The following is a 50,769-nucleotide window of genomic DNA, read 5'->3' on the forward strand; positions in this document are numbered from 1 at the left end:
GGCCCGTTCAGGGCCGTAGGGGGTCTGGGGGCAGCGCCCCCAGGTACGGGATGGGTCGGGTAGGGGCGGCGGGGGCGAGAACAACCCCGGACCCACCCCCACCCCCACCCCGACTCACCGCCGCCGCCGCACCAGCTCCGGCAGCGGCCACCGCCGGTTGATCAGAAACGCGCCCCCCGCCAACAGCACCAGCACACCACCCGTGATCCCCAGCGCGACGCCGATCCCGCCATCGCCCGACCCGGACTCGCCCAACGCGTTCGCGACCGGCGACGCGGAAGCGCCGCCCTCGCCGGAACCCTCGCCCGAGCCGCCGTCCGACGTCCCGCCCCCCGCCTCTCCGGAGTCGGTCGCGGCGTCGGTCGAACCCGGCTGGGCGCTTGACCCCGCCGCGCCCTTGGGCGCGACCAGCTCGCCCACCGGCTGCACCTTTCCGGCAGCCCGGAAGCCCCAGTCGAGCAGCCGGGCGGTCTCCTTGTAGACCTCGTTGTGCTCGTTCTTCTCCGGGTTCATGACCGTGACCAGCAGCACCTTGCCGCCCTGCTCGGCGACCCCCGTGAAGGTCGCGCCCGCGTTGGTGGTGTTGCCGTTCTTCACACCCGCGATGCCCGGGTACACGGAGACGTCCGAGTCGCCGGCGAGCAGCCGGTTGGTGTTCTGGATCTCGAAGGTTCCGCGAACCGTCTTGCCCTGCTTGTCCTTCTTCGTCTCGCCCGGGAACTTGGCCGTCACGGTCGAGCAGTACTCGCGGAAGTCCTTCTTCTGCAGCCCGGAGCGTGCGAACAGCGTCAGGTCGTACGCCGACGACACCTGCCGCCGCTCGTCGTAGCCATCGGGGCTCACCACGTTCGTGTCGAGGGCCTGGAGTTCCTCCGCGTGCTCGTTCATCTCCTTGACCGTGGCCTCGACGCCACCGTTCATATGGGACAGCACGTGCACCGCGTCGTTGCCGGAGCGCATGAAGACGCCGAGCCACAGGTCGTGGACCGTGTACGTCTCCTTCTCCTTGATACCGACCATGCTGGAGCCGGAGCCGATGTCCGCCAGCTCGGCGGACGTGACCTCGTGCTTCATCGTCTTGGGGAACTTCGGCAGCACGGTGTCGGCGAACAGCATCTTCAGCGTGCTCGCCGGGGGCAGCCGCCAGTGGGCGTTGTGCGCGGCGAGGACGTCACCGGACTCGGCGTCCGAGACGATCCACGAGCGGGCGGTGATGTCCTTGGGGATCACCGGCACACCGTCGGAGAGGTTCACCTGGGTCCCGGCCAGCCCGAGGCGTTCCCCGCCCACGGTCGACATGTTCGCCGGGGGAGTGGCCGACGGCGTGGCGCTCGGCGACGGCTTGGGGGCCGCGAACGCCGGTACGGGCACGGTCAGCGCGGCGGACAAGATGGTGGCGGAAGCGACCAGCAAGGATCGCTCGACGGCTTTTTTCGAGGCGGGCACGATCGAGAACGTACATGTACTGGCCCGCGAAGTCGTACCGCCCCCAGGCCGAACGCTCGCACCGCCCTCCCCACCCCGGCCACGGGGCCCGGTGCCGGACAGCGATACTGAACCCATGAAGCTCAGCCGCCCCGTGTCCTGGTTCCTGCTCGCCTTCGGGGTGTGGAGCTGGGTCATCTGGGTCACTTTCATCAAGAATCTGGTCAAGGACGGCAGCGGACTCGCGTTCGACGACGCGGGCACCCCGACGGCGTACTTCTGGGTGCATCTGGTGCTCGCGGTCGTCTCCTTCGTATTGGGGACGATCGTCGGGGGCATCGGGTTGCGCGGACTGCGCGCTTTGCGCCAGACCTCATAACAGGGGACACACCCGCATGGTCATCGTTTTCCTGCTCGCCGCGGTCACCGCTCTTGTCGGACTGCACTGGTACGTCTGGCGCCGCCTGGTGCGCGACACGACCGCCGGTCCCGGCCGCGCCCGCCGTATCGGCACGGCGGTGTTCGTCGCCCTGCCCGTCCTGATGGTCGCGGCCTTCGTCGCGGAGCGCGGCGGCGCGCCCTTCTGGCTCCAGCGCACGCTGGCCTGGCCGGGCTTCCTGTGGCTGGCCCTGTTCATCTACCTGGGGCTGGGCCTGATCGCGGGGGAAGCCGTACGGCCCCTGCTGAGCCGGTTCCTGGAACGGCGCAGGCCGGCCGAGACCCCCGCGGCGCCCGTACCGCTCCGGAAGGCGGAAACCGTACCGGCGGGGGCAGCCGAGGCCGTGGAACCCGCGACGGCGGCGCCTGACACCCCGGACGTTCCCCAGTCCCCGGACTCCTCGAACTCTCCGAACTCTCCGAGCGCCCCGGGCACCCCCGACTCCCCCCGCCTCCTCGCCGCCCCCTCCCGGCGCCTGTTCGTCTCCCGTGTCGTGGCCGGCGCCGCGGCCGCGGCCGCGGTAGGGACCGTCGGATACGGCACGTACGGCGTCGTACGCGGGCCCCGCGTCAAGCGGGTCACCGTGCCGCTGGCCAAACTCCCGCGCGGCGCCCACGGGTTCAGGATCGCCGTCGTCAGCGACATCCACCTCGGGCCCGTCCTCGGCCGGGGTTTCGCGCAGAAGGTCGTCGACACGATCAACTCCACCCAGCCCGATCTGATCGCGGTCGTCGGCGACCTGGTCGACGGCAGTGTGAAGGACCTCGGCCCGGCCGCCGCCCCCCTCGCCCAACTCCGGGCGCGCCACGGGGCGTTCTTCGTGACCGGGAACCACGAGTACTTCTCCGGTGCCGAGGAGTGGGTCGAGGAGGTACGGCGGCTCGGTCTGCGCCCGCTGGAGAACGCGCGCGTCGAACTGCCCGCCTTCGACCTCGCCGGGGTCAACGACATCGCCGGTGAGAGCGAGGGCCAGGGCCCCGACTTCGCCAAGGCGCTCGGCGACCGGGACACCTCACGGGCGAGCGTGCTGCTGGCCCACCAGCCGGTGCAGATCCACGACGCCGTGGAGCACGGCGTCGACCTCCAGCTCTCCGGGCACACCCACGGCGGCCAGCTGTGGCCCGGCACCTTCATCGCGGACCTCGCCAACCCCACCCTCGCGGGCCTGGAGCAGTACGGGGACACGCAGTTGTACGTCACCCGCGGCGCCGGCGCCTGGGGCCCGCCCACGCGGGTGGGGGCGCCGTCGGACATCACCGTGGTGGAACTGGCGTCCGCACAGGCTTGATCACCGTCAGTGTTCACGACGAATCGACAAAGAATCCCGACCGGAGGAACGTCTTCCGACGGTCCGTCAATTCACTCCGCGTCAGCGAGAGTCGGCAACAGGGGTATGGCTGCTATCGCCGCATGGATCGCATACGGGTCGGGGGGAACCCTGGTGGCGGCCGGGCTTCTGGCGGCAGCGAGATACGCCACGGGTGAAGCCGTCGCGGCGTATCTCGGTAAGCTCCTGAGCTGGTATCCGAGAAGAGGTACGAAAATCGTGAAGCCGTGTGTCGCGGCGATACCGGCGTACGCCTGGCATCAATAGATCGCCGCAAGGGGGACGTGTTCGGCGGTCACTGTTCAGGTCCCTCCCTGATCGGCGGAGCTGCTGGGATGCCGCTCTGTGAAGCCGAGATGGATGCCTGCCGCGTATCCGTTCCCTGTGACGCGGAAAGCATTCCGAACAACCAGCGGGGCTCCCGTGCGATGGCGTGCCGGCAACACCGTCAGCACAACGAACGGGAGCCCCGCTGCGAGTTGCCTCACGGACACACCACCCGCTCCGGAAACGTCACAGTGACCGCCAGCCCCTCGCCCCGCGAGGTTCGCACCGCCACCTCCCCACCGTGCGCCCGCACAATCCCCTGCACGATCGCCAGCCCCAGCCCGCTCCCCAGCCCGCTCCCCGCCCCGCCCCCCGCCCGGAAGAACCGGTCGAAGATACGCGCCGCGTCCTCCGGGGCCAGCCCGGGCCCCTCGTCGGCGACACACAGCCGTACGACACCGCCCACGCGCTCCACCCCCAGCCGCACCGGCACATCCGCGGGCGTATGGGTGCGGACGTTGGCCACCAGATTGCCCAGCACCTGCCTGAGCCCGGCCTCGTCGGCCCGCACCAGGATCGCCCCGTCGGCGGCCACGCTGATCGGCCGCTCCGGTTCCTGGACCCGCAGATCCTGCGCCGCGTCCCGTACCAGACGGCTCAGGTCGACGTTCCGCAGCCGAAGTTCGGGCCGCTGGTCGAGACGGGCCAGGGTCAGCAACTCGTCCACCAGGCGGCCCATGCGGTCGGCCTCGCCGTTCATCCGGTCCCAGGCGCGCCGGCGCTCCTGCGGGTCGGTCAGCATGCCCTTGTCGTACAGCTGGAGGTAGCCGCGTATCGCGGACAGCGGGGTGCGCAGTTCGTGCGAGGCGTCGGCGACGAAGCGGCGCAGCTGGGCCGCACTGCGCTCACGGGTGCGGTGGGCCGACTCGACCTGGTGGAGCATGGTGTTGAGGGCGACCCGAAGCTGTTCGACCTCAAGGGTGGCCTCGCGGCTGGACGGGACGCGCCGGGTGAGATCGCCCTCGGCGATGGCCGTCGACGTCTCGACCATGTCCTCCAGGGGCGCCATGCGGCGGCTCACGCTGATCATCGTGAGCACGGCGAGCAGCGCGAGCAGCAGCGTCCCGACGGCCAGATCGAGCTTCAGCGCCTTGCCGAGGACGTCGTGCAGGGCGTCCGTCGAGGTGGCCAGGAGCACGGTCGTGCCGTCGGAGAGGTGGGCGGCTGTGACGCGGTAGGGGGCGTCCCGCACCCGGATGTCGTGGGGTTCGTCGTCGCGGGCGAGGGCGGCCGGGTCGGAGACGACGGCGGCGAGGGCACGCTGGTCGGCGGTGGGCGCGAACCCGGCGACGGTCACGGCCCGTTCGTTCTCGCCGAGGACCACGAAGATGCCGTCGGACACGAAGGCGTCGGCGTTCGAGACGTCGGCGTTCGACACGTCGGTGTCCGCGGAGCCGGACCCCGCTGAACCGCCGCCGCTGTCACCGGAGGTGTGCCGGTACCTGTCGGTGAGGGCGGCTAACGCGGTCAGCGAATCGATCTGCTCCAGCGTGACCCGGGAGCCGCCGATCGAGTCGCGGGCGCTCATCAGCTGGCTGTCGACGCTGTCCAGCAGATACAGCCGCATACCCATCACGCTCACACCGCTCGCGACGACGATGCCGAGGGCGAGCAGCGCGACATTGGCCAGCGTGAGCTTGGCACGCAGGGAGTGGATCCCGCGTTTGCAGTGGAAGGTACGGTCCCATCCCGCACCGAAGACGCGCCCCCATCCCACCCCGATCCGCAGGAGACTCATGCCAGCCCGTATCCGACACCGCGCCGGGTGGTGATCACGGGCGGTCCCAGCGCGTCGAGCTTGCGCCGCAGATAGCTGATGTACGTCTCGACGACGGTCGATTCCTGAGGCGTGTGCTCGTACTGCCAGACGTGCCGCAGAAGTTGCTCCTTGGGCACGATCCGGCCGCCGTTGCGCACCAGGAACCGCAACAGCGCGAACTCCGTGGGGGTCAGCTCGACGGTGCCGCCCGCGCGGTGCACGCTGTACGTCGACTCGTCGAGCTCCAGGTCGCCGTACCGCAGCGGAGGCCGCTGGGGCAGCACGTCGACGGACCGCGTCCGCCGCAGTACGGCGGTGATGCGAGCCACCACCTCGTCGATGTTGAACGGCTTGGTGATGTAGTCGTCGCCGAAGCCGAGGGCGCCGACGATCTCGGTCGGCGCGTCCCGCGCGGTCAGGAAGACGAGGGCCAACTCGGGCCTGCGGTCGCGCAGTTCACGCCCGAGGGCCCGTCCGTCACCGTCCGGGAGCATGATGTCGAGCAGCGCGACGTCCGGGCGGGTGCGCCCGGCGAGCGTGAGCGCCTCGCGGACGGTGCCCGCGACCATCACCTCGAAGCGGTGGTAGCGCAGGGCGATGGCGAGGACGTCCGCGATGCTCGGTTCGTCCTCCACCACCAGCACGGTGCCGGTGCCGGTGCCTGTCCCTGTGCCCGAAGCCGTCATGCCCCCAGTATCGGCGGGGCCACCGACAGCGGACCCTGTTCGTGCTTTGGAGTTCCTTGAGAGTCATGGCCGGTCGGTGTCCATGCCCGCGTCGGCCCCCAATCCTGTTGCCAGGACCTGGGGGACCAACCAACCTGACGAACAAGGGGTGTTCAGCGTGGCGGCATTGGCACGGTGGTGCTATCGGCACCGGCTGGTGGTCCTGTTGATGTGGGTGGGGGCCGTGTTCGGGCTGGGCTTCGCGGGCTCCGCCGCGGGCACGGACTACGCGAACAGCTTCTCCCTCCCGAACACGGACTCCACGCGTGCGTACGACCTGATGGAGAAGGCTTTCCCACAGACCTCGGGCGACACCGACACGGTGGTGTGGAAGGTCGACGAGGGCACGGTGCGGGACGAGTCCGTACGGTCCCGGATCGAACCGCAGCTCGCGGAGATAGGGAAGATGGCGGGGGTCGGCGAGGTCACCAGCCCGTACGCCGCCGCCGGCGCCGCCCAGATCAGCGAGAACGGGCGGATCGCCTACGCCCAGATCACCTTCACCGAGCAGGCGAACGCGGTGCCCAAGGAGACCGTCGAGGACGTCGTCGACACGGCGCAGGCTGCCGAACGCGACGGACTCCAGGTCGAGTTGGGCGGCCAGGCCATCACCAGGACCCAGGAACCGCCCACCGGAATCGCCGAGATGGTGGGCATCCTGGCCGCGGCGGTCGTCCTGTTCCTCGCCTTCGGCTCACTCTTCGCGATGCTGTTGCCGCTCGTCGTCGCGATCGCCGCCCTCGGCACCGGTCTGATGGCCACCTCACTGCTCAGCCATGTCACCGACGTCCCCGAAGTCGCCCCACTGCTCGGCTCGTTGATCGGCCTGGGCGTCGGCATCGACTACGCCCTGTTCATCGTCACCCGGCACCGCCGGGGCATCCTGCGCGGCATGAAGCCCGAGGAGTCGACGGTTACGGCCCTCAACACCTCCGGCCGCGCGGTGCTGTTCGCCGGCGGCACGGTGTGCATCGCGCTCGCCGGAATGCTGGTGATGAACATGCGCTTCCTGGACGGCGTGGTCATCGCGACCTCCCTCACGGTCGTCCTGAGCGTGCTCGCCGCGACCACCCTCCTCCCGGCGCTCCTCGGCTTCCTCGGCATGCGCGTCCTCAGCCGCAAGCAGCGCCGCCGGCTGGCCGCGACTGGTCCGGAACCGGACGAGGCGAGCGGCCTCGCGGCGCGCTGGTCGTCGTACGTCGAAAGGCGCCCGCGCTCGACGGCGGCACTGGCGCTGCTGGCGATGCTGATCCTCGCGCTCCCCGTCCTGTCCATCCGCCTCGGCGCGACCGACCAGGGCAACCACCAGGAGTCGACGACCACCCGCCAGGCGTACGACCTGCTGGCGGAGGGCTTCGGCCCCGGCTTCAACGGCCCGCTCCAGGTGGTGGTGGCCGAGGGCGACGCCGACACGCTCGTCTCGACGATCCGTACGACGGAGGGCGTGGCGCAGGCAGCGGCGGCGCCCCCGTCCCAGGGCATCACCGTGATCCAGGTGGTCCCGACGACGTCACCCCAGTCGGAGCAGACGGACCAGCTGATCGACCGCCTGCGGGACGAAATCATCCCTGCCTCCGGGACCGAGGCCCATGTGGGCGGGGTGACGGCGGTCTTCAAGGACTTCGCGGCGGTGACGGGCGACCGTCTGCCGTACTTCGTGGCGGCGATCATCTCCCTGGGCTTCCTGCTCCTGATGGTGGCGTTCCGCTCCCTCGTTGTCCCGCTCACGGCCGCGCTGATGAACCTGATCGCGGCGGCGGCCTCCTTCGGCGTACTGGTCGCGATCTTCCAGTGGGGCTGGGGCACGGAACTGCTGGGCATCGGCAAGGAGGGCCCGATCACGGCGTTCCTCCCCGTCATCATGCTGTCCCTCCTCTTCGGCCTCTCGATGGACTACCAGGTGTTCCTGGTGAGCCGGATGCACGAGGAATGGGTGCACACCAGGGACAACGCGCGGGCGGTCCGCGTAGGCCTGGCGGAGACAAGCCGGGTCATCAACTGCGCGGCCCTGATCATGATCTGCGTCTTCTCGGCGTTCGTCCTGAGCGGCGACATGGAGGGCGCGATGGCGGGCATCGGCCTCGCGGCGGCGGTGGCGCTGGACGCGTTCATCCTCCGTACGGCCCTGGTGCCGGCCGCGATGCACCTGCTCGGCAACTCCAACTGGTGGCTGCCGGCGGGCCTGGAGAAGCGCCTGCCGCATCTGGCCGTGGAACCGAAGGAGGACCCGGAGACGGAGGAGCCGGCCGGGCCGGCGGGCGGCGCGTCGGTGGTCCACGGTTTCGTGCGTGACGCGGAGGGCGCGCCGGTCGAGGGCGCGGCGGTGACCCTTCTGACCAAGGGCGGACGCCAACTGGACCGGGTCACCTCACTGGCGGACGGCTCGTACATCGTCTCCGTCCCGGCACCGGGCGCGTATCTGCTGGCGGCGACGGCGGCCTCGTACGGCTCCTGGGCACAGCACGTGACGGTGGAGGACGGCCCGCTGGTGTACGACGTGGCGCTGACGGAGGTGTCCGAGGAGGGGGCGGACGCGGTGAACTGACGCGACTACTCCGGCGCGCCCGGAGCGCCCTTCCCGTCCTGTTTCTCCTGGCCGGGAAGGGCGTTGGTCATCCCCGGCAGGAAGTCGCCGAACAGGTCGTGCACCTCGCGGACGAGCGGGCGCAGCACCCGGAAGCGGGACAGGGCCACCCCGCGCGCGGTGAGGCGGGCGCCGCGCCCGGCGAGCCGGTAGGTGCGCTCACGGCCCTCCGTGCGGTCGTAGATCCAGTACATGACCATGCCCATCTGGGACAGCCACATCAACTCGGGCAGTACGTCGCGGAGTTCCTCCGGAACCTTGGCCTTCGACCCGGCAAGGACCTCCCTGTGCACCTCGATGGCCTGCACGCGCGCGTGCTCCGACTCGGGGGAGAAGGGGCTGAGCGGGCTGTTCGGATCGGCGGCGGTCTTGAAGAACTGCACGGCGAACTCGTGATAGGGAGCGGCCACATCGAGCCAGGCCCGGTGCACCCCGGCAAGCCGGGCTTCCAAGTCGGTCTCCCGGTCCAGGACTTCCCTCGCGGCCACCTGGTACTCGCGGGCGAGCTGGTCGTAGAAGCCCTGGATCAGGTGCTCCTTGCCGGCGAAGTAGTAGTAGGCGTTGCCGACGGAGACCCCGGCCTCCTGAGCGATGGCCCGCATGGTCGTCCGGTCGTACCCGCGCTCCCTGAACAGCCGCATGGCCGTCTCCAGGATCAGCGCTCGGGTCTGCTCGCTCTTGGCGGGAGTGCGTGAGGAGGGTTCGGCGGACCCGGGCGACCCGGGAGGCTGGGGGCTGTCTTTCGCTGCTGACACGGAAGGGAGCCTAACCAGTGCTAACCAGTGGAGCACACGCCGCTGTCACAGCCGGATGGGGTGTGAGTCCACCCGAGGCCGGGATCGTACGACCATCCGTCGGCCCGCCGGTACACCGGGCGGCCACCCGTGGCGGCGCCCCACTGGTGCCCGCGCCACCTGGCGGCGGCGAGCACGGCCCCCTTGGCGAGCCGGGCCCCGGCCGGGGTGGCGAACCGACGGGCGAGCGGCCGGTACTCACGCAACGCCCACAGCACGACGACCCAGGCACCGGTGCCGCGGTAGACCTGTCCGCCGTCCCCGACGACGGTGATGTCGTCGAGGGTGGCGGCGTGATCGAGGCCGGGGAAGAGCCCCCGCGCCTGCTCGGACCCCGCCGGAACCAGGTCCAGCGGCACCAACTGCGATTGCCGTACGAGCCAGCCGCGCACGAAGGTGCACAGGGCACAGCCGGCGTCGTACAGGACGGTGAGCCGGCGGACCGGGACGCCCCCCGTGGCATCCCGGTCCGCGCGGGCGGTGGTGTCCCCCGACCCCACCGCGTCCAGGTGGCTCATCGTGGTCACGCCCTGGCCGTGGGGGCGACCCAGCCCTGCGGCGCGACGGGCGGCACCTGCTCCCGCTCCATGACACCCCGCCGACGGATCCTGCTGAGGACGAACACGTTGGCGAGGTGCATGACACCGAGGACGAGCAGCACGACACCGAGCTTGGTGGAGAGGGCCTCGAAGACCTCCCGGGTGCTGCCGATGTCCCCGTCACCGCTCAGGTAGAGGGCGACGAACCCGAGGTTGACGAGATAGAAGCCGACGACGAGCAGATGGTTGACGGCATCGGCGAGCTTCTCGTTCCCGCGCAGTACATCGGCGAGAAACACCCGCCCGTTGCTGCTGAGGGTCCGCGCGACCCAGACGGTCAGCGCGACGCTGACCAGCAGGTAGATGACGTATGCGACGACTGTGAGGTCCATGTCTTCGTCCTTGTCCCCGAGGTCCTTGAATGACTTGAACGCGTTCAAAAATGCTTACGAGGGAGACTGTAGACCTGTTTTTGAACACGTTCAAGTGGCGTTCGATGTGATCCGAACGAGTCGAGCAAATGTTCCGCGAGTGGGTACCTCGTTCAGGTGGCGCCGTGGCGGTCGGTGCTGGGTACGCTGAGCGAACAGGCGAGACTCCGTCGCATGGGAGCACTGATGAGCGCCGTATCCGAGGATGGACTCGACGATGAGCCGGCGTACCGCTGGCCGATCCCGCCCGCTGAGGGCTGGACCGCGGACGACCTCGACCGGATTCCGGGCCTCCCGCCGCACACGGAGTTGATCGACGGGAGTCTTGTCTTCATGAGTGCCCAGACCCGGTTTCACAGTCGCACGATGCGGCTGTTGGACAACGCCTTGCTGGCTCAGGCGCCGGCGCATCTGGACGTCGACCGGGAGATGGCGGTCAGGCTGGACCAGAAGAATCGGCCGGAGCCGGACATCGTGGTTTTTCCGACGGAGGCGGTTACTGGTCCGAGCCAGACCTGGTATGAGCCGGAGGGCATCGTCCTTGCCGTTGAGGTTGTCTCGGCCGACTCCCGTGAACGCGACCGCGAGGTCAAGCCCCGCAAGTACGCGGCGGCCGGGGTGGCACACTTCTGGCGGGTCGAGCAGGACGGAGACAAGGGTCTCCCGGTCGTCTACGTCTACGAACTCGACCCGGCCACCAAGGTCTACGCCCTCACCGGCATCTTCCACGACCGCCTGAAGGTGCCCGTGCCCTTCGAGATCGACATCGACCTGACGGCGATCAATCGCCGCCCGGGTTCATGACCGCGCGAGTTCCGGCCGCTTCCTGTAGTCCGTGAACCCGATGACGTTGCCCCACGGATCGGCGATCTCGACGGTCCAGCCCGTGGCCACGGAGAGCGGGGCGTCGAGCGGGGTGATGCCGGCCGTGGCCAGGGCGCGGGCAGCCGCCTTGGCGTCCGGTACCTCCAGCCAGATCCTGGGCGAGGCCCACGGGGGCGGCCGGTGACCGAGCGCCTCCTCGACGCGCAGCAGCAGGCCCGGGGTCTCGGGGCCGACCCTCAGTACGGCGATCCCGGCCCCGTCGACCCGGGCGGTGACTCCGAACCCGGCGCGCTCGTAGAAGGCGACCGCCTCGGCGAGGTCGCCTACGGGCAGCAGCACGTTGTCGAAACCGAGCAGTTCGTACGACTCATCATCTGACATACCGTCAGGTTAAGGGGATGGTCGGCGAAATCCTTGGAGGCCGGAGGCCGAAGCTTGACGGCGGATGCGGTGATCGGCGTGATCAGGGAGTCCGCTTCGTCTGGCCGGCGTCGAGGATGGCAGCCACGTCGAGGGTGACCTTGGCGCCCAGCGTGGCCGCCGTGGCTGCGGCGGCCGACAGTGCTGCGATCGATTTCCTCAGGATGGTCATGTGCCCAGTCTGTAACGGGAGTTGACCATGTTCCTAGTGGTACTGGTGGGTATTTGAGCGCGTGGGTGGCCGGCGATCGCCGCGTGGCCGAAACGCCTGGTGGCCGTGCTTCTGTCGTTGCAGAAGCACGGCCACCGGAGGTCATCGAGAGACCAGTCGGATCACCCGGATCAGAACCGCCGAGTGATCAGCGCCCTCTTCACTTCCTGGATCGCCTTCGTGACCTCGATCCCCCGAGGACACGCGTCCGTGCAGTTGAACGTCGTCCGGCAGCGCCACACACCGTCCCGGTCGTTCAGGATCTCCAGGCGCTGCTCGCCCGCCTCGTCACGCGAATCGAAGATGAACCGATGCGCGTTGACGATCGCGGCCGGGCCGAAGTACTGGCCGTCGTTCCAGAACACCGGGCACGACGACGTGCACGCCGCGCACAGGATGCACTTGGTCGTGTCGTCGAACCGTTCCCGGTCCTCCGCCGTCTGGAAGCGCTCGCGCGTCGGCTCGTTCGTGTCCTTCGTGATGAGGAAGGGCATCACGTCGCGGTACGCCTGGAAGAACGGCTCCATGTCGACGACCAGGTCCTTGAGGACCGTCAGGCCCTTTATGGGCTCGACCGTGATCGGCTTGGCGGGGTTGATGTCCTTGATCAGGGTCTTGCAGGCAAGGCGGTTCTTGCCGTTGATCCGCATGGCGTCCGAGCCGCAGATGCCGTGCGCGCAGGAGCGACGGAACGTCAGCGTACCGTCCTGGTCCCACTTGATCTTGTGGAGGGCGTCGAGGACGCGTTCCTTGGGGTCGATCTCCAGCTGGAAGTCTTCCCAGACCGCCTCGGCCGCTACCTCCGGGTTGAAGCGGCGGATGCGGAAGGTGGCCGTGATGTACGGGGAGTCGGCGAAGCCGGGCTCGGGCTCGCCGGCCGCGTCCGCCTTGTCCAGAACAGGGGTTGCCATCAGTACTTACGCTCCATCGGCTGGTAGCGGGTCTGGACGACCGGCTTGTAGTCGAGACGGATGGACTCGGCGCCGTCGTCACCCACCTCGCGGTACGCCATGGTGTGGCGCATGAAGTTGACGTCGTCGCGGTTCGGGTAGTCCTCGCGGTAGTGACCGCCGCGCGACTCCTTGCGGGCGAGCGCGGAGACCGCCATGACCTCGGCCAGATCGAGCAGGTTGCCCAGCTCGACGGCCTCCAGCAGGTCCGTGTTGAACCGCTTGCCCTTGTCCTGGATCGAGACGTTGCGGTAGCGCTCGCGGAGTTCCGCGATCTTCTCCACCGCCGTCTTGATCGTCTGCTCGGTACGGAACACCATGACGTTCGCGTCCATGGTTTCCTGGAGCTCGCGGCGCAGTTCCGCCACCCGCTCGGTACCCGTGGACTCGCGCAGGTGCTCCACCTGGGAGATCACCAGCTCCGCCGGGTTCTCGGGGAGTTCTACGTAGTCGGCCTTCTGGCTGTACTCCGCCGCCGCGATACCGGCCCGCTTCCCGAACACGTTGATGTCCAGAAGGCTGTTCGTGCCGAGGCGGTTGGCGCCGTGCACGGACACACACGCGACCTCGCCGGCGGCGTACAGGCCGGGCACCACGGTCGTGTTGTCGCGGAGCACCTCACCCTCGACGTTCGTCGGGATGCCGCCCATCGCGTAGTGCGCGGTGGGCTGGATCGGGATCGGGTCGGTGTACGGCTCGATGCCCAGGTAGGTGCGCGCGAACTCGGTGATGTCGGGCAGCTTGGCGTCCAGCTGCTCCGGCGGGAGGTGGGTGAGGTCGAGGTAGACGTGGTCGCCCTCGGGACCGCAGCCGCGTCCCTCGCGGATCTCCGTGTAGATGGACCGGGACACGACGTCTCGCGACGCGAGGTCCTTCATCACCGGCGCGTACTTCTCCATGAAGCGCTCGCCGTCCTTGTTGCGGAGGATGCCGCCCTCACCGCGGGCGCCCTCCGTCAGCAGGATGCCCATGCGCCAGATGCCGGTCGGGTGGAACTGGAAGAACTCCATGTCCTCCAGCGGCAGCCCGCGACGGTAGACCGCCGCCTGGCCGTCACCCGTCAGCGTGTGCGCGTTCGACGTCACCTTGAAGAACTTGCCGCAGCCGCCGGACGCGTAGATCACGGCCTTCGCCTGGAAGACGTGGATCTCACCGGTCGCCAGTTCGTAGGCGACCACGCCGGCCGACCGCTTCACACCGTCGATCTCGACGATCAGCTGGTCGAGGACGTAGAACTCGTTGAAGAACTCGACGCCCTCCTTCACACAGTTCTGGTACAGCGTCTGGAGGATCATGTGACCGGTGCGGTCGGCCGCGTAGCAGGAGCGGCGGACGGGCGCCTCACCGTGATTGCGGGAGTGACCGCCGAAACGGCGCTGGTCGATCGTGCCGTTGGGCGTCCGGTTGAACGGCAGGCCCATCTTCTCCAGGTCGAGGACCGAGTCGATGGCCTCCTTCGCCAGGATCTCGGCGGCGTCCTGGTCGACCAGGTAGTCACCGCCCTTGATCGTGTCGAAGGTGTGCCACTCCCAGTTGTCCTCCTCCACGTTGGCGAGCGCGGCGGCCATACCGCCCTGCGCGGCGCCCGTGTGGGACCTGGTCGGGTAGAGCTTCGTCAGTACGGCGGTACGGCTGCGCTTCGTCGACTCGATGGCGGCGCGCATGCCGGCGCCGCCCGCGCCGACGATGACGGTGTCGTACTTGTGGATCTTCATCAGGATTTCCTCAGTCCCTCAGCACCGTGGCCTAGCGGATGTTCGGGTCGAAGGTGAAGATCACCAGCGTGCCCAGCAGGATCGTGAACACGGTGGCGGTGTAGAGCAGGCCCTTGAGCCACAGCCGGGTGTTCGCGCGCTCCGCGTAGTCGTTGATGATGGTGCGCAGGCCGTTGGCGCCGTGCAGCATGGCCAGCCACAGCATCAGCAGGTCCCAGACCTGCCAGAACGGGGAGGCCCAGCGGCCGGCCACGAAGGCGAAGCCGATCTTGGAGACGCCGCCGTCCAGTACCAGCTGGATGAGGAGGTGGCCCAGGACCAGCACGACCAGCACGATGCCGGACAGCCGCATGAACAGCCAGCCGTACATCTCGAAGTTGCCCCGGGTGGACTTGGGGGACTTCTTCGTGCGCTTGCGCGGGGCCTCGATCAGGGGCGCCGGGTTGTCGGCGTCGTAACCCGAGAACGTGCCCGAGCCCTCGACGGGGCCGATGCCCGAGGCGGTGGATTCAGTCGTCGCCATGTGCGTCAGCTCCCGAACAGTTCACGAGCGGCGTGGCCGAGGACGGGGTAGATCGCCCCGATCATCAGTACGACCCACAGGCCGACGACGGTCCACAGCATCTGCTTCTGGTAGCGGGGGCCCTTCGACCAGAAGTCGACGGCGACGACGCGGAGACCGTTGAGCGCGTGGAAGAGGATGGCGGCGACGAGGCCGTACTCCAGCACGGCGACGATCGGCGTCTTGTATGTGGCCACGACATTGTCGTATGCCTCGGGGGAGACACGGACGAGAGCGGTGTCCAGGACGTGTACGAACAGGAAGAAGAAGATGAGGACGCCGGTGACTCGATGAGCCACCCAGGACCACATTCCTTCCCGGCCGCGGTACAGCGTTCCAGCCGGCACGGAAAACCCTCCGGGAGCGGGGATCGGGGCCGCGCCGCCATCTTCTACTAATTAAGTACAGCGGTGTCGGACGGGCCCGGCCGGGTACGGTCCACCGGCCCTCGCCATCGTAGCGACGTGTTGTCGGAACGCTTACAGCGGGCCTACCGATGTGATCAAACTGGCTTCTTACGGGCTACTGGGTGCGGCTACTGGGGCGGGGCCTGCGGTCTGCCTGCCGGGTGCGGGTCAGCTGTTGCTGGTCGCGCCCCGCGGCGGAGCCGCGAAATGCTGCAGCCCCGCGCCCCCGAGGAACTCCGCCAGCCGTCCCTTCGCCAGGCGCCGCAGCTCCTCCGCCGCCACGGCGCGCTCCTCCTCCGGATCGTTCGTCAACCGTGACCGGATGCCTGTCAGGACCTGGTTGAGGGCCTCGTCCGGGGAGGTGCGCTCGACGCAGATGACGAACACGTGGCCGAATCGGCTCTCGTACGCCGCATGCGCGGCCCCCAGTGCCGTGTGGGCCGCCGCGTACACCCCGTCCGGCAGTGCGGGCAGCGCTTCGGCGGCCAGGGCCTCGGCGAGGTCGCCCGGGGTCAGGTCGTACGCCGCCTCGTCCGCCGCGGCGAGCAGGGAGTCCAGGTCGGGATAGGGGCGGTGGTCGGCGAGACGGCGGGCCCAGCGGAGACTGCGCAGGCAGGTGAGGAGCGCGCGCTCGATGTCCTCGGCGGGATCGGTGTTGAACTGTGTCAGGCTCGGCGGCGTAGGAGAGGGGGACTCGGTGCGCGTCTGTGCCGGCATGGCGAGCCGGCCGGTGAGGTGGGGAAGACGGTGCGCGGACAGCGTGAGTCCTCGGCGTTCTGGCGTTGGTGTGTGGGATGTGTGTGAGAAGTGCCGCTCGCATGTCGAGAGCGGTCAGGTTATCGAGAAGCGGTCAGGAGCTGTCCGACGGGCGCCTGAATTTCACCCGAACGGGAGAGTTTCGGAACGTACCGTGGACTGTCCCGGCGGTACGGAGTCGTAGGTTCGGAGGGGGCGATCCAGGAGGTGCATGGCAATGCGGGCGATACGTGAAACTCGGGCTGGTGGGAACCGGTGACCGGGCGGAGGCGTCGGGCTCCTGAGCGGAAACGGGCTCTGGAGCGGAAGACGTACGGACAGGGGTCCAGGTTGCTTCTCGGGACCGGTGTTCTCGTCGCCGCCGGTGCCGTGGGAGTGAGCGTCGCCCTCTGGCCGGTCGGCGACAGCGGCACCGGCGGCAACACCGCGTCGAGCTCGGCGCGCTCCTCGGACGGGTCCGGAGCCGCCGCGTCCCGCGCCCCTTCCTCCGCCGCGCCCTCGCCGTCCCCCGCCCGCGTCTACCCCCTCTCCAAGACGCCCCGCACCATCCCGGCCGTACGCGAGCACACACCCGCCCGGGGTCCGGGCTGGCGCCCCGCCTCGGCGGCCCGGGTGGTCGTCGGCGCCGGCGCTCTCGCCGACGAGGGGAAGCTGCTCGCCGGTGAGCTGAAGATGACGTACGGCGGGACGGCCGCCCCTCGTGCCGGGGACGTCCAGCTCAAGCTGGACCCGGGGCAGGCGGCGCGCGGCCCCGAGTCCTACACCCTCACCGTGAGGAGCGGCCGGGTCACCGTCGCCGCCCCCGCCGAAGCCGGCGTCTTCTACGGCACCCGCACCCTCAAGCAGGAGGTAGCCGACGGGAGCACCGCCCCCGAGGGTGTCGTGCGCGACCGGCCCGCCAAGGCGCAGCGCGGGCTGATGCTGGACATCGCCCGCAAGCACTTCACGGCGGCCTGGATCGAGGCCCGCATCCGTGAGCTGGGCGACCTCAAGTTCAACGAGCTGGGCCTGCACTTCTCCGACGACCAGGGATTCCGGATCGCCTCCGACACGCACCCGGAGGTCGTCTCCAAGGACCGCCTCACCAAGGCCGAGGTCCGCCGCATCCTCGCCCTCGCAGCGAGCCGGCACATCACCGTCGTGCCCGAGATCGACTCCCCGGGCCATCTGGGCGCGGTCCTCGCCGCCCACCCGGACCTCCAGCTGACCAACGCGCAGGGCACGCCGGCCCGCGGGGCGATCGACATCTCCAAGCCCGGGGCCGCGAAGATCGTCGACGACCTGCTCAACGAGTACGCCGACCTCTTCCCGGGCTCGTCCTGGCACCTGGGCGGCGACGAGTACCGGGCCCTGACGGTCTCCAGCCCGGCGACCTCGTACCCCCAGCTCGCCGCCGCGGCCAGGGAGAAGTACGGGTCGGGCGCCGGTGTCTCCGACCTCGCGACGGGCTGGCTCAACGACCGGGCCGCCACCGTCCGGGCCCACAACCGGACGGCCGTGCGCGCCTGGAACGACGGCTTCTACCAGTCGGGTTCGGTCCAGCCGGCCAAGGACATCCAGGTCGCCTACTGGACCGGCAAGGAGATCGGCGCCCGGCAGCCGACCGGCTATCTGAGCGCGGGCCGCAAGGTCGTCAACTACAACGATGAGTACCTCTACTACGTGCTCGGGCAGCCGAACACCTTCGTCTATCCCACCGGCGAGCGGATCTACCGGCAGTGGACCCCGCGGGTGCTGCGCGGCAGTACGGCCGTGTCCTCGGCGTACGACGGGCAGATACTCGGCGGGGTCTTCGCCGTCTGGTGCGACCTCGCCGGATCGCAGACGCAGAACCAGGTGGCCGCCGGCATACGGATGCCGCTGCGGGCGACCGTCCAGAAACTGTGGGACCCCCGGGCCCAGCCGCCCCTGTCCTGGACCGAGTTCAGGAAGCTGGCGGACAGGCTGGGCTGAAACGGGCTGGACGCAGGGCCCGCGCGAACCATGGGTTCCGCGCGGGTAGTACACGTATTCGTATGCCGGGCGTGCCCCTGGGGAGGGGGCGCGCCCGGCTTATTGCCGGGGGAGCCTGGTCGTCAGATCGCTGGCCAACTCCCTTGTCTCTGTGGTGTATTCGGCGCGGGCAGTGCGAGCGGAACCGGAACGCCAGGGGGATGGCATTGGGTTACTGGGGCTACTTGATCGTGGGCCGGAGCGAGCAGCCGCTCTCCGAGACCGATGCCCTGCGTGCGGTGCGCGACGGGCTGACCCCGCGCGAACGGCGGGACGACGGCTGGCAGGTGTGGGAGTACCCGAGCGGCGACGGTGACATCGGCAGCATGAACACCCTCGCCCTGGAGACCGGCGCGCCCGCCCTCTTCGGGTACGTCATGGACAGCCACTGTGTGGTGCTGGAGGCGGCGGCGCCCGAGAGCGGGGCCTGGACCACGTGTCTGGCGCGCGACGCCATGGCCGGATACCTGGGCGCCGGGCAGGGTGAGAGCGAGGGTGAGGAGGACGGCGGGCTCACGCTGGACGACTACTTTTTGGAACCCGGCGACGCGGCCGCACGCGCGGTCGGCTGGGCCGCGGAGGCCGGCCACAGGGTGAACACCGAGCCGCTCCTCGACGTACTGACCTCGGAGCCCGATCCGTTGGCCGAAAACCTGTTCTTCAGGTTCCTCGACCGACTCGGTGTTCTACCACTGTGACGCTCCGGGTACGTTGCACGCAGTAAGGGAAAGCACGGGCTCCGTAAGGGATGGCGCCCTGGCGAGGGGAGCGTGCATGAGCCTGGTGGAACTGATCGCTGGGGCCGACGAGCGCGGCCTGACAGCCAGCGGGCTGGCCTGTTTGGATCGGTGCGTGTCCCTCCTGGGCGGCGACGACGACATCCTGCGCCCCCTGTGGGCCAGCCTCGCCGACGGCAGTGACGCGGAGGAATGGGCGACCCGGCTGGAACAGGCCCGGGTCAAGCTCGGCACCGAGGACGACGCCGTCGAGCCCGACACCGCCCCCGTGGCCTCCGCAGAGGGCGAGGCCACCCTCCTCGCCCGCCGGATGCTCGCCGCCGCGCCCGCCGACCGGTCCGCCGGAGTGCGCGAGTGGGCCGACGCCTGCTCCGTCGCCGCGCTCCGCATCCACCGGCTGCTGGACGCCTCCGCCGCCGGCGCGTCCTCGGTCGACTCCCACCGCGCAGGCCGTACGGAGGGCATGTCGCCCCTCGTCGCGGCCGAGCTGCGGCGCCAGACCAGGGTCCTGGAACTGCTCGCCGAGCACGGCTCCGGCGGGCTGCGGCAGGCGCTGGCGGTGTCGACGGAGGGACGGCGCGTACTGCGCGCGGTGGTGTCGAGGCGGGCACGCGGACGGGCCTGACCCCCTCCAGAACCGGGTGGGCCCTGTGGCTGTCCTGTGGTCGTCCTGCGATGGACGTGGGGTGGTCCCGCACCGATCCAGGTCAGTCGCCGAAATGGGGTGACACCAGCCGCCACCTGGACGCTTTGCTGGTATGTGAATGCATATCGAGCACCAGAACGAGCCGTACGGGCGACACGTCCGCAGGCCGCCACGAAACCCGTGCGATGGGCCGCCGACACCGTGGCGACGATGCGCGAGGGCGCGCGGCTGCGCCTCGACTACTCCACCCAGAGTCTGTGGCGCGTCGACCGGATGATCGAGGAGCTGCGCAGGGAACAGACGCCGTACGCCGCCGTGGAGTCGGTGCTGCGCGGCTTCGGGGCGTACGCGGGCGAGGTGATCGTGCGCCAGACCTGGGGCGCCGCGGAGTGGCTGGAGGCGGGCGGCGGGCACTGGATCCGTACGGCCGACGGACGGGTGTGGGACCCGGTCGACGAGGCCCGCCGCTGTTTCGCCGGCCATGGCTCGCTGCGGCTGCTGTGCCGGGACGCGACGGCGGGCTGAGCCGACCCTGAGCTGTGACATTTCCGCGCCGAGCGACGCAGATTCCCATGGGGACGGGAGTCGAACCCGCACTCGAACTCGCTACGCCGGTACGGACGAGGACAGCGCTTGGGCCAGGGACGACGGGAACCCCATCGCGTACAGGTGTACGACGAGGAACTGGGCGATGCCGTGGCGCGGGCCCAGGACGGTGACGAGGCCGCCTTCGCCGTCGCGTACCGGCTCGTGCAGCCCGGACTCCTCGGCTATCTGCGCGGAATCGTCGGCGACGAGGCGGAGGACGTGGCGTCCGACGCCTGGCTGGAGATCGCCCGCGACCTGGGCCGCTTCAAGGGCGACGGCGCCGGTTTCCGCGGCTGGACGGCGACCATCGCCCGCCACCGCGCCCTCGACCTGCTGCGCCGCAGACGGGTACGGCCCCAGGGGGCGGCGCTCGAACAGGACGTACTGGAGCTGCCGGGCCCGCACAGTACCCTCGACCAGGCCCTGGAGACCCTGTCCACGGAGTACGCCCTCGGGCTCATCGCCGGGCTCCCGCGCGACCAGGCCGAGGCGGTCCTCCTGCGCGTGGTCGTCGGCCTCGACGCCTCCGCCGCCGCCCGCGTCCTCGGCAAACGCCCCGGCGCGGTGCGGACGGCCGCTCACCGGGGCCTGAAGCGCCTCGCCCGGCAACTGGGGGATCCGACATGAACGGCGACGACATGACAGGCGCGCGACTGGAGCGGCTGCTGGCGGGCGCTCTGCGCGAGGGCGTCGGGGGAGACGGCGGCGAGGGGGCCGGCGCCGGTGAGCGGGAGGCCGTCACCGAGTTCCTGCTGGCCCGGGACACCGGCGCGCACAAGGTGGCACGTACCCGGCGCCGGGACGACTGGCGGTGACCAGCGGTTTCGTACCCGCCGATGGCAACGGCCGGAGCCGCCACCCCCCACAGGAGAGGCCCCGGCCGTCGCGCGGCACGGGCCGCGCGGCGGCCCGTATCTCCTACAGCGCCGCGCGCGCTCTTTCTGTCACACCATCACCGCATCACGAGTTCGTTGCACGTTGGACGGACATGGACGAGGAGCGGTTTCACGCCGTAACGTGCCTTTCGCTACAGGCTGCCGACGACAGGCAACTGCATCCACTGAGGTCTTGAGGTGTGCTCGGTGCAGGGGGACGACGCGGAGCTGACCACCGCGGTGCTTGCGGCACAGGCCGGGGACGAGACCGCGTTCCGGACTGTGTACCGCGCGGTGCACCCACGGCTGCTCGGGTACGTACGGACGCTGGTCGGCGATCCGGACGCCGAGGACGTGACGTCCGAGGCCTGGCTGCAGATCGCCCGTGACCTGGACCGGTTCAGCGGGGACGCGGACCGCTTCCGGGGCTGGGCCGCGCGGATCGCCCGCAACCGCGCCCTCGATCACATACGGATGCGTGGGCGCCGCCCGGCCATAGGCGGCGACGAGACCGAGTTGTCCGGCCGGCCCGCCGACTCCGACACGGCGGGCGAGGCCATGGAGTCGCTGGCCACCGACAGCACGCTCTCCCTGATCGCCCGGTTGCCGCAGGACCAGGCCGAGGCCGTCGTCCTGCGTGTGGTCGTCGGTCTCGACGCCAAGACCGCCGCCGAGACCCTCGGCAAGCGCCCCGGAGCCGTCCGCACGGCGGCGCACCGCGGTCTGAGAAGGCTCGCGGAGTTGCTCGGGGAGGACTCGGACGCCACCGGCGCGCTCGACGCGCTGCCCTCCCAACGGGAACCGCACGGACGTGCGGTGACGTCGGCCGGTGTGACGCATATGCGTTCGCGGACGCAGAAGGACATGTGATGGCCGACGACGACCGGTACAGGTGGCTGGACCGCGCTGCGGCAGAGCGTTTGCTGAGCGGGGAGTCACCGGAGGCCTTACTGGCGTCCGCGGGCCCCGAAGCCCGCGACCAGGCCGAGCGGCTCGCCAAGACCCTGGACTCACTCTCCGTGAACACCCCGCCGGGCAGCGCCGAACTCCCCGGCGAGGCCGCCGCGTTGGCCGCCTTCCGCAAGGTCCGCCGGGCCACGGACACTGCTCCCGTGACCGGCACGGGTCCGGACATGGGCCTCGTAAGGGTGGGAGGGTCCGGGCGTTCCGGCGCCTCTTCCCGAGGCGTCCGCCCGGCCCGCTGGGGCCGCCCGCTGCGCCTCGGGCTCAGTGCCGCGCTGGCCGCCGGCATGGCCGGCTCGGTCGCGGTGGCCGCCGGCGCCGGAGTCCTGCCGAACCCGTTCCGCGGGGACGAGCCCGGCCGCCCCGCCGCGACCGTGTCGGCCGCCGAGTCCCGTGACCCCATGCAGGCCTCGCCGTCGCCGGACGGCGCCCGGGGCGGGACCGTCCCGTCCCTCAGGCCCGACAGCACGACGGGGGGCTCCGCCGACACGGGCTCCTCCGGGCGAGCGGAGCCCCAGGAGGGCACGACCGGCGGGGAACGGGGTTCCCGTTCCGAGATGAGCCTGCCCGGGGACTGGCGCAGCGGACTCGCCTTGTCCTGCCGCGACATGCGCAGCGGCAAGAAGTTGGAGGCGGAGCGCAGACGGGCCCTGGAGAAGGCGGCCAAGGGTTCCGCGAGGGTGCCGCAGTACTGCGAGGCCGCCCTGAGGAACGACCCGGCCGTCCGCCCGAACGCCGACACCGGCACGGGGACGGACACCGGGGCGGGCAGGGGAGACACCGGCGCAGAGGGCGAGGGCGGCCAGAGCGGCGCCGGTGACACCGGCGGCAACGGCAACGGGAACAGCGGCGGTAACGGGAACAGCGGCGGTAACGGGAACAGGAACGGCGGGGGTCACGGAAGCCGCGCCGCGGCGAAGCCGACGCCCGAACCGACGACCTTCGCCGCGCTCAAGGCGGACGACCCGCAGAACCAACCGGCGCAGGACCCCGACCCGACGTACGGTGTCCTGCCGCTTCCGACGGCCCCCTGAGCCCCGCAAGCCCCAGGACACACCCCCACCCCACCCCACCCCACTGCACCCCACCGCGCCGTGATCGACCGCCGCGCACCGCTCCGACCTGCGCAGACGCGCGACGGTGACGTTCCCGCGTGCCGGGTGTGACACTTTCGGCGGCGCCGACGCAGTAGACAGTGAGCCGACTGGTCATCGGTTCCTCGCACAGAGCCGGGGTTCCCCCCGTACCTACGGCTCGTGCACCTGGCGCGGGCGGGACACGTTCCCCCGGTCCCGTCCGCGCCCCAGATCACATCCTCCGCCGCTGCCGGCTCACCAGTGGACGACGACCTTGTCGCCGTTGCTCACCTCGGCGAAGATCGCGGCGATCGCCGTCTCGTCCCGGACGTTCACACAGCCGTGCGAGGCGCCGCCGTAGCCGCGGGCCGCGAAGTCCGAGGAGTAGTGGACCGCCTGGCCGCCGCTGAAGAACATCGCGTAGGGCATGGGGGAGTCGTAGAGCGTCGACACATGGTGCCGTGACTTCCAGTAGACGCTGAAGACACCTTCCCTGGTCGGCGTGTACTGGCTGCCGAACCGCACGGCCACCGTCGAGACGGTCCGGCCGTCGATCATCCAGCGCAGCGTCCGGCTCGTCTTGCTGATGCACAGCACCCGGCCCGTGAGGCAGCGCGGGTCGGGATAGGCGGCCGGCTGCCCGCCCATCAGGAACAGCTCCCACTGCCCGGGTTCGCGCGTCATCCGCAGCAGCCGCTGCCAGGTGACGGTGTCGGTCTTCCCGGTGCGCGGCAGCCCGCGCTTGCCCTGGAAGCCCTTGACGGCGGTCTCCGTCAGATCGTCGTACGACCCGGTCGGCCCGTCGTAGAGCCAGGCGACCTGGCGCAGCCGGGCCTGGAGTTCGCGCACGTCCCGCCCGCTGTCACCGCGCGACCAGAGAACGGGCGGCGGAGGCGAAGGGGCGGGAGTCGCCTTCTTCGGGGCCGGCGCCGGAGTGGCCGTGGCGCCGGGTTTGTCGTCGGAGGGCGGGTGCGAAACCTGGATCCGTACGGGCGACCGCGCTCCGGCGTCGTCCGTGCCGGCGGGCTGCACCGTACAGCCGCCCACGGCGAGAGCCGTGAGAACGGCGAGGGCGGAAACGACCGCACCTCCGGAAACTGGCTTTCCCATGCCCGCAGTACGCAAGCCGGACCCCCCGAAGCTCATCGGATGTACCCCCATCCGTCCGTCCCGTCCATGTTCCCCGCACATGACCGGTGACGAACTACGCGGCATTGTTGTGTGCGGCGACTGGCAAGCTACGCGGAGGGACACACCATGGCGCGTGAGTCCGAGTCGGGACTACCCATCGAACCGGTGTACAGCCCCGGCTCGCTCGCGGGGTGGGACCCGGCGGAGAAGCTGGGCGAGCCGGGCGCGTACCCCTTCACCCGGGGTGTGTACCCCTCCATGTACACGGGCCGCCCCTGGACGATGCGCCAGTACGCCGGTTTCGGCACCGCCGTGGAGTCGAACGCGCGCTACCGGCAGCTGATCGCCAACGGCACGACGGGACTGTCCGTCGCCTTCGACCTGCCGACCCAGATGGGCCACGACAGCGACGCCGCGATCGCGCACGGCGAGGTCGGCAAGGTGGGCGTGGCGATCGACTCGGTCGACGACATGAAGGTGCTGTTCGACGCAATCCCGCTGGACACGGTGTCGACGTCGATGACGATCAACGCGCCGGCGGCTCTTCTGCTCCTGATGTACCAGCTGGTGGCCGAGGAACAGGGCGTCCCGGCCGCCCGGCTGACGGGGACGGTCCAGAACGACGTACTGAAGGAGTACATCGCGCGGGGAACGTACATCTTCCCGCCGAAACCCTCCCTGCGCCTGACCGCGGACATCTTCAGGTACTGCGGGGCCGAGATCCCGAAGTGGAACACGATCTCGATCTCCGGCTACCACATGGCGGAGGCGGGTGCGAGTCCCGCGCAGGAGATCGCGTTCACGCTCACGGACGGCATCGAGTACGTCCGCACGGCGGTCGCGGCGGGCATGGGCGTCGATGATTTCGCCCCGCGCCTCTCCTTCTTCTTCGTGGCCCGGACGACGATCCTGGAGGAGGTCGCCAAGTTCCGCGCCGCAAGGCGTATCTGGGCCCGGGTGATGAGGGACGAGTTCGGCGCGCAAAACCCGAAGTCGCTGATGCTGCGCTTCCACACCCAGACGGCGGGCGTGCAGCTGACGGCTCAGCAGCCCGAGGTGAACCTGGTCCGGGTGGCGGTCCAGGGCCTCGCGGCGGTGCTCGGCGGCACCCAGTCCCTGCACACGAACAGCTTCGACGAGGCGATCGCGCTCCCCACGGACAAGAGCGCCCGCCTCGCCCTGCGCACCCAGCAGGTCCTCGCCTACGAGACGGACGTGACGGCGACGGTGGACCCCTTCGCGGGCTCGTACGTCGTCGAGAGGCTGACGGACGACGTGGAGGCGGCGGCGGTCGCCCTGATGAGGCGGGTCGAGGACCTCGGCGGCGCGGTGGCCGCGATCGAGCAGGGCTTCCAGAAGAGCGAGATCGAGCACAACGCGTACCGCATCGCCCAGGAGACGGACGCCGCCGAGCGGGTCGTGGTCGGCGTGAACCGCTTCCGGCTCGACGAGGAGGAACCGTACGAGCCCCTCCGCGTCGACCCGGCCATCGAGGCCCAGCAGGCGGAACGGCTCACGAAACTCCGGGCGGGGCGGGACCAGACGGCGGTCGACGCCGCGTTGGCCGCCCTGAAGGAGGCGGCGGAGGGCACGGCCAACGTCCTGTACCCGATGAAGGACGCGCTGCGGGCGCGGGCGACGGTGGGGGAGGTGTGCGGGGCACTGCGGGGAGTCTGGGGGGTTTATGTGCCCTCCGATACCTTCTGAGCTGCGCGATTCGTCCTAATGGGTGATCGGAGGCGGAAAGCGCACACCCCCGGTTACTCTCGTGAAGTGTGAGCCCCTGAAAAGGGGGATGCCGTGGCCGTACTGCAACACGTCTTTCGCCTGGTTGTGGAAGTGACCATATCCAACTGGTCCGACGACCTCTATATCAAGGTCGAGTGCTACGCCCAGGCCGGCATCCCCGCCTACCTCATCGCGGACCGCAAGCACGGTGAGGTGCTCCTCCACGCCGACCCGGTCGACGGCAAGTATCCCGACCCTCAGCGCTTCAAGCGGGGCCAGAACGTGCCTGTTCCGGAGTCCGTCGGCGTTCGCGTCGAACTCTCCGTGGACACCCTCCTCGACGGCTGACCGCGGGAGTGTCGTACCCCCGTGCGAGACTCCCCCCATGTTCGGCGTAACCAACCTCCCCACGTATCTCACCGGCCTGGTGCTGATCGTCCTGCTGCCCGGCCCCAACTCCCTCTACGTCCTCTCCGTCGCCGCCCGCCGGGGCGTCCGCGCCGGATACACGGCCGCTGCGGGCGTCTGGTGCGGGGACGCCGTGCTGATGACCCTCTCCGCGGCCGGGGTCGCCTCCCTTCTCCAGGCGAACGCCCTGCTGTTCGGGATCGTGAAGTACGCCGGCGCCGGATATCTGACCTGGCTCGCGACAGGCATGCTGCGAGCCGCCTGGGGCATGTGGCGCACGCGCCGTGAGCAGACCGAGACGCAGGAGACCCCTGGTGTCACCGACGAGCGGCCCTACCGCCGTGCCCTCGTCATCAGCCTCTTCAACCCGAAGGCGATCCTGTTCTTCGTCGCCTTCTTCGTGCAGTTCGTCGACCCGGGATACGCCTACCCGGCCGTCTCCTTCGTCGTCCTCGGTGTCTTCGCCCAGCTCGCGAGCTTCCTCTATCTCACCGCGCTGATATTCGGCGGTACGAAGCTCTCCGCCGCCTTCCGCCGCCGCAGGCGTCTCTCGGCGGGGGCCACCTCCGCGGCCGGTGCCCTTTTTCTGGGCTTCGCCGTGAAGCTGTCGCTGGCCGGCTCATAGCCGAGGCCGCCGCCCATGGCTGCCGCGTGCTCCGTCAGCCCCTCCGCCGTCGCGCCCGCCGGCTGGATCCCCTTGCCCCGCGAGCCGGGGAACAGCCCCTCGCCCGAGCTCCGGCCCCGATGTCCCCTGGGACGAGCAGCCTGCTCGCCGCGGGCCGCGCGACGGCACCAAGGCGTTCAGCGGGTCCCGTTTCACCGGCGTCGAGCACGCCGTCCGGACAAAGGCGAACCTCCGCTGCTTCGTCGAGGCGGGCTTCGCTCCGGCCCAGGCCGTGCGCGCGAACATGACGGCGTACGTCAATACGATCGGCTTCGTCACGGAGGAACAGGGCGTGCAGCCATCCCCGGTGAGCGCCGGGAAAGGTGCGACGTCGAGAAGCGGGCCCGGCGGATGGCAGACTTTCCCCTGTCGGCCGCGGCCGGCGCCGAGGTCTTCCAGGACTGGGACCGACAGTTCGAGGAAGGGCTGAAGCTGGTGCTCGCAGGAATCGGGGCGGCGTACGGAATGACGTACGGGAAGTCGTCGTGATGCGGTGGGAGCACGGCCAGGCCCTCATCTTTCGAGTGCTGTCCGGTCGGGACCGAGTTGACATCCGGCGCCGAATAACTCTTACTGTCGCGGAATCTGCAGCTGAGAGAGCCCAGGTGTGCGCGTGACCAACCGTCCCCCGATACTGTCCGTCATCGTCCCTTGTTACAACATCGAGACCTATGTCTCGGACACGGTGACGAGTCTCGTCAACAACGACCAGGACGACTTCGAGTTCATCTTCGTCGAGGACCGCTCGACCAAGGACAAGACCTACGAGGCGTTGCTGCAACTGACGAAGAGGCTGAAGAACGGCAGGGTGATCCGGCACGAGCAGAACGGTGGCCTGGCCACCGCCCGCAACACCGGAATCGAAGCGGCCGAAGGCACATACCTCACCTTCCTCGACGGTGACGACTGGCTCGGCCCGGGCTATCTGAAGAGCCTCGTCGACTCCGTCCAGCGCCATGACGTCGACTTCGTGCGCACCGACCACGTCCAGGTCAACGGCATGGAGCGGGCCGTCCACCGGGCGCCCGAGGGTCGCCGGAACGTGCCGCTGGACCCGCGCACCTCGATCCTCCCCGTCGACGACACCACGATGGTCGACTACCCCTACGCCTGGGCCGGCGTCTACCACCGCCGCCTCCTCGACAAGGGCATGCTGCGCTTCCACGACGGTCTGAAGACCGCCGAGGACCGCCCCTGGATCTGGGACCTGCACCGCAGGGCCGACTCCTACCTGGTCGCCAGCCTGCACGGCGTCTTCTACCGCCGGGGCCTCACCACGTCCCTCACCCAGATCGGTGACGTCCGCCAGCTGGACTTCTTCCGGTCCTTCGACCTCGTACTTGCCGAACTCGCGAACGACCCCGAGGTCGGGCTGCTGCGCAAGAAGGCGCTGCGCAACTACTGCGTCGTCATCGCGCACCAGCTGCTCCAGCGCAGCCGCTTCGACCGGCCCACGGCCGCGAAGCTGCGGCAGATGAGCGCCGACGCGCTGAACAGGATGTCCGAGGACGAGCTCCAGGCGGCTCTCATCGGGATGGGTGAGCAGCGCATACACCTGCTGCGGCGCGTGCGCGGCGGTATGAAGGGAATCGCGGCATGATCCAGATCTTCTTCTCGGCGACGCAGTACGCCGCGGCGACCGTCACGGCCGCGATCCGCGCCGGCCTCTTCGGCCCGCGCGAGGAGCACCGCCGCATCCTGGTCGTCAGCAACACGGCCGCCATTCCGGAGGTCGGCACCCCGCTCGACAGAATGGCCGGCTTCGAGAAGCTGCGGCCCGAGTTCGACGAGGTGCGCTCCTGGAACGAGTTCATCTCCCCGCACCACCCGGCCGGCTGGTCCCCGCGCGCGCAGGACGCCATCATGTGGGAGAAGGCCGTACGCCTGGCCTGGGACCTCGGTGACGAGCCCGTGGAGATCGCCTGCGAGTCGATCCAGGCGAACCCCTCCCGCGCGGTCGCCGAGATCTTCGCCGACAGCCCGATCCACGTCTACGCGGACGGCCTGATGAGCTACGGCCCCACCCGCAACCGCATCCCGCACGGTATGAGCAGCCGCATCGCCCGTGTGCTGCACCTCGACCTCATACCGGGCCTTCGGCCCATGCTCCTCGCCGAGTACGGCGTGGAGCCGGTGCCGATCCCCAACGAGCCGATCGTCGGCGTTCTCAACGAGATCGGGGAGCAGGGGGCCGGCATCCTGGCCGACCGCATCCCGGTCGAGAACCGTCCGACGGCCGTGCTCCTCGGCCAGTACCTGTCCGCCATCAACCTCATCACCCAGGAGGAAGAAGAGGAACTGCACGTCCGGATGCTCCGGGCCGCGGCCAGGGCCGGTCACACGGCCGTCCTGTTCAAGCCGCACCCGAGCGCCCCGGCCGCGTACTCCACCTCCCTGCAGACCACCGCCACGGAACTCGGTGTGCACCTGAGCGTTCTCAACGAACCGGTGCTCGCCGAGACGGTGTTCGCGTACCTCAAGCCGCAGCTCGTCGTCGGCTGCTTCTCCACCGCGCTGATGACCGCCGCGACCTTCTACGGCATCCCGGTCGCCCGGGTCGGCACGGAGTCGCTCCTCGACGCCATCACGCCGTACGAGAACAGCAACCGCATCCCGCTCACCATCATCGACGCGGCCCTGCCCGACGCCGAACGCGACCTCGCGTCCAGCATCGGCACCCCGTCCGACGATCCCGGGCTGGTCGAGCGCCTGTCGCCGCTGGTGAAGGCGGTGGGGTACTGCATGCAGTCCCGCAAGCACCCGCAGCTGCGCGAAGAGGTCTCCGCCTGGCTGTCGGTCCATCTGTCGGCGAACGCCCACTACTTCAAGCGCCGCCGCCTGACCAGCCTCCGCCTCCCCGGCGGCAGCGCGGTCCGCGCGGAGACGCTGCGGCGCAACCCGACGGTCCGCAAGGTCGTGAAGAGGATCAGGGCCGCGCAGTCCTGACGGGTACACGGGTGAACGGGTACAGAAACATGTGAAAGAGCCCCGGGTCGGATTCCGACCCGGGGCTCCTCTGCGACTGCTGCGACCGCGCGTCCGCTACGGCTGCTGCTTCAGCTTCTCGCCCAGCTTCTTCGACTGGAGTGTCATGGTCCGCTTCAGTCGTGGGCCGAACGGCTTCTCGACGAACTTGTGCATGAGCCAGGCCAGCGTCAGCAGGCCCGCAACCGACGCGAGGATCGTCAGGTACGGGTCGAGGCCCCAGCCGCGGTGCAGGACCCGGATGAAGAACCAGCCCAGGTGCTCGTGGATCAGATAGAAGGGGTACGTCAACGCACCCGCGATCGTCAGCCAGTTCCAGTTCGCCCAGCGGGTCCAGCCCAGCGCCACCACAGCGACGGACGCGAAGGCGAGCAGCACGATGAGCTGGATGACGTACGGGTTGCGGTGGAAGTCGCCCTGCGCGCCCGGGTGCCACAGCGCCGTCACCGCGTAGCGCTGGCCCAGCAGGAACGACATGCCGACGATGCCCCACAGGAGCAGGTCGCTGCCGTAGCGGTGGATCAGGTAGAGGGCCAGGCCGCCGATGAAGAAGGGGGCGTGGTCGCGGAAGGTGAGTTCGGAGATCAGCGGGTTGTCGGCGACCCGGGCGAAGGCGCCGGCCAGCGTCCACAGGATGCAGAAGGTCACCACACGGCGGTAGGTGACGCCCTTCCAGACCACGAACACCGCGAACAGCACGTAGAACTTGAGTTCCACCCACAGCGTCCAGCACACACCCAGGACACGCGGCACGCCCAGCGGCTGCTGCATCATCGTGAGGTTGACCAGGAACTCGTCGCCGCGTACGTGGTGCACGACCACCGGCATCGCGAACGAGGCGGCGGTGACCATGACGATCGCGACCCAGTACGCGGGGTAGAGACGGGCGATGCGCGAGCGGAAGAAGTCGCCCAGCGTCTTGCCCCAGCTGCTCATGCAGATCACGAAGCCACTGATGACGAAGAAGAACTGCACCCCGAGGCTGCCGTAGGTGGCGAACTGGGACAGGGTCGGGAACATCACACCGGGCGACTGGTCCCAGGACTCGGCGACCGTGCCGTTCTTGCCGGCGAAGTGGTACATGCAGACCATCAGGGCCGCCACCAGCCGCAGTCCGTCCAGGGCCCTCAGCCGGCTGACCGGGCGGGCCTTCCCGCCCTCGGCCGAGGGCGGAACGGCCGGTTCGGCACTCCCGGACCGCGGGCCCGGCGGCGGAGCCGGGAGCGGGGGGGCCATTGTCTGGTCGGCCGCGGTCATCGGCTGGCCTTTCGCAGCTGGGACAAGAGAAGTTGACTCATCGACGGAACCAGGAGAGTCAGGGCAGTCCAAAGAGGTAGCACAGAACTCTCACGGATGAATAACCGGTCAGCTCATTGACGTATGCACGCACGCATACGGTCACGGGCACAGACGTCGGCGCGCGCAGACACCAACGCGTCGCCACCCGTCCGTATACGAATCGGGGGCGACGCGTTCTGCAGATTAAATCCCCGCGGTACCCGTTGTCACCGCTTCACTGTCTTGCTCAACGCCCGCGCGCGTCGCGCGATCCGGCGCACGGTCGCGTTGCGCGGGATGAACGACAGCTGGGACGGCAGGGCGCCGGGCAGCGCCAGCGAGGTCAGGCGGCGGCGCTTGAAGTAGGGCCAGGTCTGCTCGGTGAGGTGCTTGGAGAGGTAGCCCTCCGCCTCCGGGCGCAGCCTCGGGTAGATCCGGGGCTGCATGCAGAAGCCGATCGCCTTGACGAGCCCGGCCAGCGACTTGCCGACCTGCTTGTCCGACGGCATCGACCACTTCTTCACGGCCTTGGCGTCGCCGAGGTCCGGCAGCAGCACGTCCACGATGGTCAGGGGCACGCGGTTGCTGTTCTGGTACGGCGTGATCTTCTCCAGCACGGTGTCCGTGCCGACCCGGGCGACCGGGATGCCGTACATGCCCGCCGCCGTGAACAGGCCGGTCGAGAAGCAGCCGACGACGAGCGCGGGGCGCAGCCGCTGGAAGAGGACCTCGGCGAGCACGGGCCGGTCCAGGACGGTGAGTTCGGCGCCGAGCTTCTTCGCCTCCGTCTCCAGCGACCCCGACCAGGCCGCGGGTGCTGTCGGGTGCGGCTTGAAGACGAGCGAGCGGTGTCCGGCCGCCACGGCTCCGCGCACCATGCGCAGATGCAGTTCCTCCTCCTCGGCGGGGGTGAGGATGCCGAGCGCGGAGAGGTACTGGCCCAGCAGCAGCGCGGGCTGTTCCTCCGCGGGGGCCGGCCCGGTCTCCGTCTCGGCCTCGGCGAGTTCGCCCAGTACCTTCAGGAACGCCTCGGACGGCACCAGTTCGGCGGGCACGCCGAACTCGGTGAGCAGCAGCGGGGTGAGGCCCGGGACGAGGTCGAGGTGGAGGAGGCGCCCGATGCGGGTGCCGACCAGCGCGTCGATCTTGTCGCGCGTGGGGCCGTAGCTTATGAGGCCGTCCGCGTAGACGTCGACGGGAGCGCCGGTGAACAGCTGGCACAGCGCGAGAGCCGGGTTGACCTGCACGGACTCCACGGCCAGCTCGATGTTGTCGTCACCGAGGTTCCACAGCAGCCGCAGATGCCGCTCCCACAGCGGGACATCGTCGGCGCGCGGGCCCCAGCCGCTGGGGTGGAACGGGGTGATCGTCTCGTTCCAGGACAGGACCTCGTCGAACCGCTCGCTCACCCGGTCGAAGCCGGACATCGCGTCGACCCCGGGCGTGATCTCGGGGTTGGAGGCGTTGTTGGTGATCAGCAGCACTCTGCGGTCGGCCGGCCCGAAGAGCCCGGCGTCGAGAGCTGCGGCCAGCGTGGCCGCGCCGTACAGCGTCGACGCACAGAAGATCTGAGTGGTACGGGTCCTGCTGCCGCGGGTCTGGGGGATGGCGGACATCAGACGGACACCGTCCCGGCGGACGCGGAGACGGGCCTGCGCCGCACCTTCCGCAGCCGGTTGGCCCGCTGGGCGTCCATCGAGCCGATGGCATCCGCGAGGACGTCCTGCGGCATCCGCTTCAGCGCGGCGGCGCTCAGCGAACGCAGTTTTCGGGCCACGGCGGGTTCGAACCTCTCGATCGCTCCGAGATGATGAGCCATGATCGCGCAGTAGGTGCGCACTGCTTTGGGCAGCAGCCTATCCGCCTCGGGGTCGCGGGCCGTCTCCTCGATGACCTGGTCGAAGGCCCGGATGAAGTCGAGTTGGCGAACATCACCGATTTGGGTGAGTGAGGACGCGACCCCGCGCCGGTAGAAGACGCCGAGCAGCCCCACCGCGGCGAACGACTCCGCCTCCCGGTGCAGCTTCCAGATCCACGGCCGGTCCTCCGCAGTGCGCAGCCCGTCGGTGAAGTGCAGGATGCCGCGGTCGACGAGCCGGCGGTGGTAGATGCCCGCCCAGGCGTAGGCGTAGTCGACGGAGGTCGTGCGGTCGGTGGGCAGGATCGCGTCCCGCGGCGACATCACGACCCCGCGCCGGCCGTGCGGGACCCGATGGATCGCGCGCGCCCTGTTGGTGCACTGGACATGGTCCGTACGAACGAAATCACAGCCCAAGTCCTCAATAGCGGCGAGGAGTTGGGGGAAATAGCCGGGCGCGAGCCAGTCGTCGCCGTCGAGGAACGTGAGGTATTCGCCACGCGCTTTGTCGATACCGGTGTTGCGGGCGGTGGCCAGGCCTCCGTTCTTCTCGTGGCTGACGAGCACGGCGCCCGGCAGCTCGCGCTCTGCGCGCGCGAGGATGCTCGGAGTCTCGTCGCGCGAGCAGTCGTCGACGAGGATGAACTCGAAGTCCTCGCGCGCGTTGGCGCGCAGGCTCTTCAGAGTGTCGGACGCGTATTGCTGCACGTTGTAGAACGGCACGATGACGGAGAGCTTGACCACGGGTCGAGGTTAGAGCCTCTCCGGTGGTCTCACTTTACCCGGGGTTTGATGTCGGGTGAACTACATGTGTCGACCCGGTGAATCAAGGGGGTTTCTGCACGTATGGCGTCTTGATTCAAGTCGACGCGGCCCTTTGTTAACCCTTTGTTGCCCCTGGATTGGGCGGAAGCCCCCCATGTCGGCTTAAGGTCTTGGGCGTGCCAGCCAGTACCACGAGCCCCATGAGGGTCGCCGTCCTCGCCGATTCCGACACTCGGTGGAAATGGGGTGCGCTCACAGCCAGCCGTATTTCTCCTGATAATTCGGACATTCATCTAGACGGCTACCTCCTCAGAGGCAGGGCGACACCCACCGCCCGCCAGCTCCAGGAGGTCGGCGTCAGGGCGGACTCGCTGCGCGAGGTGACCGCCCTGGAGTTCCTGCGGGCCATGGACCAGGAGGAGCCCTACGACATTCTCGTACTCGCCCTTGTCGGCGGCGGGGTCCAGGCGATGCTGCACGGCCTGGCCCACGTGTGGGACGACCAGGCCCTGCGCCCCGTCGTCGTCACCGGCTACGTCGGGGTCGTCTACGAAAAGCTCGCCGACGGCCTCCTGCTGCGCCACGGCGCCGACCTGGTCCTCGCGAACTCCCGCCAGGACGCCGACCGCTTCAGGGCCGTGTACGACGGAGTCGGCGCCGATTCGTCCTCTGTGACCGAAGTCGCACTTCCGTTCCTGGGTGGCGCGACTTACACGGGTGAGCATGGTCACCCGTACACGGTGGTATTCGCCGCCCAGCCCTCCGTCCCGGAGAGCCGCAAGGACCGTACGTATCTACTGGACCGGCTCGTGCAGCACGCCAAGCTGCACCCCGAGCGCGAGGTGCTGCTCAAGCTGCGCTCCAAGCCCGGCGAGCACACCACACACATCGAGGAACTGCCCTACCAGAAACTGGCCCAGCGCGCCGACCTTCCGCCGAACTTCAAGCTCGTCTACGGGCACATGGGCGAGGTCCTGGACCGTACGGACCTGCTGGTCACGGTCAGCTCCACGGCCGCGCTGGAGTCCCTGCACCGCAGCATCCCGACCGTCGTGCTGAGCGACCTGGGCGTGCGTGAGGCGCTCGGCAACCACCACTTCATCGGCTCCGGCTGCCTCGCCTCCTGGGAGCAGCTCGACGCCGGTCACCAGCCCGTTCCGGACGCCGAGTGGGTGGCCAGGCAGGGTGTCGCCGCTGGGGGCACCCTCGCTGGGGGAGGCTCGTACGAGTCCGCCTTCGACGCTGCGCGCGACAAGATCGACCGACTTCTGGGATCATCGAAGCTCCAGCCCCTGACCCCTTACTACACACCGATGACGGCTCCGGGATATTTGCCGGGTATTCTCGCTCGGCACCACCTCGGCCCCGACGGCGTTCCGCTGCCCGGGGCGCCGGCCGCCGACAAGGAGCCGGGAGCGGTACGGCAGATCGTGCGTCGCGCGGCCCGCGGCGCCTACCGGCACGGCGTGCAGCGCGTTGCGCCCGTGATCCGGCGCATGGGGGAGCTGTGACCGACCGGATACCCCGTCAAGCACGCGAAGAGCGTCAAGGAGTACAGGCAATGTCCAACCCGGAGTCCAACCCGGAAGCGGGCCGAGCGACAGCGCGGCCCCGCGTGCTCGCGGTGATTCCCGCGCGAGGCGGCTCCAAGGGCGTCCCCGCGAAGAACCTGCTGCCCGTCGGCGGGGTCCCGCTGGTCGCCCGCGCGGTGCGCGAGTGCCTCGCCGCCAAGCTGGTCACGGACGTCGTCGTCTCCACCGACGACCAGGCGATCGCCGCCGCCGCCCGGCAGGCCGGCGCCGAGGTCGTGCTGCGCCCCGCCGCCATCGCAGGTGACACCGCGACCTCCGAGGCCGCCGTCCTGCACGCCATGGACGCCCACGAGACGCTGCACGGCGCCAGGGTCGACGTGGTGCTGCTCGTGCAGTGCACCAGCCCGTTCATCATCCGCGAGGACGTCGACGGAGTCGTCGCCGCGGTCGTGCACAACGGCGCGGACAGCGCGCTGACCGTCGCCCCCTTCCACGGCTTCATCTGGCGCGACGCCGCCGACGACCCGCAGCCGGCGCCCGGCGAGCGCACGGCCGTCGAGGGCGGCACCGGCTCCGTGGCCACCGAGACGGTGACCGTCGGCGGCGGCTATGGCGTAAATCATGACAAGTCCTTCCGGCCCCGCCGCCAGGACCGTCCCCAGGACCTTCTGGAGACCGGCGCCGTCTACGCCATGAACGCGACGGGCTTCCGCCAGTCGAAGCACCGTTTCTTCGGTCACACCGAACCCGTGCGCACCGACCCGGCCCGCGTGCTGGAGATCGACGACCCGCACGACCTCGCCCGCGCCCGGGCCCTCGCGACGCTCTTCGACGCGAACCGTCCCGGCGCCCTCCCGACCGCCGACGACATCGACGCGGTCGTACTCGACTTCGACGGCACCCAGACCGACGACAGGGTGCTGATCGACTCCGAGGGACGGGAGTTCGTCTCCGTGCACCGCGGTGACGGCCTCGGCATCGCCGCCCTGCGCAGGAGCGGCCTCACCATGCTGATCCTGTCCTCGGAGCAGAACCCGGTCGTCGCCGCCCGCGCACGGAAGCTACAGCTGCCCGTGCTGCACGGCATCGACCGGAAAGACCTCGCGCTGAAGCAGTGGTGCGAGGAGCAGGGCATCGCGCCGGAGCGCGTGCTCTACGTCGGCAACGACGTCAACGACCTCCCGTGCTTCGCCCTCGTGGGCTGGCCCGTGGCGGTCGCGAGCGCCCACGACGTTGTGCGCGGCGCCGCACGCGCGGTCACCACCGTTCCCGGCGGCGACGGCGCGATCCGAGAGATCGCCAGCTGGATCCTCGGCCCCTCTCTCGACCCCCTCAACAAGAAGTAAGGAACCCCCGGAATGACCTCCACCCGCTTGCGCTCGTTCGGCTCGAAGACCGCCGGCCCCGGCCAGCCCGTGTACATCTGCGGCGAGATCGGCATCAACCACAACGGTGACCTTGAGAACGCCTTCAAGCTGATCGACGTGGCCGCCGAAGCCGGCTGCGACGCGGTCAAGTTCCAGAAGCGCACCCCGGAGATCTGCACCCCGCGCGACCAGTGGGACATCGAGCGCGACACCCCCTGGGGTCGCATGACCTACATCGACTACCGCCACCGTGTGGAGTTCGGTGAGGACGACTACCGCCAGATCGACGAGCACTGCAAGAAGCGCGGCATCGACTGGTTCGCGTCCCCGTGGGACACCGAGGCCGTCGCGTTCCTGGAGAAGTTCGACGTCCCGGCCCACAAGGTCGCCTCCGCGTCCCTGACGGACGACGAGCTGCTCGTCGCCCTGCGCAAGACCGGCCGCACGGTCATCCTGTCGACGGGTATGTCCACCCCGAAGCAGATCCGCCACGCGGTCGAGGTCCTGGGCTCGGACAACATCCTCCTGTGCCACGCGACCTCCACCTACCCGGCGAAGGCCGAGGAGCTCAACCTCCGCGTGATCAACACGCTGGAGAAGGAGTACCCGAACGTCCCGATCGGCTACTCCGGCCACGAGACGGGCCTGCAGACCACGCTGGCCGCGGTCGCCCTCGGTGCCACCTTCGTCGAGCGTCACATCACCCTCGACCGCGCGATGTGGGGCTCCGACCAGGCCGCCTCCGTCGAGCCGCAGGGCCTGACCCGCCTCGTCCGTGACATCCGCACCATCTCCGAGTCTCTCGGTGACGGCGTCAAGAAGGTCTACGAGTCCGAGATCGGCCCGATGAAGAAGCTGCGCCGTGTCTCCGGCGTCATCGCCGACGCGGAGATCGCTGCCGCCGCCGGCGAGCCCGTCACCGCCTGATCCGCACCACTCGGCGGCTTCACCGGCGCCAGCCGGTGAGCACTCCGTCCACGCGGATTCCCCAGTCCGTACTCACGGAAGCGACGGTCGTACGTCGATGAGCCCACGCGCCGGTACCACCGGCCCCCAAACTCTCGCCTTCGTTGAGAGTCCGGTCCAGCTCCTGAACGTGCTGGAATGGGCGCATGTGCACGCACATGCGCCCAGCCCGGAGGGGGCCGGCGGTCCGGCGTCGGCTGTTTCCGCCCGCAGGAAGGGCAAACTCCCCGGCCAGACGCCACGCCGCTGGCGCAGGGGCAGGAGTCGGCCGACGGCCGACAGGGAACCTTCCGGTGGCGGACTGATCCTGGTGGTCCTGTCCCCGGTCGACCCGATGACCCGGAGCCAGCTGCGCCGTATGGCAGAGCTGGCCCGTGAGGAAGGTCACGAGGTCCGCTGGGAGGACGCGCGGGCCGGGACGTCGGCCCCTTTCCGCACGATCGGCGGCCTCGCCCCCCTGCTGCGCAGGACGCAGCGGATCGTGATGGGGGACCCGTTCTCCCGATACGTACAGGTACTGCTCAACATCACCAACGCCCGTGACCTCGTCGTGGTCGACGACGGCACGGCGACGATGGAGTTCGTCTCCCAGCTCGCGCGCGGTGAGCGCCTGGTGCGCTGGCACCGCAAGTCCCGCCGCCCCGGAGCGAGGGACATGCTGTTCCTCCCGGTGTCGTCGAAGGCCCGCCGCCGGCTGACCCCGGGCGGCAAGCGCCGGGTCGAGATCTTCTCCTCGATGCCGATCGAGGACACGCCCAAGGGCGTCGAGGTCACCGCCAACGACTTCGCCTGGACCCGCTCCCGCTTCGGCCCCCCGCACATCGCCGAGGGCGCGGACATGGTCGGCACGTCGCTCGTGGAAACGGGCGTGGTCGACGCCGACCGCTACCGCGAAGCGGTCCGCACCCTGGCCAGGACCCACGGTGTGACGCGCTACTTCGCCCACCGCCGCGAAAGCCCCGAGAAACTCCACGACCTGGCGGCCTGCACGGGCCTGGAGGTGGTCCGCCCGGACCTCCCCCTGGAACTGATCGCCCGCCGCGGCCCCATCGGCCGTACGATCCTCAGCTTCCCCTCGACGGTCGTCCACACCCTCCCCCTGGCCCTGGCGGGCACGGACGTCAAGGTCGCCGTCTGCGACATCGACCCGGCCTGGCTGACGGCGAACGCCTCGCCGCGGGCGCAGGGATTCCTGTCGGGGGTCACGGGGTCCGCCCGGGACGTGGAGCGGGTGTCGACGGAGCCGGGCCGGCCGACGAAGGAAGCGAAGGCGACGGGCTGAACGCCCGTCCCCCCCGTCACGCCTCTCGCCCCTCGCCCGTGAGGCTTCTCACGCGCCCTCCGCCACACAGAACTCGTTGCCCTCCGGATTCAGCAGCACGACATGACCGTCGTGACGGGCGGAAACGGTGGCGCCCAGGGTCACACCGGTTTCCGCGCCAGCAGGAACGCGCGCGGGCGGGTCTCGTCCTCGTCCGGTTCCCGGACCGTCTGCGCGTGCGGTGTCAGGCCCGCCTTGGTCAGGAGCCCGGCCACCCTGTCCGGCGTACGGAACCAGTAGTCCAGCGACATCCGGTGGCCGAAGCGTTCCGCGAGGTGCAGATGGTCGTCGTCCGGGGCCGCCTGGAAGGCCAGCAGGACATGGCCGCCGGGGGCCAGGACGCGGTGGAACTCCGCGAACACCGTGGGCAGGTCGCTGTCCGGGATGTGGATGATCGAGTAGAGGGCCAGGACTCCGCCCAGGGTCTCGTCCGGGAGGTCCAGGGACGTCATCGAGCCGACGTGGAACCGGAGTTCCGGGTGGGCCCGGCCGGCCAGCGTCACCATGCGCGGGGACAGGTCCACGCCGAACACCGGTACGCCGAGGGCGTGCAGTCTCGCGGTGACGTGGCCGGGCCCGGAGCCGATGTCCGCGACGGGCTCGGGACCCTGCGCCCGCACCAGCTCGGCGAAGGCGGCGAGGAGAGCGCGGTCCAGGGGGAGGTCCGCCAAGTGGTCCGCGTATCGCTCTGTGTAGTCGACGGCCATGGCGTCGTAGGCCGCGCGGGTGGCGTGCAGGAAGTCCGGTGTGTTCGGTATATCCGGTACGGGGGTCCGTGTGGAGTGCGGGGCGGAGTTCTGGTTCGGGGCGGTCACGGGGGTGCACGTTACCGGCGGGCGGTGCGGGGGTGGGGGCGTTCTCGCGGGCGACGGTGAGTGTTCATGTGACGTGCCCCTGGCCGTTTCGGTGGGTGGACAGTTCCCGCGACGCGGTGGACGGCGTGGCATCGTGGACGCAGGTAGACGGAAGTGGGTGCTGGGAAAGGCCGACGAGTTTACCCATCCCAGTAAGCGAGTATGCCTACGGCGGTCAGATTTTCTTCCCCTGACAGGTTGAATTTTTGTTGATCGTGGTCAGTCGGCCGCCCGGGCGTCCTACCCTTCAAAGGGTGAAGCAATTGATGTCCCGAGAGTCCGAGTTCGACCTCCCCGGGGAAGCCGCGCTTCCCGGCACGCTGCCGGAAGCGCTGCGCGCCGAACTCGTCGAGTTCCGGCGTGACCTCCACATGCACCCGGAGCTGGGAAACCAGGAGTTCCGCACCACCGCCGCGATCAAGGCACGGCTTGAGAAGGCCGGCCTCCAGCCGCGGGTGCTCGGCGGCGGAACCGGGCTCGTGTGCGACATCGGCGTCGACCCCGACAGGCGGCGCGACGGCACCGCCGCGCCCATGCTCGCCCTGCGCGGCGACATCGACGCCCTGCCCATCCCGGACACGAAGAGTGACTGCGCGTACCGTTCCACCGTGCCAGACCGCGCGCACGCCTGCGGCCACGACGTGCACACCACCGTCGTCCTCGGCGCCGGCCTCGTCCTCGCCGACCTGCACCGCCAGGGCCGGCTGCCGCGTCCGGTGCGGCTGATCTTCCAGCCCGCCGAAGAGGTGCTGCCCGGCGGTGCCGCCGACGCGATCCAGTTCGGCGTGCTCGACGGGGTCGGGCGGATCATCGCCGTGCACTGCGACCCGAAGGTCGACGCCGGGCGGATCGGGCTGCGCCACGGCCCCATCACCTCCGCCTGCGACCGGCTGGAGGTCTCTCTCGACGGCTCCGGCGGACACACCGCGCGCCCCCACCTCACCACCGACCTGGTCACCGCCGTCGCCCGGGTCGCCACCGACGTCCCCGCGCTCGTCGCCCGGCGCGTCGACGCCCGCAGCGGGCTCTCCGTGACCTGGGGGCGCATCGAGTCGGGGCACGCCTGCAACGTGATCCCGCACCACGCCGAGCTCTCCGGGACCGTGCGGTGCCTCGACCTCGACGCCTGGCACCAGGCGCCCGACCTCGTCCACGCGGCCATCGACGAGATCGCCAACCTGTACCGGGCCAAGTCCGAGATCACCTACGTGCGCGGTGTGCCGCCCGTCGTCAACGACGCGTCGGTCGCCGAGCTGCTGCGCGACGCCATGACCGCCCGGCTCGGCGCCCACTCCGTTGAGGACACCGCACAGAGCCTCGGCGGCGAGGACTTCTCCTGGTACCTGGAGAAGGTGCCCGGCGCGATGGCCCGGCTCGGCGTGCGCAGGCCGGGGGACCGGGGTGTGCGTGATCTGCACCAGGGCGACTTCGACGCCGACGAGTACGCGATCACGGTCGGCGTGGAACTGTTCACGGCCGCCGCGCTGATCGACGCGGAAGAGCGGCAGGCGTAGGGAAACGGCCGGGAAGGGGGCATCGCGCGGGCAGTCCGGCGCGGTGCCCCCTCCCTGTCCCATCGGTGCGGGTTCGTCCGTTTGTTTCACTCCGGCGTAACCGTGAGTACGCAAACGTAACCCCCCTCGGCACGAATCGATAACGGCCTCTCGAAACCCCGTTCCCCTCCCTTTCTACGCGCGTTACTGTGCGCCGCAATCGCTGCCGTAGGTGGCGCATTGGGTAAGCGGGCCGGGGACGGTGCCGTGGGGATGAAGGGGTGCCTGCTGTGCGTCTTATTTCTCGGAGGACTCGGTTCTCCCAAGCTGCGGTGACCGTCGCGGTCGTCGCCCTCACCGCAGCCGGTTGCGGTGAGTCCAGCACCAGCGCCGGCAGCTCCGACGAGACCGGCAAGTACACGGGCAAGGGCATCGGCCTCGCCTACGACATCGGCGGCAAGGGCGACCAGTCCTTCAACGACGCCGCGTACTCCGGCTTCGAGAAGGCCGACGCGGAGTTCAAGATGGGCGGCCGGGACATCGAGCCGCAGGACGGCGAGTCCGACGCCGACAAGGTCCAGCGCATCACCCAGCTCGCCCAGGCCGGCTACGACCCGGTGATAGGCGTCGGCTACATCTACGCGCCCGCCATCAAGGAGGTCTCCGTTAAGTTCCCGGACACCACCTTCGGCATCATCGACGACGAGCAGGTCGTCGCGAAGAACGTCGCCGACCTCGTCTTCCACGAGGAGCAGGCCTCCTACCTGGCCGGTGTCGCCGCCGCCAAGGCGACGAAGAAGAACCACATCGGGTTCATCGGCGGCGTGGACATCCCCCTCATCCACAAGTTCGAGGCGGGCTTCGTCCAGGGCGCCAAGTCCATCTCCCCGGACATCGAGATCGAGTCGCAGTACCTGACGGAGACGGCCCAGGAGGGCGGCTTCGCCAGCCCCGACAAGGGCAAGGACGCGGCCAGCGGTCAGATCGAGGCAGGCGCCGACGTGCTGTACCACGCGGCCGGCCTGTCCGGTCAGGGTGTGATCTCCGAGGCCGCCTCCAAGAAGATCTGGGCCATCGGTGTCGACTCCGACCAGTACAGCCAGCAGGCGCTCGCCCAGTACAAGGACTACATCCTCGGCTCGGCCCTGAAGAACGTCGGCGGCGCGGTCTACGACCTGGCGAAGTCCGTGCACGAGGGCAAGCCGCTGTCCGGCGTGCAGCGCGGCGACCTGAAGTCGGGCGGCGTCGGCTTCGCCGACACCAACCCGAAGTACAAGGCGATGACGGACGTCGTGGCCGCGGTCGACAAGGCCAAGCAGGAGATCATCGACGGCACGGTCACCGTCAACACAAAGTGACGCCGTCGGTTCCGCGGACGTGACCTGACGGTCGCGCGACGGGACCGTACGACGGGCAGTGCCCCGGCCTCGCGGTCGGGGCACTGCCCGTCGCAGGTAAACCGGGCGTCCGGGCTCGTCGCGGAGTGCAGCGCCGCCGTGCTGGGCGCCGTCGCGCAGGGATGCGCCCACCGGGACCGCCGCGTCCTACGACCTGACGGGCTGTGGTCGGGGGTGCCGCCACCGGGCGGCCCGGGCCGTACGCCGTGTGCGGTCAGCCCCCGGTCCGGTTGTCCTCGGCGGGACACCGCTCGCGTACGGCGTCCGCGCCGGGCAGGGCGTCGTCGATGACCGGGCGGTCGCGGCCCTTGGCGGGCTCGGTTCTGGCCGCGTCCGGCCTTGGCCGGCCTTCGGTCGGCGGACCGCCGTCCCGGTGGCCCTGGATACGCCCGGCCGGGCATCGTTCCTGCACATACGCCGCTTGCTTCCCTGCAGGGGCGCCCTCCTGTCCGTAATGTGGGCCGTGACTGCGGCCACAGCTCGGTAACGGACCGGACAGTTGGGGTTTTCCGTCTGGTCTACGCGCGTTACGCTGCGGCGGAACCAGCGCCTGGTATGGCGCTTGCACAAAGGAGTCCCTCCCATGCGCCGGCTGTCCCGAATCGCGGTTGCGGGTATCGCGTCCGCCACCCTCGCCGTAACTGCCTCTGCCTGTGGCAGCTCGTCCTCGTCCTCCAGCAGCGACAGCGAAGGCAAGGGGCTCGCCCTCGCCTACGACGTCGGTGGCAAGGGCGACCAGTCCTTCAACGACGCCGCTACCGCCGGCATGGACAAGGCCGACGCGGAGTTCGGCTACAAGAGCACCGCCGTCGAGCCGCAGGACGGCGAGTCGGACGCGGACAAGGCCCAGCGCCTGGAGCAGCTCGCCAAGCAGGGCTACAACCCTGTGATCGGCGTCGGCTACGCCTACGCGCCCGCCGTCAAGGAGGTCGCCGCCAAGTTCCCGAAGGTGACCTTCGGCGTCGTCGACGACGAGCAGGTCCAGGCCGACAACGTCGCGGACATGGTCTTCACCGAGGAGCAGGCCTCCTACCTCGCCGGTGTCACGGCCGCCCTCACCACCAAGACGAACGTCGTCGGCTTCGTCGGCGGTGTGGACATCCCGCTCATCCACAAGTTCGAGGCCGGCTACAAGCAGGGCGTCGAGGACACCAAGAAGGGTGTCACGGTCAAGTCCCAGTACCTGACCGAGACCGCGCAGGAGGGCGGCTTCTCCAGCCCCGACAAGGGTGAGAGCGCGGCCGAGGGCATGATCGACGCCAAGGCGGACGTCGTCTACGCCGCCGCCGGTCTCTCCGGCCAGGGCGTGATCAAGGCCGCCGCCGCGAACAAGGTCTGGGCGATCGGTGTCGACTCGGACCAGTACAAGCAGGACGCGCTGGCCAAGTACAAGGACTCGATCCTGACGTCGGCCATGAAGGACGTCGCCGGGGCTGTCTACAACCTGGCCAAGTCGGTCGAGGACGGCAAGCCCGAGACCGGTGTCGTCCGCGCCGATCTCGCTTCGGGCGGTGTCAGCCTTGCCGACTCCAACCCGGTCTTCAAGGACAACGCCGAGCTTCAGGCCGCGCTGAAGAAGGCCGAGGACGGCATCAAGGACGGTTCCATCAAGGTCAAGACCTCCTGACGTCAGGGGACTTGAGCGTTGCCCGTCGGGCGCTGTAATAACAGCGTTACGGCCACGGAACGGGGTGCGGAGAGGATGGCCGATCCGCACCCCGTTCGCGCGGTGGAACGCCCGGACTGGCACAGTACGGGGCGGTACGGATCAGTCGGTAAATGATCAAGGCCGATCAGGTTCGGGAACTATTTACAGCAGGGGCGCTACGCGCGTAGAGAGGCCCCTTTCCCAAGGAGAGTGCGCCATCGACGCGTCCAGCAGCCCTCCGCTCACCGCTCAGTCGACGACCGCGGTCGAGCTGACGGGCATCACCAAGCGGTTCCCCGGTGTCGTCGCCAACCACGACATCCACCTCACGGTCAGGAAGGGCACCGTGCACGCCCTCGTCGGCGAGAACGGGGCCGGCAAGTCCACCCTGATGAAGATCCTCTACGGCATGCAGAAGCCGGACGAGGGCACCATCGCGGTCGACGGTGAACAGGTGGCCTTCTCGTCGCCCGCCGACGCCATCGCGCGCGGCATCGGCATGGTCCACCAGCACTTCATGCTCGCCGACAACCTCACCGTCCTGGAGAACGTGGTCCTCGGCAGCGAGAAGCTCCACGGCATCGGCGGCGGCGCCCGCAAGAAGATCAGGGAGATCTCCGACCGCTACGGGCTCAGCGTCCGCCCGGACGCCCTCGTCGAAGACCTCGGCGTCGCCGACCGCCAGCGCGTCGAGATCCTCAAGGTCCTCTACCGCGGCGCCAAGACCCTCATCCTCGACGAGCCGACCGCCGTCCTCGTGCCGCAGGAGGTCGAAGCCCTCTTCGTGAACCTGCGCGAACTCAGGTCCGAGGGCCTGGCCGTCATCTTCATCTCCCACAAGCTGGGCGAGGTCCTGTCGGTCGCCGACGAGATCACCGTCATCCGGCGCGGTACGACGGTCGGCACGGCCGTCCCCGCCGAGACGACCCCGCGTCAGCTCGCCGAGCTGATGGTGGGCAGCGAGCTGCCGACGCCGGAGACCAGTGAGTCCACGGTCACCGACCGCGCCGTGATCCAGGTCGACAGGCTGCGCCTGGAAGCGGAGGGCGGCCGGGCCGTCCTCGACGACATCACGTTCACCATCCACGCCGGCGAGGTTCTCGGCCTCGCAGGCGTCGAGGGCAACGGCCAGACCGAGCTGATCGAAGCCCTGATCGGCCTCAAGAGCGCCGACTCCGGCACCATCGCCCTGGCCGGCGAGGAGATCACCGCCTGGCCCACCCGCAGGCGCCGCGAGCACGGCGTCGGCTACATCCCCGAGGACCGCCACCGCCACGGCCTGCTCCTCGAAGCCCCCCTCTGGGAGAACCGCATCCTCGGCCATGTCACCGAGAAGCCCAACAGCAAGGGCAGGCACGGTTTCTGGCTCGACCCGAAGGGCGCCCAGGAGGACACCCGCAGGATCGTCGAGGCGTACGACGTCCGCACCCCGGGCATCGACGTCACCGCCGCCTCCCTGTCCGGCGGCAACCAGCAGAAGCTGATCGTCGGCCGCGAGATGACCCACAAGCCGCGCTTCCTGATCGCCGCCCACCCCACCCGCGGTGTGGACGTCGGCGCCCAGGCGCAGATCTGGGACCAGATCCGCGAGGCCCGCCGCGAAGGCCTGGCCGTGCTGCTGATCTCCGCCGACCTGGACGAGCTGATCGGCCTGTCGGACACCCTGCGGGTCATCTACAACGGCAGGCTGGTCGCCGACGCCGACCCGGCCACCATCACGCCGGAGGAACTGGGCTCGGCCATGACGGGTGCCGCGTCCGGTCACCTTGAGCACATCGAAGAGAGCGCCGAGACCGGCTCGGACGCAAGCGCGGACACCGCCCCGGAGGACGAGGCCCGATGAAGAAGTTCGACAAGGAGCGGCTGCTCCTCGCGGTGGCCGGGCCGGTCATCGCGCTCGTCGCGGCGATCGCCCTGACCTCGGTGGTGCTGCTCGCCTCGGGCCGCAACCCGTTCGAGCCGTACTCCCTGATGCTGGAGCAGGCCTCGTTCTCCGACGTCCAGGTCCTGATCGTCAACCAGGCGTCGATGTACTACATCGCCGCCCTCGCGGTCGCGCTCGGCTTCCGTATGAACCTGTTCAACATCGGCGTCGACGGCCAGTACCGCCTGGGCGCGATGATGACCGCCACCGTCGGCGCCAACGTGTCGCTGCCGTCCTTCCTCCAGATCCCGCTGCTGCTTCTGGTCGCCGTCCTCACCGGCGCCTTCTGGGCCGGTATCGCGGGCATCCTGAAGGTCACCCGGGGTGTGAGCGAGGTCGTCGCGACGATCATGCTCAACGCGATCGCCACCAGCCTCATCGGCTGGCTGATGCTCTCCGACAACTGGGGTGTACAGGTCGGCAACAACAACACGACCGGCGTGATGAAGGAGTCCGGCTGGTTCCCGGGCATCGACCTCGGGGCGGACGTCGGCGAGATCTACGGCCTGGTCTTCCTCGCCGTCCTCATGGGCATCCTGTACTGGGCCGTCCTCAACCGCACCCGCTTCGGCTTCGACCTGCGGGCCACCGGCGAGTCCGAGTCCGCCGCCGCGGCCTCCGGCGTCGACGCCAAGCGCATGGTGCTCCTCTCCATGCTGATCTCCGGCGGTGTGGCGGGCCTGGCCGGCCTGCCGCTGCTGCTCGGCGAGGTCCACACCTACAGCCTGAGCTTCCCCGCGGGCCTCGGCTTCACCGCCATCGGCATCGCCCTCCTCGGCCGCAACAACCCCGGCGGCATCGCGTTCGCCGCCCTGCTGTGGGCCTTCCTGGACAAGGCGTCTCCCGCCCTCGACTACGCGACCCCGGTGGCGTACGAGAAGGAGATCGCCACCATCATGCAGGGCCTGATCGTCTTCGCGGTCGTCATCTCGTACGAGGCCGTGCGTCAGTGGGGCCTGCGCCGCCAGCAGCGTCAGGTGGGCGCCGAACTGGCCGCAGCCGCCGCCGACAACAACACCCAGAAGGAGGTGGCGGCCCGATGAGCGCCCAGACCATCGCCAAGCCGCAGGCGCAGCAGCCCGGCAAGGGCAAGCGCCGGATCTCGCTCCCCGTGCTCCTGCTGATCATCGCGGGTGTGCTGGTCCTGACGTCGGTCGTGCGTCTGATCACGGGCGCCGACGGCATCACCTCCACCGGTCAGATGTCCACGGCCCTGCGGCTCGCCGTCCCGATCGGCCTGGCCGGCCTCGGCGGCCTGTGGGCCGAGCGCGCGGGCGTCGTCAACATCGGCCTCGAGGGCATGATGATCCTCGGTACCTGGTTCGGTGCCTGGGCCGGCTACCAGTGGGGCCCGTGGGTGGGCATCGCCTTCGGCATCCTCGGCGGTGCCCTGGGCGCCGTCCTGCACGCCATCGCGACGGTGACCTTCAACGTCAACCACATCGTCTCCGGTGTGGCCATCAACATCCTGGCCCTGGGCACCGCCCGCTACCTCTCGAAGTTCACCTTCGAGGAAGCCCAGGGGGGCTCCTCCAAGCAGTCCCCGCCGATCGACTCGCTGGGCACCTTCGACATCCCAGGGCTGTCCGGCTGGCTGGACACGCTCAACCAGAAGCACTGGTTCCTGATCTCGGACATCGCGGGCCTGGTCGGCGGTCTGGTCACCGACCTGTCGCCGCTGACGGTCATCGCGGTGGCCCTCGTACCCGCCAGCTGGTGGATCCTGTGGCGCACCGCCTTCGGTCTGCGGCTGCGCTCCTGCGGTGAGAACCCGGTGGCGGCCGAGTCGCTGGGCGTCAACGTCTACAAGTACAAGTACCTCGCCGTGATCATCTCGGGCGGCTTCGCCGGCCTCGGCGGCGCGTTCCTGTCGATCGTCGCCTCGAACGTGTACCTCGACGGCCAGACGGCCGGCCGCGGCTACATCGGCCTCGCCGCGATGATCTTCGGCAACTGGATGCCGGGCGGACTCGCCCTGGGCGCGGGCCTGTTCGGCTACACCGACAGCCTCAACCTGCGCGGTGGCACGACCAACGTGCACGCGCTGATCCTGCTGCTGGCGATCCTGCTGGTGTTCGGGGCGGCCTACCTGGTGTGGAGGAAGCGGTACGTGCCCGCCGTGATCACCGCGGCCATCTCGGCCCTGATGTTCTTCTGGTACGCCGACACCAACGAGGTCCCCCGCCAGCTCGTGACGGCGGCGCCGTACATCGTGACCCTGCTGGTCCTCTCCTTCTCGGCGCAACGTCTGCGGATGCCGAAGGCGGACGGCATGCCGTACCGCAGGGGGCAGGGCAAGTGACGGCGTCCGGGCCGGCGAACGCCGACCGGGGCGACCGGGGCGGCTGGGTCGACTGGGAGAAGCTGCGGGCGGTGGCCCGGGACGCGATGTCCCGGGCGTACGCCCCCTACTCCGGTTACCCGGTCGGCGCCGCGGCCCTGGTCGACGACGGCCGCACGGTCTCGGGCTGCAACGTCGAGAACGCGTCGTACGGGCTCGGGCTGTGCGCCGAGTGCGGTCTGGTCTCGGAGCTCCAGCTGACGGGCGGCGGCCGGCTGACGCACTTCACGTGCGTGGACGGCAAGGGCGACGTCCTCGTCCCGTGCGGCCGTTGCCGGCAGCTGCTGTACGAGTTCGGGGGCGCGACCCTCCTGCTGGAGACCCCGGCGGGCATCCTGCCCCTCTCGGAGATGCTTCCCCAGGCCTTCGGCCCGGACCATCTCGCCCAGTAACTCCCGTACGGCCCCCCTGAGTTGATCGGCTGAGTTGATCAGTCACTCGGTCTCCGGGGGGCCGCACAGTTTCGCAGAACCACCGGAAGGAAGCCAAAGCCATGACGATGCTGTCGATGGATGTCATCTCCGTCATCCGCACCAAGCGGGACCGCGGTGAACTCGGCGACGACCAGATCGACTGGGTCATCGACGCGTACACGCGCGGCGAGGTCGCCGACGAACAGATGTCCGCGCTCGCCATGGCGATCCTGCTGAACGGCATGAACCGCCGAGAGATCGCCCGCTGGACGGCGGCCATGATCGCGTCCGGCGAGCGCATGAACTTCGACTCCCTGTCCCGCCCCACGGCGGACAAGCACTCGACGGGAGGCGTGGGCGACAAGATCACGCTCCCGCTCGCCCCCCTGGTGGCGGCGTGCGGGGCTGCCGTACCGCAGCTCTCGGGCCGCGGCCTCGGCCACACGGGCGGCACGCTGGACAAGCTGGAGTCGATCCCGGGCTGGCGGGCGCTGCTCTCCAACGAGGAGATGCTGAGCGTCCTGGACGGCACGGGCGCCGTGATCTGCGCGGCGGGCGACGGCCTGGCCCCCGCCGACAAGAAGCTGTACGCGCTGCGGGACGTCACGGGCACGGTCGAGGCGATCCCGCTGATCGCCTCGTCGATCATGTCGAAGAAGATCGCGGAGGGCACCGGCTCCCTGGTCCTGGATGTGAAGGTGGGCACGGGCGCCTTCATGAAGACCATCGAGGACGCGCGGGAACTGGCGTCCACGATGGTGGGTCTGGGGACTGATCACGGTGTTCGCACGGTGGCCCTTCTCACGGACATGTCGACTCCGCTCGGCCTGACGGCCGGCAACGCGCTGGAGGTAAGGGAGTCGGTCGAGGTCCTGGCGGGCGGCGGCCCCTCGGACGTGGTCGAACTGACGCTCGCCCTGGCCCGCGAGATGCTGGACGCGGCCGGCGTGAAGGACGCCGACCCGGCGAAGGCGCTGGCGGACGGCTCGGCGATGGACGTGTGGCGCCGGATGATCGCGGCTCAGGGCGGCGACCCGGACGCCACCCTGCCGACGTCGAAGGAACAGCACGTCATCAAGGCGCCGTCCTCGGGCGTCCTCACCCGCCTGGACGCGTACGGCGTCGGCGTCGCCGCCTGGCGGCTCGGCGCGGGGCGTGCGCGCAAGGAGGACCCGGTGCAGGCCGGCGCGGGCGTCGAGCTGCACGCCAAGCCGGGGGACACGGTCACGGAGGGCCAGCCCCTGCTGACCCTCCACACGGACACGCCGGAGCGCTTCGAGTACGCGCTCCAGGCCGTCGAGGGCTCGTACGACATCGGAGCGGCGGGGACGGACTTCTCGGCGGCGCCGGTGGTGCTGGAGCGGATCGCCTGAGCCGGTGCCGGTGCCGGTGCCGGTGCCAGTAGCGGTGGCGGTGGCGGTAGTCGTGCGGTGTGCTCGGGAGGGGGAGGCCTTTTCTCGGGCACGGCACGGTCAGCCCAGCAGGGCGGCGACCACGACCAGCACCGGTACGCCAGGATGGTCGACAGCAGGACCGACTCCCGGGCCAGGGTTTCCGCCACGCGGTGGCCGTTTGCCGCTTCTTTCCGGCGCATGCCTGGGCATCCCAGCCCGTCCGGCGTTT

At 69.7% G+C, this 50,769-nt stretch carries 48 protein-coding genes and 2 pseudogenes; 30 read left to right on the plus strand and 20 right to left on the minus strand.

Going from position 1 to position 50,769, the window contains the following annotated elements; all coding sequences use genetic code 11:
• Nucleotides 1–114 precede the first annotated feature (114 nt).
• Nucleotides 115–1,446, minus strand: coding sequence for a D-alanyl-D-alanine carboxypeptidase (locus tag RB628_RS24755; RefSeq protein ID WP_318322721.1), 1,332 nt, complete (start codon nucleotides 1,444–1,446; stop codon nucleotides 115–117).
• Between the two features lie 115 nt (nucleotides 1,447–1,561).
• Here RB628_RS24755 and RB628_RS24760 point away from each other — a divergent pair, with 115 nt between their 5' ends.
• A complete protein-coding gene (locus tag RB628_RS24760) occupies nucleotides 1,562–1,804 on the plus strand; it encodes an SCO4848 family membrane protein (RefSeq protein WP_239149644.1) in 243 nt (80 codons plus the stop codon).
• 16 nt (nucleotides 1,805–1,820) lie between these two features.
• Nucleotides 1,821–3,152, plus strand: a complete 1,332-nt coding sequence (locus tag RB628_RS24765; RefSeq protein WP_318322722.1) for a metallophosphoesterase — start codon at nucleotides 1,821–1,823, stop codon at nucleotides 3,150–3,152.
• Between the two features lie 523 nt (nucleotides 3,153–3,675).
• Here the strand turns inward: RB628_RS24765 and RB628_RS24770 are convergent.
• A complete protein-coding gene (locus RB628_RS24770; protein ID WP_318322723.1) occupies nucleotides 3,676–5,256 on the minus strand; it encodes a HAMP domain-containing sensor histidine kinase in 1,581 nt (526 codons plus the stop codon).
• On the minus strand, nucleotides 5,253–5,963 hold the full coding sequence (locus tag RB628_RS24775; RefSeq protein WP_318322724.1) for a response regulator transcription factor: 711 nt from the start codon (nucleotides 5,961–5,963) through the stop codon (nucleotides 5,253–5,255). The genes RB628_RS24770 and RB628_RS24775 overlap by 4 nt, the downstream gene beginning before the upstream one ends.
• A 166-nt stretch (nucleotides 5,964–6,129) precedes the next feature.
• On the opposite strand from RB628_RS24775, the gene RB628_RS24780 reads away from it, so the two are divergent.
• Entirely contained in the window at nucleotides 6,130–8,547 is a 2,418-nt protein-coding gene (locus tag RB628_RS24780; RefSeq protein WP_318322760.1) for an MMPL family transporter, read from the plus strand.
• Between the two features lie 5 nt (nucleotides 8,548–8,552).
• On the opposite strand, the gene RB628_RS24785 is transcribed toward RB628_RS24780, so the two are convergent.
• From RB628_RS24785 to RB628_RS24795, 3 genes are read right to left on the minus strand one after another with little or no spacing between them, the layout of a single operon-like run.
• Nucleotides 8,553–9,341 (minus strand): TetR family transcriptional regulator, encoded by a 789-nt coding sequence (locus RB628_RS24785; protein ID WP_412180718.1) that lies wholly within the window; start codon nucleotides 9,339–9,341, stop codon nucleotides 8,553–8,555.
• Between the two features lie 20 nt (nucleotides 9,342–9,361).
• Nucleotides 9,362–9,898, minus strand: coding sequence for a thiol-disulfide oxidoreductase DCC family protein (locus RB628_RS24790; RefSeq protein ID WP_318322762.1), 537 nt, complete (start codon nucleotides 9,896–9,898; stop codon nucleotides 9,362–9,364).
• Between the two features lie 5 nt (nucleotides 9,899–9,903).
• Nucleotides 9,904–10,311, minus strand: a complete 408-nt coding sequence (locus tag RB628_RS24795) for a hypothetical protein (RefSeq protein WP_318322725.1) — start codon at nucleotides 10,309–10,311, stop codon at nucleotides 9,904–9,906.
• A 225-nt stretch (nucleotides 10,312–10,536) separates the two neighbouring features.
• On the opposite strand from RB628_RS24795, the gene RB628_RS24800 reads away from it, so the two are divergent.
• Entirely contained in the window at nucleotides 10,537–11,154 is a 618-nt protein-coding gene (locus RB628_RS24800; RefSeq protein ID WP_318322726.1) for a Uma2 family endonuclease, read from the plus strand.
• On the opposite strand, the gene RB628_RS24805 is transcribed toward RB628_RS24800, so the two are convergent.
• From RB628_RS24805 to RB628_RS24835, 7 genes are all read right to left on the minus strand, one after another.
• Nucleotides 11,149–11,556 (minus strand): VOC family protein, encoded by a 408-nt coding sequence (locus RB628_RS24805; protein ID WP_318322727.1) that lies wholly within the window; start codon nucleotides 11,554–11,556, stop codon nucleotides 11,149–11,151. The two genes, RB628_RS24800 and RB628_RS24805, sit on opposite strands and share 6 nt — an antisense overlap.
• 82 nt (nucleotides 11,557–11,638) lie before the next feature.
• Nucleotides 11,639–11,767 carry a hypothetical protein gene (locus RB628_RS24810; RefSeq protein ID WP_318322728.1) on the minus strand — a complete coding sequence of 43 codons (129 nt, stop codon included), beginning with the start codon at nucleotides 11,765–11,767 and terminating at the stop codon, nucleotides 11,639–11,641.
• Between the two features lie 170 nt (nucleotides 11,768–11,937).
• The gene (locus RB628_RS24815; protein ID WP_318322729.1) at nucleotides 11,938–12,717 is read right to left on the minus strand and encodes a succinate dehydrogenase iron-sulfur subunit; all 780 of its coding nucleotides are present in this window, start codon (nucleotides 12,715–12,717) and stop codon (nucleotides 11,938–11,940) included.
• The gene (gene sdhA, locus RB628_RS24820; protein ID WP_318322730.1) at nucleotides 12,717–14,471 is read right to left on the minus strand and encodes a succinate dehydrogenase flavoprotein subunit; all 1,755 of its coding nucleotides are present in this window, start codon (nucleotides 14,469–14,471) and stop codon (nucleotides 12,717–12,719) included. Before sdhA ends, RB628_RS24815 begins: the two co-directional genes overlap by 1 nt.
• A 31-nt stretch (nucleotides 14,472–14,502) precedes the next feature.
• Nucleotides 14,503–14,994, minus strand: coding sequence for a succinate dehydrogenase hydrophobic membrane anchor subunit (locus RB628_RS24825; protein WP_318322731.1), 492 nt, complete (start codon nucleotides 14,992–14,994; stop codon nucleotides 14,503–14,505).
• Between the two features lie 5 nt (nucleotides 14,995–14,999).
• On the minus strand, nucleotides 15,000–15,380 hold the full coding sequence (gene sdhC / locus RB628_RS24830; RefSeq protein WP_318322732.1) for a succinate dehydrogenase, cytochrome b556 subunit: 381 nt from the start codon (nucleotides 15,378–15,380) through the stop codon (nucleotides 15,000–15,002).
• A gap of 228 nt (nucleotides 15,381–15,608) precedes the next feature.
• On the minus strand, nucleotides 15,609–16,157 hold the full coding sequence (locus RB628_RS24835; protein ID WP_318322733.1) for a 2-oxo-4-hydroxy-4-carboxy-5-ureidoimidazoline decarboxylase: 549 nt from the start codon (nucleotides 16,155–16,157) through the stop codon (nucleotides 15,609–15,611).
• 369 nt (nucleotides 16,158–16,526) lie between these two features.
• On the opposite strand from RB628_RS24835, the gene RB628_RS24840 reads away from it, so the two are divergent.
• From RB628_RS24840 to RB628_RS24875, 8 genes are all read left to right on the plus strand, one after another.
• Complete coding sequence (locus tag RB628_RS24840; RefSeq protein WP_318322734.1) at nucleotides 16,527–18,149, plus strand: glycoside hydrolase family 20 protein; 1,623 nt, start codon at nucleotides 16,527–16,529, stop codon at nucleotides 18,147–18,149.
• Nucleotides 18,150–18,355: 206 nt separating this feature from the next.
• The gene (locus tag RB628_RS24845) at nucleotides 18,356–18,886 is read left to right on the plus strand and encodes a hypothetical protein (protein WP_318322763.1); all 531 of its coding nucleotides are present in this window, start codon (nucleotides 18,356–18,358) and stop codon (nucleotides 18,884–18,886) included.
• A gap of 76 nt (nucleotides 18,887–18,962) precedes the next feature.
• Nucleotides 18,963–19,550 (plus strand): hypothetical protein, encoded by a 588-nt coding sequence (locus RB628_RS24850; RefSeq protein WP_318322735.1) that lies wholly within the window; start codon nucleotides 18,963–18,965, stop codon nucleotides 19,548–19,550.
• 135 nt (nucleotides 19,551–19,685) lie between these two features.
• Nucleotides 19,686–20,096 carry a hypothetical protein gene (locus tag RB628_RS24855; RefSeq protein WP_318322736.1) on the plus strand — a complete coding sequence of 137 codons (411 nt, stop codon included), beginning with the start codon at nucleotides 19,686–19,688 and terminating at the stop codon, nucleotides 20,094–20,096.
• 108 nt (nucleotides 20,097–20,204) lie between these two features.
• Nucleotides 20,205–20,786, plus strand: coding sequence for an RNA polymerase sigma factor (locus RB628_RS24860; protein WP_318322737.1), 582 nt, complete (start codon nucleotides 20,205–20,207; stop codon nucleotides 20,784–20,786).
• Complete coding sequence (locus RB628_RS24865) at nucleotides 20,783–20,974, plus strand: hypothetical protein (protein WP_318322738.1); 192 nt, start codon at nucleotides 20,783–20,785, stop codon at nucleotides 20,972–20,974. Before RB628_RS24860 ends, RB628_RS24865 begins: the two co-directional genes overlap by 4 nt.
• A gap of 267 nt (nucleotides 20,975–21,241) precedes the next feature.
• Entirely contained in the window at nucleotides 21,242–21,904 is a 663-nt protein-coding gene (locus tag RB628_RS24870; RefSeq protein ID WP_318322739.1) for an RNA polymerase sigma factor, read from the plus strand.
• Nucleotides 21,904–23,031, plus strand: coding sequence for a hypothetical protein (locus tag RB628_RS24875; protein ID WP_318322740.1), 1,128 nt, complete (start codon nucleotides 21,904–21,906; stop codon nucleotides 23,029–23,031). The genes RB628_RS24870 and RB628_RS24875 overlap by 1 nt, the downstream gene beginning before the upstream one ends.
• A gap of 297 nt (nucleotides 23,032–23,328) precedes the next feature.
• Here RB628_RS24875 and RB628_RS24880 read toward each other — a convergent pair whose 3' ends face one another.
• Nucleotides 23,329–24,183 (minus strand): L,D-transpeptidase family protein, encoded by an 855-nt coding sequence (locus RB628_RS24880; protein WP_318322741.1) that lies wholly within the window; start codon nucleotides 24,181–24,183, stop codon nucleotides 23,329–23,331.
• Between the two features lie 147 nt (nucleotides 24,184–24,330).
• On the opposite strand from RB628_RS24880, the gene RB628_RS24885 reads away from it, so the two are divergent.
• From RB628_RS24885 to RB628_RS24910, 6 genes and pseudogenes are all read left to right on the plus strand, one after another.
• Nucleotides 24,331–25,911 carry a methylmalonyl-CoA mutase gene (locus RB628_RS24885; protein WP_318322742.1) on the plus strand — a complete coding sequence of 527 codons (1,581 nt, stop codon included), beginning with the start codon at nucleotides 24,331–24,333 and terminating at the stop codon, nucleotides 25,909–25,911.
• A gap of 108 nt (nucleotides 25,912–26,019) precedes the next feature.
• A pseudogene (locus tag RB628_RS24890) lies at nucleotides 26,020–26,280 on the plus strand (Uma2 family endonuclease); the annotation flags it as partial.
• 37 nt (nucleotides 26,281–26,317) lie between these two features.
• Nucleotides 26,318–26,965, plus strand: a complete 648-nt coding sequence (gene leuE, locus RB628_RS24895; RefSeq protein ID WP_318322743.1) for a leucine efflux protein LeuE — start codon at nucleotides 26,318–26,320, stop codon at nucleotides 26,963–26,965.
• A gap of 151 nt (nucleotides 26,966–27,116) precedes the next feature.
• Nucleotides 27,117–27,493: pseudogene (locus RB628_RS24900) on the plus strand (TetR/AcrR family transcriptional regulator C-terminal domain-containing protein); the annotation flags it as partial.
• 124 nt (nucleotides 27,494–27,617) lie between these two features.
• Entirely contained in the window at nucleotides 27,618–28,604 is a 987-nt protein-coding gene (locus tag RB628_RS24905; protein WP_318322744.1) for a glycosyltransferase family 2 protein, read from the plus strand.
• Complete coding sequence (locus RB628_RS24910; RefSeq protein WP_318322745.1) at nucleotides 28,601–29,950, plus strand: polysialyltransferase family glycosyltransferase; 1,350 nt, start codon at nucleotides 28,601–28,603, stop codon at nucleotides 29,948–29,950. The genes RB628_RS24905 and RB628_RS24910 overlap by 4 nt, the downstream gene beginning before the upstream one ends.
• Nucleotides 29,951–30,046: 96 nt before the next feature.
• Here the strand turns inward: RB628_RS24910 and RB628_RS24915 are convergent, their stop codons facing one another.
• The 3 genes from RB628_RS24915 to RB628_RS24925 form a co-directional block, all read right to left on the minus strand.
• Nucleotides 30,047–31,246 (minus strand): acyltransferase, encoded by a 1,200-nt coding sequence (locus RB628_RS24915; protein ID WP_318322746.1) that lies wholly within the window; start codon nucleotides 31,244–31,246, stop codon nucleotides 30,047–30,049.
• 248 nt (nucleotides 31,247–31,494) lie between these two features.
• Nucleotides 31,495–32,883 carry a polysialyltransferase family glycosyltransferase gene (locus RB628_RS24920; RefSeq protein ID WP_318322747.1) on the minus strand — a complete coding sequence of 463 codons (1,389 nt, stop codon included), beginning with the start codon at nucleotides 32,881–32,883 and terminating at the stop codon, nucleotides 31,495–31,497.
• Complete coding sequence (locus tag RB628_RS24925) at nucleotides 32,883–33,869, minus strand: glycosyltransferase family 2 protein (RefSeq protein WP_318322748.1); 987 nt, start codon at nucleotides 33,867–33,869, stop codon at nucleotides 32,883–32,885. Before RB628_RS24925 ends, RB628_RS24920 begins: the two co-directional genes overlap by 1 nt.
• Nucleotides 33,870–34,066: 197 nt before the next feature.
• Here RB628_RS24925 and RB628_RS24930 point away from each other — a divergent pair, with 197 nt between their 5' ends.
• The 4 genes from RB628_RS24930 to RB628_RS24945 all read left to right on the plus strand — a co-directional run bounded on the left by RB628_RS24930 (nucleotide 34,067) and on the right by RB628_RS24945 (nucleotide 39,037).
• Nucleotides 34,067–35,401 carry a DUF6716 putative glycosyltransferase gene (locus RB628_RS24930; RefSeq protein WP_318322749.1) on the plus strand — a complete coding sequence of 445 codons (1,335 nt, stop codon included), beginning with the start codon at nucleotides 34,067–34,069 and terminating at the stop codon, nucleotides 35,399–35,401.
• Nucleotides 35,402–35,451: 50 nt separating this feature from the next.
• Entirely contained in the window at nucleotides 35,452–36,768 is a 1,317-nt protein-coding gene (locus RB628_RS24935; RefSeq protein ID WP_318322750.1) for an N-acylneuraminate cytidylyltransferase, read from the plus strand.
• A gap of 12 nt (nucleotides 36,769–36,780) precedes the next feature.
• Nucleotides 36,781–37,716: an N-acetylneuraminate synthase family protein gene (locus tag RB628_RS24940; RefSeq protein WP_053745842.1), complete on the plus strand. Its 936-nt coding sequence runs from the start codon at nucleotides 36,781–36,783 to the stop codon at nucleotides 37,714–37,716.
• 97 nt (nucleotides 37,717–37,813) lie between these two features.
• The gene (locus RB628_RS24945) at nucleotides 37,814–39,037 is read left to right on the plus strand and encodes a hypothetical protein (protein WP_318322751.1); all 1,224 of its coding nucleotides are present in this window, start codon (nucleotides 37,814–37,816) and stop codon (nucleotides 39,035–39,037) included.
• Nucleotides 39,038–39,085: 48 nt separating this feature from the next.
• Here RB628_RS24945 and RB628_RS42685 read toward each other — a convergent pair whose 3' ends face one another.
• Complete coding sequence (locus RB628_RS42685; RefSeq protein WP_412180719.1) at nucleotides 39,086–39,181, minus strand: VOC family protein; 96 nt, start codon at nucleotides 39,179–39,181, stop codon at nucleotides 39,086–39,088.
• Nucleotides 39,178–39,891 (minus strand): class I SAM-dependent DNA methyltransferase, encoded by a 714-nt coding sequence (locus RB628_RS24950; protein WP_412180720.1) that lies wholly within the window; start codon nucleotides 39,889–39,891, stop codon nucleotides 39,178–39,180. The genes RB628_RS42685 and RB628_RS24950 overlap by 4 nt, the downstream gene beginning before the upstream one ends.
• 305 nt (nucleotides 39,892–40,196) lie before the next feature.
• Between RB628_RS24950 and RB628_RS24955 the strand changes: the two genes are divergently transcribed.
• Together RB628_RS24955 and RB628_RS24960 are read left to right on the plus strand one after the other, a co-directional pair.
• Entirely contained in the window at nucleotides 40,197–41,444 is a 1,248-nt protein-coding gene (locus RB628_RS24955) for an amidohydrolase (RefSeq protein ID WP_318322752.1), read from the plus strand.
• A 311-nt stretch (nucleotides 41,445–41,755) separates the two neighbouring features.
• Entirely contained in the window at nucleotides 41,756–42,781 is a 1,026-nt protein-coding gene (locus RB628_RS24960) for a BMP family ABC transporter substrate-binding protein (protein WP_318322753.1), read from the plus strand.
• Nucleotides 42,782–43,034: 253 nt separating this feature from the next.
• On the opposite strand, the gene RB628_RS24965 is transcribed toward RB628_RS24960, so the two are convergent.
• Nucleotides 43,035–43,232 carry a hypothetical protein gene (locus RB628_RS24965; protein WP_318322755.1) on the minus strand — a complete coding sequence of 66 codons (198 nt, stop codon included), beginning with the start codon at nucleotides 43,230–43,232 and terminating at the stop codon, nucleotides 43,035–43,037.
• Nucleotides 43,233–43,403: 171 nt separating this feature from the next.
• Here RB628_RS24965 and RB628_RS24970 point away from each other — a divergent pair, with 171 nt between their 5' ends.
• The 6 genes from RB628_RS24970 (at nucleotide 43,404) to RB628_RS24995 (ending at nucleotide 50,519) form a co-directional block, all read left to right on the plus strand.
• The gene (locus RB628_RS24970; RefSeq protein ID WP_318322756.1) at nucleotides 43,404–44,447 is read left to right on the plus strand and encodes a BMP family ABC transporter substrate-binding protein; all 1,044 of its coding nucleotides are present in this window, start codon (nucleotides 43,404–43,406) and stop codon (nucleotides 44,445–44,447) included.
• 238 nt (nucleotides 44,448–44,685) lie between these two features.
• Nucleotides 44,686–46,311, plus strand: coding sequence for an ABC transporter ATP-binding protein (locus tag RB628_RS24975; RefSeq protein WP_318322765.1), 1,626 nt, complete (start codon nucleotides 44,686–44,688; stop codon nucleotides 46,309–46,311).
• Entirely contained in the window at nucleotides 46,308–47,435 is a 1,128-nt protein-coding gene (locus RB628_RS24980) for an ABC transporter permease (RefSeq protein ID WP_318322757.1), read from the plus strand. The genes RB628_RS24975 and RB628_RS24980 overlap by 4 nt, the downstream gene beginning before the upstream one ends.
• Entirely contained in the window at nucleotides 47,432–48,694 is a 1,263-nt protein-coding gene (locus RB628_RS24985; protein WP_318322758.1) for an ABC transporter permease, read from the plus strand. Before RB628_RS24980 ends, RB628_RS24985 begins: the two co-directional genes overlap by 4 nt.
• Nucleotides 48,691–49,125, plus strand: coding sequence for a cytidine deaminase (locus RB628_RS24990; RefSeq protein WP_318322759.1), 435 nt, complete (start codon nucleotides 48,691–48,693; stop codon nucleotides 49,123–49,125). Before RB628_RS24985 ends, RB628_RS24990 begins: the two co-directional genes overlap by 4 nt.
• Before the next feature lie 110 nt (nucleotides 49,126–49,235).
• Nucleotides 49,236–50,519 (plus strand): thymidine phosphorylase, encoded by a 1,284-nt coding sequence (locus tag RB628_RS24995; protein ID WP_318322766.1) that lies wholly within the window; start codon nucleotides 49,236–49,238, stop codon nucleotides 50,517–50,519.
• Nucleotides 50,520–50,769: the final 250 nt, after the last annotated feature.

It is taken from the genome of Streptomyces sp. ADMS (genome assembly GCF_033441795.1).
GTDB lineage: Bacteria > Actinomycetota > Actinomycetes > Streptomycetales > Streptomycetaceae > Streptomyces.

Bases quoted from the DNA above. Each gene is read 5' to 3' on its own strand.
- RB628_RS24825 (WP_318322731.1), bottom strand. From the start codon at position 14,994: ATGGCGACGACTGAATCCACCGCCTCGGGCATCGGCCCCGTCGAGGGC.
- RB628_RS24910 (WP_318322745.1), top strand. From the start codon at position 28,601: ATGATCCAGATCTTCTTCTCGGCGACGCAGTACGCCGCGGCGACCGTC.
- RB628_RS24970 (WP_318322756.1), top strand. From the start codon at position 43,404: ATGCGCCGGCTGTCCCGAATCGCGGTTGCGGGTATCGCGTCCGCCACC.
- RB628_RS24885 (WP_318322742.1), top strand. From the start codon at position 24,331: ATGGCGCGTGAGTCCGAGTCGGGACTACCCATCGAACCGGTGTACAGC.
- leuE (WP_318322743.1), top strand. From the start codon at position 26,318: ATGTTCGGCGTAACCAACCTCCCCACGTATCTCACCGGCCTGGTGCTG.
- RB628_RS24955 (WP_318322752.1), top strand. From the start codon at position 40,197: ATGTCCCGAGAGTCCGAGTTCGACCTCCCCGGGGAAGCCGCGCTTCCC.
- RB628_RS24915 (WP_318322746.1), bottom strand. From the start codon at position 31,246: ATGACCGCGGCCGACCAGACAATGGCCCCCCCGCTCCCGGCTCCGCCG.
- RB628_RS24765 (WP_318322722.1), top strand. From the start codon at position 1,821: ATGGTCATCGTTTTCCTGCTCGCCGCGGTCACCGCTCTTGTCGGACTG.
- RB628_RS24980 (WP_318322757.1), top strand. From the start codon at position 46,308: ATGAAGAAGTTCGACAAGGAGCGGCTGCTCCTCGCGGTGGCCGGGCCG.
- RB628_RS24850 (WP_318322735.1), top strand. From the start codon at position 18,963: ATGAGCCTGGTGGAACTGATCGCTGGGGCCGACGAGCGCGGCCTGACA.
- RB628_RS24815 (WP_318322729.1), bottom strand. From the start codon at position 12,717: ATGGCAACCCCTGTTCTGGACAAGGCGGACGCGGCCGGCGAGCCCGAG.
- RB628_RS24880 (WP_318322741.1), bottom strand. From the start codon at position 24,183: ATGGGAAAGCCAGTTTCCGGAGGTGCGGTCGTTTCCGCCCTCGCCGTT.
- RB628_RS24795 (WP_318322725.1), bottom strand. From the start codon at position 10,311: ATGGACCTCACAGTCGTCGCATACGTCATCTACCTGCTGGTCAGCGTC.
- RB628_RS24760 (WP_239149644.1), top strand. From the start codon at position 1,562: ATGAAGCTCAGCCGCCCCGTGTCCTGGTTCCTGCTCGCCTTCGGGGTG.
- RB628_RS24770 (WP_318322723.1), bottom strand. From the start codon at position 5,256: ATGAGTCTCCTGCGGATCGGGGTGGGATGGGGGCGCGTCTTCGGTGCG.
- RB628_RS24935 (WP_318322750.1), top strand. From the start codon at position 35,452: ATGTCCAACCCGGAGTCCAACCCGGAAGCGGGCCGAGCGACAGCGCGG.
- RB628_RS24945 (WP_318322751.1), top strand. From the start codon at position 37,814: ATGAGCCCACGCGCCGGTACCACCGGCCCCCAAACTCTCGCCTTCGTT.
- RB628_RS24790 (WP_318322762.1), bottom strand. From the start codon at position 9,898: ATGAGCCACCTGGACGCGGTGGGGTCGGGGGACACCACCGCCCGCGCG.
- RB628_RS24875 (WP_318322740.1), top strand. From the start codon at position 21,904: ATGGCCGACGACGACCGGTACAGGTGGCTGGACCGCGCTGCGGCAGAG.
- RB628_RS24835 (WP_318322733.1), bottom strand. From the start codon at position 16,157: ATGCCGGCACAGACGCGCACCGAGTCCCCCTCTCCTACGCCGCCGAGC.
- RB628_RS24800 (WP_318322726.1), top strand. From the start codon at position 10,537: ATGAGCGCCGTATCCGAGGATGGACTCGACGATGAGCCGGCGTACCGC.
- RB628_RS24865 (WP_318322738.1), top strand. From the start codon at position 20,783: ATGAACGGCGACGACATGACAGGCGCGCGACTGGAGCGGCTGCTGGCG.
- sdhA (WP_318322730.1), bottom strand. From the start codon at position 14,471: ATGAAGATCCACAAGTACGACACCGTCATCGTCGGCGCGGGCGGCGCC.
- RB628_RS24805 (WP_318322727.1), bottom strand. From the start codon at position 11,556: ATGTCAGATGATGAGTCGTACGAACTGCTCGGTTTCGACAACGTGCTG.
- RB628_RS24940 (WP_053745842.1), top strand. From the start codon at position 36,781: ATGACCTCCACCCGCTTGCGCTCGTTCGGCTCGAAGACCGCCGGCCCC.
- RB628_RS24920 (WP_318322747.1), bottom strand. From the start codon at position 32,883: ATGTCCGCCATCCCCCAGACCCGCGGCAGCAGGACCCGTACCACTCAG.
- RB628_RS24810 (WP_318322728.1), bottom strand. From the start codon at position 11,767: ATGACCATCCTGAGGAAATCGATCGCAGCACTGTCGGCCGCCGCAGCC.
- RB628_RS24775 (WP_318322724.1), bottom strand. From the start codon at position 5,963: ATGACGGCTTCGGGCACAGGGACAGGCACCGGCACCGGCACCGTGCTG.
- RB628_RS24985 (WP_318322758.1), top strand. From the start codon at position 47,432: ATGAGCGCCCAGACCATCGCCAAGCCGCAGGCGCAGCAGCCCGGCAAG.